Genomic DNA, 50,762 nt, shown 5'->3' on the forward strand with positions numbered 1-50,762 from the left:
AGATCCTGGCCCACGCCAACAACCGGCGCGAGCCGGAGAAGCGCGAACTGGCCGAGCTCATCCGGGAGGGCATGCGTACCACCCGCGCGATGGGCATCCGCAAGGTGCTCACTGCCGTGGACGGCAACGTGAGCACCATCGGCGACACCGTCGTCAAGCGGTTCAGCCCCGTCTCGGCGGCGCTGACCTCCGGCGAGAACAGCGGCCACAACGTGGCCAAGCTCTTCCCGCGGGCCCGCATCGACACCTCCCAGCTAAACGAGAAGGGCGCCGGCATCATCGCCGACTCGGGCGCCGACGGCTTCGCCGCCACCGAGTTCAAGGGCTGGAAGTCGCAGCCGTCAATGGTCCGCAAGGTCGTGCTCGCCACCAACGGCCGTCGCATCGAGCTGGACGACATCTCGGCACAGGCCGCCGGGGACGACTACCGCGACCGCTGGAGCCCCGAGCGCGCGGGCTGGCTCGTCGTCGCCGCCAACGCCGCCCGCCTCGGCGAAGTCCCCGACGGCGGCGAGGAGACCGCGGCGCCGGCCACGACCACCGCCGTCCTCGACCCGGCCGAGCCCCCCGCGGCGCCCGACACCCGCCGCCGCAAGTCGCTGGGCCTGTCGTACGAGCAGAAGGGCACTGAGGACCCCGACGTCCTCGCCGCACAGTTCATGGCAGAGATCGACAAGCGGTTCGGCACCACCGAGGAACCCCAGCGCCCCAGCGGCCAACCGCAGCCGGACAACGACGGCGACGGGGACGACAACGGTAAGGGCAGGCGCACCCGCTCGCTGGGCCTGTCCTACGAGCGCAACACCGCAGAACCGAGCCCGCCGTCGGACACCGCCCCGGCCGAGGACACCACCGAGTCGACGCCCGCTCCCTCGGCCGAAGGCCCCGACTGGCTGCCCCAGGCGCTGGAAGTGATCGAGGCCGCGGGCACGACGGGCATGAAGGTCGGCCAGATCGCCGGACTGGTCAAGCGGGACCGCAAGACCGTCCGCCAGGCCCTGCAAGACGCCGTCGCCCGCAACCAGCTGGTCTACCGCGAGAACGGCCCGCAGTCCGTCTTCCTCCACCCCGACCACACCTGACCAGGTAACAGACAGCTACCGAGTAGTGGGTAGTGGGGCCCACCCCACTACCCACTACACACCCCCACAACCCGGAAACCGCCCCCAACCTGCGCTTTTACTGGCGACCCCAGTACCCAGTACCCACCCCCACTACCCAGCACGGACGCAGAACGTCACCAGCGTGAGCGGCCGGCACGGACGCTCACCCCGGCCCCCGAAGGACACCGGTGGACACCACCCGCGACCCCATCACCGCCCTCGCCCGGGCCAACCAGCCGTGGGCGCACCCCCACCCCACGACGCCGGCCCCGCTCCTCCACACCCACGGCCCCGCCGCCCAGACGGGCGTCGTCGTCCCGCCCGAACAGCTCGCCGCGCTCATCGCCGCCGCCCAGCTCGCCCAGCAAGCTCCCCCCGCCCCGCCGCCCGCAGCCACCCCGGTCGACACCCGCATCTCCGGCCGGGCCAAGGGCACAGCCCTCGTCACCGCAGCCGGCGGCATCGGAGTCGGCACCGCGGCCGCCGGCATCGGCTACGGCGCGGGCCTCATCGCCGACAAGTCGGAAGGACTCATGACCGCCGCCCTCGCGCTCGGGATCGGCAGCGGCTCCATCGCCGCCCTGGTCCTCCTCCTGCGCTGCCTCTTCGCCAGCCGCAGCAACGGCAGCGACACCACGCCCACCACCATCCACCAGACCGTGAACGCATGCGGCTGGTTCTCCAAGGGCTCCATCCACAACCACTGACGAAGGACACCACCGTGCCCGAACTTGACCCCAGCCCGCCGCTGCCCTTCACCTTCCGCGACGCCTACAGCCGCGCCCCCCGCCTCCTCGACGAGACCGCCGCCGTCACCCGGCTCCAGGCCCTCGTCGGCGACGCCGACAGCACCCCGGACGAACTCCGCGAATACCTGCTGCGCTACGCCGCCCTCGCCGACCGCCAGGCCGAAACAACCGGCGACCAGCACGACATCAACGAAGCCGAGCGCACCGCCGAGCAGCTGCTCAACCACGACCGCCAGCACGGCGTCACCGCGGGCTCTACGGACAAGACCACCCGGTGTGGACCCGCCACGGCGGCCGCGGCTACGTCCGCCAGGAATACGCCACCTGGTACCCCGACCACCTCAGCTAACCTGCCCGCACCCCTCGCGAAGGGAAGCCCGTGACCCTCTTACAAGACGTCCTCAACCGCTGCGGTCGACGCTGCGGATGCGAAGGAGCATGCGGCCGGACCCACCCGGACGGCACGTGCAACTCCTTCCGCGACCTCACCGCCGCCCCGTACCCCGCCCGCGCCACCGACGCCCAGAACGCCAGCGCCCCGCCGGAAGACCTCCGCCCCTGGTGCGGCCCCTGCTGGAACCACGCCCGCGCCCGTGCCAGCAAGCGCGCCGCGACCGCCCGCCGGCAGCAGATGGAGAACAGCCAACGGTCCCTGTTCGACATCACCTCGGGGACCGCCGCGTGACGACCACCGACCCTCGACTCGACGCCCTGCTCACCGAAGCCAACGCCATCGTGCGCAAGGAGATCGAGCGCAGCGAGCCCAAAGCCGGCGCCCTGCTGTCCGCCTTCAGCATCCCCCTGGCCGTCCTCGTCGCCACGGTTCCCGGACGCCACCTATCGCCGACCGTCGACCTGCTCGCCACCATGGGCGCAACCGGGCTCGCCGTCGCTGTGATCACAGTCCTCTACATCATCCGGCCGCACATCACCGGAGCACCCCGCGGTACGTACCTCTACTGGGCCACCCTCGACCCGGCCACCCCCCAAGACCTGATCGACGACCTCCTTGAAGAGCGCCGCGCCGAGGACATCATCCGCCTGGCCAAGCTGGCCCGGGCGAAGCACCGCCGAACACGCCTGGCCATCAACATCACCGTGGCCGCGCTCGTGGCCCTCGACGTGGCCCTGCTCATCGCCCGCCTGTAGCAGCAGCTTCTACTGGCATTCCCGCCCCCGCTGGCCGTATGAGGCGACAGGATGAGGCCCGGAGCGCCGACACCGGCCCGGGCCTCCCGGTCACCTCCGCCAGGACCGCCACGCCTGGCTCTCCGCCACCTCACCCGATTAGGAGCATCCCGTGCACTGGACCCGACCACGCTCGTGCAGATCGACGAGGCCACCGACCGTGACCGCGCCAGCGACGGCCGCTCCCGCTACGGCGTCTACCTCCGCCAGCAGGACCCGAAGGGCTGGTTCCTGGACGACGATGAGGCCCGCGACCCCGGTGTCTTCGCCCGGTTCGCCTGGGCAGCCGGCACCGGCCCCGTCATGAGCCCGGCCTACGCCGTCGTCCGTCCGGACCTCGACATCCGCCTGACGCGCGCCGAGGAAGACGGCTCCCTCCTCGTCCTCGTCGACGTGCGCCTCCACCACGACGCCCTCACCAAGGAGCACCGGCCCCCCTATCGGATCGCCACATGGGAGACCGTCCACGGCATCGGCGACGGCGACTACCCCACGCGCATGGAGCCGGAGAACGAATCGAAGACCGCGCTGCTGCTCACCGCCACACTGCGCGTCTCCGGCGCCGCTTGGGACCTTTGGCAGCCCTCCGGCGAACTGGAAGGCGAGACCCTGACCGATGACGCGAAGAGTGCCGTACGGCGCCTGGCGGAGCTCATCAACCAGCACATCGGCCCGAAGGTCGCAGCCCTCCTCGGCAGCGAATCCGGCCGCTGGTAGCAGTTCGCCCTCACCCGAGGCGTGCGAATTCGCACGCCTCAGTTCGAATTCGAATCGAACGTCGGCGTGCGAATTCGCACGCCGACGAAGACGGCCCCGTCCCTCGCTTGGCGAGGGGCGGGGCCGGTTCTGTGTTTCACCCCGGTACGGTGTGGGGCTGTGATCGAAACACCACGGCCCACCGTACCCGTCACGATGCTCTCCGACGATCTTGCGTTCCTGGACATCGTTACCGAATGGGACACTTCCGCCAATTATCACCAGTGGAAGCCGTCCATCGTCGTGCCTGCGACCTTCCGGCCCAGCCCGGAACAGATGCGGTACGTCATCACCGTCGCCAACCAGAAGGGTGGAGTCGGCAAGACGCTGACCGCCTTTGAACTCGCCCTCTCGCTGGTCGCGCGGGGCCTGCGCGTGCGACTGATCGACGCCGACCCTCAGGTCGCCTCCCTGACGCTCTGGCTGCCCGTCATCTATCCCGAGGGGCTGCCCGAGGATCAGCGGCGCAGCCTGCGAGATGTGTACTACGACCAGTGCACCCTCGCTGAGGCGACCTACCCCACCCCCTACCAGGGGCTCTACCTCGTGCCGTCGTTCCCGGACCTCGACCAGGTGCAGAACGAACGGCCCACTGGGTACGAGACGTGCCTGCGCTGGCACCTGCGCGAGTGTGACGACGACTTCGACGTGACGATCATCGACTCCGGCCCAAGCCTGGGAGCCCTGACCGTCTCGGCGCTGGTCGCAGCTCACGACGTGGTGATCCCGGTCCAGGCAGCTAGCGGCCTGGATGTTGAAGGGGCCGCCTCCCTGTATCAAACGATCGACACCGTCACCAACCGCATGAACCGCGACCTGCGAGTGGCCGCGATCTTCCTGACGGACTTCGAGAAGTCGAAGCTCGCGCGCACGATCGGCGGCGAGATGGCCAAAGCGTTCCCTGATGCGCTGATCGTGCCCACTCGTACGTGCGTGAAGATCGGTTCAGCTCAGCTGGAGAAGAAGGCCCTACGGGAGTTCGCGCCCGATGCCACGACCGTGCTCGATTACGACCGCGGTGCGGGCATCCTCGTCGGGAGGGCCAGCCTGTGAGCATCGCTGGCAAATTCGCCACCAACGGGTCCTCGGCAGTCGCCAATCGCACCAATGCGCTTCTCGACGGCAAGGGGGCCGGGGATCCGATCGAGGTGATGCGTGAGCTCGCCGAGTCGCTGCCGAACCTCGACGCCGTACAGGAGGTCTTCGAGGGCGACGCATCAGAGCTGACGGAGACTGAGCGACAGCAGAAGAACAAGACCGAAGAGGTCATCCGTACTGCCGTCGCGGTCGGCAATGCGTCGATCTGGATCGTTGCGCAGGGCCTTGAGCGGGCCCACAAAGGACGCTGGTGGCGTCGCAGCCATGAGACCTACGAGGCGTACGTCAACGACCTCACCGGCCGTTCAGCCTCCTACGTCCGGCGTCTTCGCTCCGGCGCGCCCCTGGCGCTGGAGACGGCTGCCCGCACGGGCCGCGTGCCCAACCCGGGCCAGGTGGAAGAGACCCGCAAGACGGAGAAAGTACACGGCCAGACCGCGGCCATCCTGCTCTTCCAAGTGGTCTCTGAAGTTGCCGAGGAGATGGGCGACAAGTCGACCGCCGAGACCCTGCGCCTTGTCCGCCAGGAGCTCCCGCCTGCCCTCCCGGACGCCCCGGAGCAGCAGAAGATAGAGATCGAGCGGGTCACCCGACGCGCCCTTGGTCACGGCGTCGAGGATGCCGACGAGGCGGAGGGCGACCCCGAGCAGGACGCCGAGAATCGCGGCACCGACACGGAGGCCGGCGCGAACGAGGAGACGGGGTCTGGAGCTGACGGGCACGACGACGAGCACAGCGACGGCGGCGATGGCGACGAGATCGTGGACGCCGAGATCGTTCCCGAGTCCCTGGTCGTCATCAAGGACGCCGCGAAGACCCTCCTGAACTTCAACCGGTCCATCACGCGGAAGACCTTCATTCAGGCCGCCGCCGAGGCGAACCCGGAGGAATACGCCGCGGCCGTGGCCGACTTCCTCAAGCAGGCCACCGCGTTCCAGAAGAAGGCCCTTCACGCACCCAAGGTCTACGGGGCCGCCCCGGTCTGCCAGACGTGCGAGACCGTCACCGTGCCCGGTGACAAGACCTTCAAGGGCTACTGGTGGTGCCCGCAGTGCGAGGCCACTCAGGGTGATCGCAAGCCGCTTTAAGGGACGATCGGAATGACGAAGGGGGGCCTCCCGGGCTGGGAGGCCCCCCTTCGCTGTCCTCGTGCGGGAGGCTGCCGTGCGGCTAGCTGGCGAGGGCCCGGATCTCTTCGGCCAGTTCCCCGGTGGCGGGGTGGGTCGGGTACCGGCGTCGCAGGGTCAGGCTGAGCTGTTGGGCGCGGCCCTTGACGGAGTCCACGAGCCGGCTGCCGGTCAGTGCCTGGCGTGCGATGTCGACAGCGGCCTCTGGGTCGCGGAGCGCCGCGTGTGCGTGTGCGAGGTCGAGCTGGGCGATCGCGAGACGTGTGGGTGCCTGATGCGGTTGAGAGGCCGCGCGGTAGTGGGTGATGGCTTCCTGGGCCGCGGTACGGGCGCGTTCTGCGTCGCCGAGCCACCGGAGGCTGGTGGCGTCGTAGGAGGTGATGCGGACGGCGTCGACGGCGTAGAGGCCGGCGGCGTGGAGGGGGAGGCGTGCCTGGTGCCGATGGGAGGTGGCGGCGGCGGTCCGGTACGCCTCGCGGTTGCCGAGCAGTGCGTTCGCGCGGGCGACCTGGGCGTGCAGTCGTACGGCGGCGTTGCCGTCCTTGGGGGCGACGGCCAGGCCGCGGGTGGCTGCGGTAAGGGCGTCGAGCGGGTGTCCGGCGTAGAGCTTGTGGGTGCAGCGGGCGTCTTCCGCCCAGGCGCCGACCTCTTTGACCCCGGCCTGTTTGCCGTGGGCCCAGGCGTCTTCGCAGAGGGCCTCGACCAGGTCGTCGCCCTTGCCGAGGTCATGGGCGAGCCACGCGAGGATGACGGAGAGCATGCCGCTGTGGTGGGCCAGGGCGCGGCCTTCTTGGAGGGTGTGGCGGCGCTCGTGCAGGTAGACGAAGGCTTGGTGGCGGTGGGCGGCGGCGACGGGCCACAGTTCGTGGGGTGGCTGGGCGGAGTAGGTGGCGCCGAGGTGGTGGACGGCCAGGTCGAGTTGCTCGATGTCGCCGGGGGCCAGCTCTGTGGTGGTGGCGTGCTGGGTGTAGGCCCGCACGGTGTCGGCGCTGGCGCGGCCTGTGGTCATCAGGGGAGTCAGGGCTGTGCCGCCGATGAGGGCGAGAGCCGTTCGCCGTTTCGTTTGATCATCACCTGCTTCGACGGGCGCCGCCGTCGGCGCGATGGGGGCGTGGGGACAGTGGCCGTGGGGGACCAGCTGGAGATCGGCCGGGGTCAGGGGCGTGGACAGTCCGCAGAGCCGGGTCAGGGTCTCCGCGACGTACGCGGGCATGGGCTCGCGCGGGATTTCTCCGTCGTTGACCCAGTGGGCGATCCGGGACCGGTCGGGTGCGAGTTCGGGCTGGCCGTGAGCTGCGGTGGTGTGTTTCAGGTGGATTGAGAATTTTCCATAGCTCAGTCCTGTCTGGACGATCCAGTGCTTGAGCGGCACGTTCGCCGGTTTTTTACGTCGCGCACGCTCGCCTGGAACCGTCACCGGAAGCTCCTCTTGCCGTGTGCGGGGCCTTAGCCACCGTAGCGCCAGCCGGAAAGCCGTGCGGGGTGTGGCGCGCAATTCGCCACACCCCGCCACGGCGTCCGCCACGCCGTGCGGCGCCGCAAGCGCAACCAACCGCTACAGGCGCCTATCTAGCTCCGCCACACGCAGATGCGGTGAGCTACTCGGGCTGGTATCCGCCTCGGCGCAGGGCCCATGACGCTCTGCTGCCGAGCGCGGCTCCGGTTGCCGGTACGGCTGACACTCCGTCGAGGGAGAGCTGATGCGCCCTGCCGACCGCTTCTTCAATGAGGTCCTGCTCACCGCTCCGCCGGCGGCCGCGGTGACCTCCGTCCTGGTGGCCCATCTCTTGCCGAGCCAGCCACCCTTCTTCGACGCGTTACGCCGCGTCTCCTCGCTCGCCGCCGTCATCCCGAAGCCGCGGTCCGTCCACCGCACGGTCTTCGAGCAGGCCCGGGCCCTCGCGCCGGTGGACGCGATGACCCGCGAGGACCTGGCCGGCGAGCAGGGCCTGGTGGACTACCTCGAACGCCGGGCGGCCGGGCTGCCTGTGGTCCTGCTGGACGTGGGCGGCTACTTCTCGCCCGGCCTTCAGACCGCGTGCGAGGCGTTCTCCGGGCAGGTCCTCGGCGTCGTCGAGGACACCGAGAACGGGCTGCGCCGCTACGCGGCCCACGACAAACTGCCGTGCCCGGTCTACAGCGTGGCCCGCAGCCCCCTGAAGGAGGCCGAGGACCGGCTGGTCGGGGAGAGCATCGTCTTCTCCACCGAGGCCCTGGTGCGCGAGCTGGGAGAGGTGCTGCCCGGACGGCGCGCGTGTGTCATCGGCTACGGCAAGGTCGGCTCCAGCATCGCCCGCACTGTGCGCGCCCGCGGGCTGCCGGTGACCGTCGTCGAGCGCGACCCGGTGCGCCTGGCGCACGCGCTCAGCGCCGGCTTCGATGCCGCAGACCGCCCGCAGAGCGTCCTGTCCGGCGCTGATCTGGTCTTCTGCGCCACGGGCAGCCGCTGCCTGGCCGCAGGCGACCTGGCCCGCCTGCCGGACGGTGCCTTCGTGGCGACGGCGACCTCGGCCGACGACGAGCTCGACCTGAGCGGCATCGACGACCTCTTCACCCACCGGCCGGTCGCCCGCCACATCAGCCTCTACGAGCGCGGCGGACGGCACTTCCACCTGCTCAACGACGGCCAGGCGCCCAACTTCCTGCACGGCTCGGCCCTCGGGCCTGCGATCCACCTGGTGCAGGCGGAGATCCTCGTCGCCCTGGGCAGGCTCGCCACCACGGCGCACGCGCCGGGCCTGTGCGAGGTCCCCCACGGCATCCGCTGCGCCATCGCCGACCTGTGGGTGCACACCTTCCACCCCCCGACGCACCCTCACCCCTTGCTGAAGGAGATGAGCTGACATGCCCAGCACCACAGCAGGTACCGCCACGCCCCTGCCGGGGCCCGGGGAGGCGTTCACCGGCCGCCGGGTGGCGGTGACGGGCGCGGCCGGCTTCATCGGCTCCCATCTGTGCGAGCGCCTGGTGGCCCTCGGCGCCACGGTGGTGGGCATCGACGACTTCTCCACCGGCCGGCCCGAGAACCTCCTGGCCTTAAGGTCCAGTCCGGCCTTCCGGCTGGTGCCGCACGACGTGACCGCGCCCCTGGATCTGTCCGGGGATCTCGACTACGTCTTCCACCTGGCCTCGCCCGCTTCCCCGGCCGACTACCTGCGCCACCCGGTGGCGACCTTGAGGACCGGTGCTTTGGGCACCATGAACTGGCTCCAGGCCGCCGCCCGCACCCAGGCCCGGTTTCTGCTGACCTCAACCTCGGAGGTCTACGGCGACCCGCAGCAGCATCCGCAGAGCGAGGACTACTGGGGGCACGTCAACCCGGTCGGGCCGCGCAGCGTGTACGACGAGGCCAAACGCTACGCCGAGGCGCTGACGGTCGCTTTCGGCCGTGAGGCGGCGATCAGCACGGGCATCGTGCGGATCTTCAACACCTACGGGCCGCGGATGCGCGCGAGTGATGGCCGGGCGGTGCCGACCTTCATCCACCAGGCGCGTGCCGGGAGTGCGATCACGGTGACCGGCGACGGTTCCCAGACCCGCTCCCTGTGCTACGTCGACGACACCGTCGAGGGCCTGCTGTCCGTCGCGGCGAGCGGCTGGCAGGAGCCGGTGAACATCGGCAATCCCCAGGAGATCAGCGTGCTCAAGCTCGCCGAGCTGATCCGTCACCTGTGCCGCTCGGCATCGGCGATCGACTTCGGCCCGCTGCCTACCGACGACCCGCGGCGCCGCTGCCCGGACATCGGCCGCGCCCGGGAACTGCACTGGGCACCTCGGGTAGGGCTCAGGGACGGCCTGGCCCGCACCATCGCAGCATTGGCCGCTACGGTGCCCTCGCTGGCAGGGGGAGGGCGATGACCCGGCCCTGCGCGTTGCCGCCGATCGTGTGCGGCGTGGACGCCTCCTACGTGGTGCCGCTGCGTGCGCTGATGAGCTCGCTGGTCACCACCCACGCGTACGACCATGGCGACCTGCGGCTGATCGTCCTGCACGACCAGCTCCCCGAGGCCGCCCGCGCGGACATCCTTCGCCACGCCCGGCAGATCGGCCTGAGCACCCAGCTGCGTGCCGTGCCGGCCGCACCGGTGCGCGGGCCGGTCTCCGGCTGGGTGTCCGAGGCGGTCTACCTCCGGCTGTCGATCGCCGAGGTGATCGGGGACGAACGGGTCGTGCTCTACCTCGACGCCGACACCCTCGTTCTTCGCAGCCTGCGCCCCCTGCTGCGCCACCAGCTCGGCGGCGCGCCGCTGGCAGCGGTCCGCGACCCGCAAAACCCCGTGCTCGGCCGCGGGATCGCCCTGCCCGGCTGGGACCGGCTGGGCCTCCCGGCCGGGCGGGAGTATTTCAACAGCGGCGTCATGCTCATCGACCTGTCTGTGTGCCGCGAGCGCGGTCTGTTCGAGCGCGCCCGCCGCTTCCTGGCCGAGCACCCCGGCCATGCGCGGTTCTGGGACCAGGACGCCCTGAACTGGGCGGCCGAGGACACCTGGCTGCGCCTGGACCGCAGGTGGAACACCTTCGCCCTCTCCTCGCTCGCCAGCCAGCCCGGGTTTGTTCACCACGCCGAGGAGGTCATGCCCCTGGCGACGCTGCTTGGCGACGAGAGTCGTGCGGCGGTCCTTCACTTCGCCGGGCCCGACAAGCCCTGGAAGGCGGGGTATCCCGCGGCTGCGCTGGCGGACCTCTACCAGCAGCATCTGCCCGCCACCACGGGAGGGCCCCGGTGACCGCCCGGCCGGCCAGCCTCGTCGTGGGCGCGCTCGCGGTGGCGGTGGCCGCCCGGCACGCCCAGGGCGCGCGACGGCTCAAGGCCACGCTCCGCTCCCTCCACCACGAGGACGCCGTCCCCCGGGCAGCCGAACCGCCTGCGGTAGTGGTGCACTTCGTCCTCCCCGTGCTGCGCGAGCAGGAGCACATCGGCGATGCCCTGGCCTGGTACGCGCGGCTGCTGCCGGGCCTGTCCGGCTCCACGCTGACCGTGGTGACCACCGCCCGTGAGCGTCATGAGCGCGAGCTGCTCATCGACCGGCTCGCCTCTGGCCTGCGCCGGCCGCCGCAGCTGACACCGGCGGAAGGCGCCGCCCTCGCCCGCCTGGACGACGCCACCGTCGGCCGGCGCCCGTCGCGGCACGAGGTGGCGGACGCTCTGGCCCCGTTCCCGCTCACCGAACAGGTCGTCGCCGACGTCCTGGCCCAGAGCGCCTACCAGGGCCTGCCGGTCCGGCACGTGCACTACGACGGCGTGGGCCGCAAGGCGGCACAGGTCAACCACGCCGTGGCCACGCTGCCCCCCGGGCCGGGCGAGGCGTACGTCGCCGTCTACGACGTCGATTCCCGGCCCACCCAGGCCCTGCTCCAGCACACCGTGACGAGCATCGCCCGCCACCGGGCCGAGTACGGGCAGGTGCCGCCCGTCGTGCAGCAGTCGGCACGGTTCACCACCCAGGGCACCAGCGGGTGGGCGTGGGAGCGGGCGGTGTGCCAAGGTGCGGCACGGTTGCAGACTCTGTGGACGCTGCGCCGCGAGATCCCCGCCTTCGACCGTCATGCCCGCGCCGTCCGCCACCGGCACGGCGTGCTCCGGGCGGCCGTCGGCGGGGGCGCTCTGGCCCAGACGGTCGGCCATGGCCTGTGGGTGCGCCGCGACACCTTCACCCGGCTCGGAGGTCTGCCGACCTACACGGTGCTCGACGACCTGCCCTTCGGCTATCAGCTGACCGTCTGCAAGATTCCCGTCTGCTGCGTACCGGCCCTGGTCGTGGCACCGGGGCCGGAGGACATCGTGGCCCTCGTCGCGCAGGGCAGGCGCTGGTTCGCCAACTACCTCGACTACGGGGCCTGCCATGCCGCGGCCCGCCACGACGGCCGCGGCACCGCCGCAGCGCGGGCAAGCGCGCTGCTCGTCGGCTGGTACCGGGGCGCTGCCTGGCTCACCCGGACCCCCGCGACCGTGGTGTGCCTGTGGCTGGCCGTCCACCGCCGCACCGCCGGCCCGGTGCGCGTGGCGGCGGGGGTGGCGCTGTGGCTGGGCGTGGTCACCCCCGTGCGCCAGCTGGCCGCCGCCGACGGCCGACGGCCGACGGCGGGCGAACAGGCCCGCGAGGGGCTGCTGTTGCTGGCCGCCTACGGGCTCAGCAGCATCGGCCCGGCCCTGGCCGTCCTCGACCGCTTTCGCCCCCGGGCCGAGGAGTTGTCCCCGAAAGCCGACCGGCGCCCGGCCCCGATGGCCCTGGAGGCGTTGTGATCACCGGGTATGAGGGGGTCAGCTGTACCGGCAAGACCTCCTTGATCGCCGAGGTCGCGGCCGCGGGCAACGACCCGCTGGTGGTGCCCTGCTACTACCACGCCGCACCCGCCCCCGCCCTGCTGCCCAACCCGGTCGCCGCGACCGCGAGCGAGCAGCTGGAGGGCCTGGCCGTGCTACTCGGGGTGGAAGAACGACGGCGCAAGGCCGCCGAGGAAGCTGACGCAGAGGGCCGGGACGTGCTGCTGGACCGCACCGTCGACACGTTCCTGGCCCACACCTACGCCATCGCCCAACTCCACGGGCACTTGATCATGGACAAGGCCCGGCAGCTGGTCTGCGCCTCGGCGCCGCTGCTGCCGGACCTCACCATCGTGCTGCACGCCGACCCCGCAGTCCTCGCCGCGCGGGCCGCCCGGCGCCCCGGCATGCCAACGGTCTTCTACGCCCCCGAATTCACCCGGCACTTCGAGGCGTACTTCCACCACCAGGCGCTCACCCCACGCTGCATCCACCTGGACTCCTCCCGCCCGACCACCCGGGAGCTTGCCTCGGCGGCGCTGCGCCACATCACACAGGCGCGCGGCGCCGTCGCCGCGCACCGACCGAGGAGGACAAGGTGAAGATCGCCATTGTGGGCTGCGGGGCCATCGCCTCCCGCTGGATCCGTGTCCTTGCCGCCGATACGCGCATCACCATCACAGCCCTGATCGACCCCGACACCCAGGCCGCCGAGCAGCTCGCCGACCGCCACGGGCTCGTGGGCCCGCACCTGGTACACGCCGATACCGCCCGTCTCCCGGAGCTCGGCGCGGACGCGGTCGCCCTCCTGACGCCGCCCGGCCACCACGCCGCACTCGCACGCGAGGCGTTGATGGCCGGCCTGCACGTCCTTGCCGAGAAGCCCCTTGCCCTGTCCTACGCCGACGCGGTCGCCCTCGTGGCCCTGGCCGAGCGCACCGACCGTCGGCTGATGGTGATGCAGAACCGCGCACTGGACCCGCGCTTCCTCGCCTTCCGCGACGCCGTGCACAGCAGCAAGGGACCGTGGGCGGTCACGGCCGAGACGCTGGTGGCCCTGCACCAGCCGGGCTTCCGCGCCCGCCAGCCCTGGCCGGTCACCAGCGACCTGGCCGTCCACGCCTTCGACCAGATCCGGCAGCTGATCACCACCGCCCCCACCGGCGTGCACTGCACCGAGACCCCCCTTGCGGCCCTGGGACCGCATTGCTCCCTGGCCCACTGCACCGTCACCTTCGACGACGGCAGCGTCTTCTCCTACCGCGGCGGCTACACCACGGGCCCGGCCCTGCGCACCCCGGCCGGCGGACGCTGGACAGCAACGGGAGCCGACGGCGCCACCTGGTGGGACGGCGAGCACCGCCTGGCCACCGCCCCCCTGACCACCCCGGCCGCGGCGCCGGCCGTCCGGGAGCTCGGCGCCACGCCGCCCGGCTACCAGGTGGTCATCGCCAAGATGATCGACGCGCTGCACGGGCAGGCCCACCCCGACGTCGACGCCGCACGCAATCTGGGCTCGATCGCTCTGCTGGACGCCGCCCTCGCCTCCGCCGCGAGCAGCCATCACGGTGCCCGCGACCGGAGCCCGGCCGTGATCACTCCACCGTCCACCGGCTCCGGCTCGCCGGACCCCCCGGCCCTCGCCCGGCGCCTGGCCGCCGCCGGTATCACCGCACCGCAGTGTCTGCCGCGCGCCATGGAAGGCGGCGCGGACAACCACGTCTTCACCGCCCCGGGCTCCGACGGCCAGCCGCTCATCGTCAAAGTGCCCGTCGTCGGACGGCACCCGCGCTACCAGGTCGCCGCCTGGGCGGCCCGCCAGCTCCACCACCACGGCGTCCCCGTCCCGACGATGGTGTGGCACGGCCCGGACATGGCCGTCGAGACCCGTTGCCCCGGCGTACCCATCTCCCAGATGCCGCAGCCTGCGGCGGCCGCACTCGCACAGCGGGCCGGGCAACTGCTGCGCAAGGTCCACGCGGTGCCCGTCGACGGCTTCGGCCGCCTCACTCCGGTCGGCACCGCCACCCACCGCACGCTCGCCGACTGGCTGCTGCGCACCCCCGCCGACCCCCCAGGCCCAGCCGCTGAACTGGCCGCCCACATGACCGGGGCCCTGCGTGCTCACCTCCCGGAACTGGCGGGGACGGTGCCGCGCTTGCTCCATGGGGACTGGGCCGCGCGCCATGTGCTCAGCGACGGGGTGACGGTCACCGGCATCGTGGACCTGGAGAGCGTGCGCGGCGGTGACCCGCTGGCCGACATCGCCGGGTGGTCCCTCACCGAGCCCCCGGCCCTGACCGAGGCCCTCGCCGACGGCTACTTCCCCACGCCCCCCGGACCCGGCAGCCTCCTCGCCATCACCGTCTACCGGCTGAGGATCGCCCTGTTCCTCCTCGCCTACCACGCACGCCACTCCGACCACACGGACGCGCACCTGCGAGCCCGTCAGATCGACGCCGACCTCTCCGACCTCGCTGCCGGACGGCCGCGGCTCATCCCCCGCATCACGCCCCGTACGACTCCACAACCACGGAGGACGTCATGACCCTGATCCGCGCAGGTGCCCGGCACAAGCTCACCCCCGACAACCGGCCCGCGGGCTGCCCGGCCTCGGCCGCCGGGATGTTCGTCATCCGCGACGACGGCACCGCCACCTTCGACCGCCACCACCACGACATCGGCGAATTCTGGTTCATCGCCGCCGGATCCGGCACCGTCGGCATCGGCGAGACCACCCACCAGGTCACCGCCGGGGACATCCTCTACACCGCCCCCGGCCAGGACCACGACATCCTCACCGTCACCGAAGAGATGCGGGTCTTCTACCTCTCCGCCGACCTGCCGCCCGGCGCCCGCCCCGGCCACCTGCACCGCACCCCCCAGGACGCCGCGAAACACCCCGTCCCCGCCAGCCGGGCAGGCCACCATGACTGACCCCGGCCGTACGGTCACGCTGTCGTTCCCCAAAGAACCCGACCGCTACCGCACCGCTGAACAACCGGTCATCGAGCAGCTGCGCACCGGCCGTCTCTCCGACACCGGCCGCGGCCCCGCAGTCACCGAACTCGAAGACGCCTTCGCGGCCCTGGCCGGCACCCGCTACGCCCTGTCCTTCAATTCCGGGACCGCCGCCCTGCATGCCGCCCTCCACGCCACCGGAGCATCCCCGGCCGCCGGCATCGCCACCACGCCGATGACGTGGATCTCCGCCATCACCGCCACCTTCCACGCTGGTAGCTTCCCCGTCTTCTGCGACACCGAGCCCGACACCCCCAACCTCGCCCCCCACGCCCTGGCCGCCGCCGCGCCCGCCTGCTCGGCCGCGCTGGTCACCCACGCCTTCGGCATCCCCGCCCGCATGGACGCCCTCACCACGGCCGCGCCCCTGCCGCTGGTCGAGGACTGCTCCCACGCCCACGGCGCCCTCTACCGCCACCGCCCCGTCGGCTCCTGGGGCGCGGCCGGCTGCTTCAGCCTCCAGGACTCCAAGACCGTCTCCGGCGGCGAAGGCGGCATCCTGACCACCTCCGACCGCGCCGTCTACGAACACGCCCTCGTCCTGGGCCACCACCCCCACCGCCTCCAGGCCGAACTCACCCTCGACCACCTCCGGCCCCTCGCCGGCACGGGCGGGGCGTACAAGTTCCGCATGCCGCCGCTGTCCGCCGTCATCGCCCGCGAGCAGCTGCGCACCCTCGCCGCCCGCTCCCAGGCCGCCGAGGACAACCTCACCGCACTGAGGGAAACGCTCCACGAGCTTCAGGCCCCCGTCACCTGGCCCACCCTGGCCGACGGAAGCCGACGCGGCTGGTACGGCACCCCGGTGACCATTGCCCACCGCGTCCGCGACCCCCAGGCCCTCGCCCGTGCCGCCACCACCGCCGGAATCCCGCTGCGGCCCCTGTACGAGGACTGGCTGCGCAGCCCGCTGCTCCAGGACCGCCAGCACCTCGAACGCCTGTGGCCCCACATCGCGGCCACTGACTACCGGCCGCCGGACGCCGAGGCGTTCCCCCACTACACCGCCGCCCGGCGCCAGATGCTCGTCATCAAGATCCCCACGTGCCGGGCTGCCGACTACATGCACCAGGTCGCCACCGTGCTCAGTGACCTCCTCGCCCACCACACCCGATAGCGCCCGGAAGGGAAGACCCCTGTGAGCTACCGCTGCCAGGCCGCCGTCCTCCACCACCCCGGCCAGTCCCTGCGCCTGCAAGAGATCGAACTCGCCGACCCCCGTCCCGGGGAAGTCCTCGTCCGCACCATGGCCGCCGGAATCTGCGGCACGGACCTGCACTTCGCCACCGGCACCGTCCCCTACCCGCTCCCCACCGTGCTCGGCCACGAAGCCAGCGGCATCGTCGAAGCCATCGGCGAGAACGTCACTGGCATCGCCCCCGGCGACCGCGTCATCGTCTGCGACCAGACCTTCTGCGGCCACTGCCCGGCCTGCCTCAGCGGCGCCATGGTCTACTGCACCGACACCACCGGCAAGCAGCGCCAGCGCCACCGCCTCACCCTCGACGGCGCGCCCTTCCGCCAGTACCTGGGCGTCTCCGCGTTCGCCGAGCTCATGCTCCTCGACGCCCGTGCCCTCATCCCCCTGCCCGACGACGTTTCCTTCGGAGCCGGCGCGCTCCTGTCCTGCTGCATCACCACCGGCCTGGCCGCCGTCTTCAACGTCAGCCGGCCCGAGCCCGGCTCCCGCGTCGCCGTCATCGGCACCGGCGGAGTCGGCCTCAGCGCCGTCCAGGCCGCCCGCATCGCCGGAGCCGCCCAGATCATCGCTGCCGACCTCGAAGACCACCGCCTGGCGCTCGCCAGCGAACTCGGTGCCACCGACACCGTCCGCGCCGGCGCGGGCGACGACCTGGCGGAGAAGATCACCGAGTTGTCCGGCGGCGGCGTCGACCGCAGCATCGAAGCTGTCGGCCTGCCCCACACCGCAAGCACGGCCTTCCGTGCCCTCGCCCCCCAAGGCCACGCCACCATCGTCGGCATGATGCCGCCCGGCGCCGACGTCCCCGTTCCTGGACGCCTGCTCCGCCACGGCCGGACGCTGGCCGGCACCGTCATGGGGTCCGTACGCACCCTCGCCGACATCCCCCGCTACACCGCGCTCCTGCACAACCAGCAACTGCGCGCCGAGCCCCTGGTCACCTCGGTGCTCCCCCTGGCGCAGATCGACGAGGCCCTCCAGCGGGCGCAGGCCCGCCACGGCGCCCGCACGCTGGTCTCCTTCTAGGCGGCGAAAGCCTGCTGCACCTCGTCCAGGTGACCCGTCCACCAGTCGAGGAACCGGGAGGCCGAGAGGAACAGGTGGTCACAGGAATGATCACCGCGGTCGTAGTGGAACTCCAGGTGCCAGTAGTCGCACATCCGCTTCCACCACAACCGGTGCACCGCATCGGCGAGCTCGCCACCACCGACCTCCACCACCGACCGGTACCCGCGAACGAAGGACGACAGCAGACCCAGGTCCAGGTCACCCTCCTCCCGGCCGAACAGGAGGGTGGCCGACCGGACCACCTCCTCACCCAACGGCCGCACACGGATCCGGTCCCAGTCCAACACCGCCCGCACCGCGCCATCGAGCCACAGGACATTGAGGTGCTGAAAGTCCCCATGGGCCCAGCCATAGCGGCCAGCCGGGACATCACTGGCCGGCCGCTGCCCGGCGTACTTGCCCAGCAGGACCTTCCGCTGCTCCAGGAACTCCGCCACATGCCCCGCAAAGGCCGATGAATCATCCGAGGCGAGCGCCAAGAAACGGTCGGCCTCCACCACGGCCTGCTCAGCCCGCGGGACGGAGACGGTCATCGTCTCCGGCGCGTACGGCAACACGGCCGGGACCATTCCGGCCAGCTCCACGTGGACGCGACCGAGCTCGCCCCCGAGAGCACGGGCCTGCTCGGCGGTCAGGTCGACACCCCGGATGTGGGCACCGTTCACCCAGGGGAACAACGCATAGCTGTGCCCGCCGATCTGGGCGAGCAAGTCGCCCTCCGCGGTCCGTACAGCAGGGCAGACTGGAACCCCCCGCGCCCCGAGCTCAGACACCACGCTCAGGTTCCGGCGGGCGAGTGACGGCGTGACGTCAACGATGCACTTCAGCACGAACTCGCCGCGGTCCGTGCGCAGACGCCAGTTCCGGTTCATCAGCCCGTCAGCCAGGTACCGCACCGCGCGGACCTCGCCCAGCCTGTACGCCTCTTGTGCCTGCCGCAGGTCCGCTTCCGTCAAGACCGACCCGGCACATGCTGCATGCTCGACCACCCCCGCAGACTAGAGGCACGAAGACCCCCCACGGGGCCGTTTCGAGGGTTCCGCGGGGCTGGGCTGCGTCCGGGGCGGCTGGTGGACGTGGCGCGTCGTCAGCCTCGGGCGAGGGACTTCTTCGGGTACACCTTGTCGATTCTGCGGATGTAGGCGGAAAGCTGGTTGCGCGCGGCCTCCGCCTGAGCGCGGGCCGTGTCCGCGTCGCCCCGGGACATCGTCGAGATGTGCCGCTCCTTCACGCCCCCAATGGTGGTGGTGAGCCGTCCCAGGGACTTCTGGGCACGGACGACGGCAGGGGGAGCATCGAGAGCGGGAGGATCGTCGTCGCCGTCCTCGCCGAGCCCCGTGATCTCGTAGCCGAGCATGCCGGCCGCCTGCACGAAGAGCGCTGCGGTAGGGCGGTTCCGGCGCTGCTCGGCCGCAAGGTCGTGCGCCTTGGGGATCGCCGCGACAGCGGCCTCCTCGCCGTGCTGGTCGATGAGCTTGGCGACGACGACGGCGTGAGAGGGCCGGCTGACGCGGTGGTGCACTTTTTCACACCTCTCGTTCACCGCGACGACCTTGGCGAGAGCGGCGGCCTCTCTGACCAGCCGGTGCACGTACTTCACGCTCACCTCAAGGACGGCGGCGCCCCACTCCTCGAAGGACGGGGACGTCGAGTGTTTCCACAGCTCGTGCTGCTTGGCGTAGGCCAGGAGCACCCCCTTATTGACCGCGGCCACGGCTTTCACATCGGCCACGGCCTCCTCGCTGCTCTCCTTGGCGCCCTTCAGGAGAGCAGTGACCTGGGCAAGCTGTTCCTCGGGACTTCCCTTGATCACCCTGACAGGGTTGATCACGTTCTCCCCGGTGAACCGGCCGGCATCCAGCCCGGGGACCTTCCTCACTGCCGGTGCGCCTTTCCGCAGACGGCCTTTGGTCATGCTCGGACGAGCTGTCACTTCATCACCTCCGTGAGGAGCTCAAGGGCGAGCTGGTGCATGGGGGAGTCCTTCTTGAGGGCCGGGACCTTGCCGAACGACTGGGCGTATCCGTCCTTCGCCTCGGAAGCGGCGATCGTGGTCTTGAGGACGTGCACGTCCTCGTCCTCCAGCTCCTTGCGGACATCGTCAGCAGCGGAAGCGCTTGAGTTGAAGCGGGTCAGGAGGCAGGAGATCCGCGGCCGGCGGCCGGACATCGCTTCGACCTCGTCCATTGCCGCCCAGATCAGCCCTCCCCGGTCCTTCTCCACGCCGCTCGGGTAGAGGGCCATGACCAGCAGGTCGGCCGTCTTGACGGTGGCGTAGTGGATGTTGAGCGTTCTGCTCTCCCACGCCTTGGTGTCGATGACGGACAGGCCGTGCGCCGGCCGGAGGCGCTTGACCTCCGCCGCGAGCGAGGACGCGGCGGGAGCACGGTAGACCGGGGAACCGAATCCAGGGCCGTGGGCGGACAGTTCCTCGGCCCAGGCGAGCAGCGTGCCTGCTTGATGCTTGGCGGAGTCGTCTGCATCGTGTCCGACGGCAGGGATCCCCATGGCATGCCAGTAGCGCAGCAGGTGGGCCAGGATGGTGGACTTCGCACCCCCGCCTTTCCCTACGAAGCCGATCGTGCGGCCTTCAACGGGCAGGGGATTCTTGATCGTCCAGTCCATGACCCGCAGGGTACCGAGAACGGATATTCCGGATAGGTCAGACGCGTAGGGAATCACCTTAGTTGTGAATAATCGGCCGCTAGCGTGGTCTCTTCGACCACGTTCCCGGGCTCGCGCGGTCTGGGCGGGCTAAGGCCGGTGGTCACCGAGTCGGTGGCTGAGGCTGCTCCACATGCGGGTTCGTGAGCAGGTGGTGCTGACCGTGACGACCAAAAGCATTGGACAGCATGGTTGCGGTGGGTGGGGGTTCGCCTGGCCGGACCTGTGGTTGATGCCCGGTGGGGGTTGAGGCCGGCCGGACGGCTCCCGTACCTCCGCACGTCTGTGGGCAAGCTCGCCACCGCGGGGCGTCCGTTCTGTGGCCGGGGTATCAGGGGGCGGTACGGGGCTGAGGCGAGGGGGAGGCAACACGCCGGTCCGGGTGGCGATTCGGCGACGGATGCCGGGGGCTTGGTGGGCGCCTGCTCCGTGTCCTGTGTACACAGATAGAACCGTGACTAGATACCGTCTGAGCTGCGGTTTTCGGTGGGGTGATCCAGTTCCCAGGATCGGATATGCAGATCGAGGGACCGGGATATGCCGCTCCTGCGGTCCGGATATCCGGACCGCAGGAGCGGCAAGCATGTCCCATGAGTACATGTCGTGGAAGTTCAGGGATCCGGACGCGCGCTACGGTGTGCATGCACTCATGGGACATGCCGCACGACGAGCGGAGAGATCCATATGGCGCGCCCTGCGCAGCAGCCGAGAGGCAACGACCCCGACAAGGCGCCGCCGCGGGCCCGCTTCGGCTACATCGCCGGCTACAGCACCGTCGACAACACCCGGCTGGAGGCCCTGGCCGCCGTTCCGCCGAAGGAAGGCGGGCTCACCGACCGCGAGTTCCGCGTCTTCCAGTGGTACGTCGGGGCGACGCCCGGGCCGGACCAGCCCGTCATGAAGACCACGGCACAGATCGCGAAGCGACTCGGCACCAGCCCGGACGCCCTCGGCCGGATCGTCCGCAAGCTCGTCAAGCGTCGGCTGCTGTTCTTCGTCGAGGAATTCGGCCGCCAGCGCTTCTACAAGGTCTCGCCGTACTTCGCGAGCCAGCAGGACGCGTTCGAGCAGCGCACCACCATCAAGTCCTACAACCCGCCGGACATTCCAGGGCTCCCGGGCAACCCCGGGTTCGTGAAGGGGGAATCCGCATGAGCAGCGGCGACCTGGTGGCGCTGACGGTGCTGCGCCGCACGCGGAAGCTCAAGCCGAACCAGCGGCTCCTGCTCCAGCTGTACGCCTTGGCGCCGAAGGCGCCCAACGGGGCGGTCAAGAGGACGGCCGCGGCACTGGCGGAAGAGCTCGGCTGGACCCCTTCCCTCTTCTCCCGGGTTCGCAAGGAGCTGGTCAAGGAGGGCTGGCTCGAAGAGGTCGACCGGGTCACCAACATCCCGATCTACCGGCTCGGCGAGGAGTCCACCGGCGAGCGCCGAGTCGTTCCGCTGCGCTCGGCCTGATCCGGCATCACGCGGAGCCCCGGCGTTCACGCGGCCTTGCGTCCAGCCTGCCCACGCCTTCCGTACGGGTAGAGACCGGCGGGTGAGGGGCTACAGGGCGCTGAGGGCGGCGAACAGCTCGATGTACCTGAGCTCGCTGCGTTCCCGGATCGAGTGGAGGGCCTGCCGGTCCAGGGTGAGTTCGGCGGTCGCGACGCAGCCGAAGAGCGCGGTGTAGGCGGAGTGGCCGGCGCGACTGCGGGGGAAGCAGCCCGCCGAAGGTCAGCAAGAGCGTCGGAAGGCTGAACGGCGGGGGCCTGCTCCTGATGGCCGAGCAGGTCGCCCGGATCAAGTTCTTCCGCCTCAACCCCCGGGCCGCGTTCGACGGGCCCGCGGTAGCGCAAGTTGAAGCGGTGAAGGACGCACGCTTCCCCGTGGTGCCCGCCCCCCAGAAGGCGCCGGCTCGGACCAGGAAGCAGGCAATGACGGCACACAAGGAGGCCAGGGCATCATGACGGTCCCAGCGGAAGAAACGGCCGCCCTGCCGTACACGCCCGACCTTGGGAAGGAGATCCTTCTGAGGACCGCCGGGTACGCGGGTTCCCACTATCGGATCCTCCAGTACGTCCTGACCTCCGTCCCGCTGGGGAACACCCTGCGCGAGACCGCCCGCGACATCGCGGCGGCCGTCGGCATCGCCGAGGGCACCGTCTCCAAGGGGGTCAAGAAGCTCTCCGCCGACGGCTGGCTGGCGACGGCCTTCTCGATCGGCATCGTGAACTTCTACAAGGCTGGCCCGAAGGTGTTCCAGCTCGCCGAAGAGCTGATGGAGCCGGACCACCAGCCTCTGGCGACGGTCAGCCACCTGCACGTCCGACGCGTAGACGACCACGGGTAGGCGAGAGCAGCGGCCGGGTGACGCCCCCGCCGCTGCTCTCGCCCGCAGCATGATTGGGCTGGACGTGATCGCTGCGGGGGGATGGAATGGCCCTCGATACCGAGGCGGTCCCGGGCGCCGGGTCCTGGGAGGATGGGGTGGGGATGAACGCAACGATGCACACCAGTGGCCGGTCAGCGGTTCGTGCTGGGCATCGCCGATGAGCTCGGCCTCGTCCGGCGCCGCCCGGCACAGGACCGCGACGTGAACGTGATGCTGGCCGACGGGCACGAGCCTGACCCTCGGGGCGGCGCGGCAACGGCCGCCACCCCGACCCACGTCCTGGCGTGGTTCCCCGGTGATCTGCTGTGCGGCGACGTGGAGGCTTCTTGCTGGGAGTTGTTCACCCGGAGGCAGTGGGAGGAGAACGGCTCTCTGGGCGGCTTTCTGCCCGGTGATCTGCCGCAGGATGCCTCTCCGGACGCTCTGCGGGCCCGGGTGGAGGCCGAACTCGGCTGCCGCGTCCTGGGGTTCCGGGCCGCCCTGCCCACACCGACCAGCGAACCGGGCCCGTGGCACGTCTACCCCGCATACATGATCACCGCGGCGACGGACACCGCCGACGAGGAGGAGCGGGAGGAGGGGGAAGCGTGGTACCGCGACGACGTCCGCACCGCGCTGGCCTCCTGCGGGTGGTCGTCGGCGGACGAGCACGGGAGCATGCGCAAGAACGGCCCGCACCCTCGAAGGCCACGAGTCCGCCCGCAAGCGCGGCAAGACCATCGGCGGCGCGGGCGTCACCGACGAAGACATGCTGTCCATGGCCCTCCACCTGCGCGACCAGGAGATGAGCCTGCGCGACATCGCCAAGCGGCTCGTCATCACCACCGGCGCGAAGAAGGGACAGCACCCCTCACCCGCCACCGTCATGCGCATGCTGCGCGAACACGACGAGAAGGCGGCCGCGATGGAACCCGCGCGGTGACCTGCGGCTGAGCCCTTAGCGTTGTTTTTTCGGCGAGGACTACTGGGACCCCAGGACCCCCGTGGGTTCGCGAAAACTGAAGGGTTCTCAGCGGGAACCCGAGGGTCCGATGCCTGGATTTCAGGGGGTGGACCCGTGGGTTCGTGGTGAAGTCGCGGGGTCACTTTCCAGGGGCCGTTCCAGGAGAGCCTTGGCAGAGTTCGCGTAGCGGATCGCGGTCTTCTCGTCCAGGCCGAAGACCTCGGCGAGGTGGAGTGCGTCGGGGCCGTGGGTGAGGGCTTCTTCGAGCTGGCGGTCGACGCGGAGTTGTTCCAGGGTGGCTGCCTGGCCGCGAAGTGGTGCGGTGAGAGAGACCTGGCTCACCGGGCCGGTCCCGAGAGCGGTGATTTTGTTGATCAGCAGGTGCGGGTTGGCGGTGTTGGGCCAGCGCCGGCGCCGGAACTCCAGCCACTCGCGGGCGACATGCAGTGTGAGGTCGTCCAGCCGTCGGGCACGGCCGTCGATCGTGAGTTTCCGGTTGCCGATGTCGAGGTCGTCGAGCTGAAGTCGGCGGATGGCGCCGGAGCGTGCCGCATGCACGGCGGCGAGGGCGAGGATCAGACGGTCCGCCGGCTTGGTGACCGCGGCGACCGAGTTGTCGATGTGCTCGGGAGCCAGGGGCTGGATGATGCCGTGCTCGCGTTGGCCGACGCGGATGCGGCCGGTCGGGTTCTTAAAGATGGTGCCGTTCTTCTTGGCCCGGCCGAACAGGGACCGCAGCACGATGAGGGTGTGCTGACGCTGGCTGCCATGGAGGGCGTCGAGCTGCGTGAGGACGTCATCACGGGTCACCTCGCGCAGGTGGTCGTAGCGGCTGGACCAGTCGATCAGCACGGGCCGGATGCGGTTGAGGTAGTTCCAGACCGTGGCCTCCTCCCGGGGCTTCGACCGCGGGCCGCCGTCGTGCAGGAGCCGGGCCCAGTGCTCGACGTCGCGGCGGATGCCGGGGGTCATACCGTCGAGCTTGCACTCCAGCCATGTATCGAACGACGGCGTTCGGTCGTCGAGGAAGACGCCGATGTGGTCGAGGACCTCGATAGTCAGCTCCATGTTCAGCCGACGCGGCCGCAAGGCCGGATGGAGCTCGGAATAGCGCACGACATCGCCGCCGACGTGCCGGGACATCAGGATGATCAGCGCCCGGTCGACGCCGAAGCGGACCTTGCGGGGCCAGCCGCGGACCTCGCCGAGGCGGTGGGCGGTGTGCCGGGCCCAGGCGAGCCACGGATTGTCCGGGCCCGTGTGCTGATCGGGGTCGATGTGGGTGAAGTCGCGGCAGGCCGCGAACAGAGCGGGCTGGAGCCAGCCGCCGGGCGGCGACGCCGGAGGGGGATCGGGCCTGCGGGGGCGCCCCCGCCGCTCGTACTTCGGCTGCCGTGGCCGCGGGACCCGCTCCCATAGCGGGGCCATGTGCGCGAAGAACAACTGGTGATGCCGCAGCGTCGGTAGCAGTGGCTCTGCCTGGGCGCCGGTGGCCGCGGCATCCGTACGCGCCTGGCACCAGCACAGCCGGCAGTACCCCTTCCGCAGCGGGCCGTATCCGGTGCAGCCGGTGCACCGGCCGTCCGAGCCGGGGCGGGCGAAGGAGGAGCATCCTCCGCAGCACCGCATGAACAGCAGCCCCCAGCCCAGGCAGTGCGGGCAGCTCTTCGGCTCCAGCATGGAGTTACCGTCCTTGAGCCGACCGCATCGTCACTGTGGCGGCAGGGACCGGCCGTCCCGCCGCCGGGGCACCACTGCCGGGGCCCCGGCGGCGACGGCGGTGGCCTGCCGGCCGGTCTCCTCGCCGGGGCGGGTGACCTTGTCCGGCTCGGGGATCAGCAGGTCGCCGATCTCGCAGCCCAGGACGACGCAGATGACGTCCAGGTCCTCCAGCTTGAGGGAGACCGGCTGGCCGGACCACAGCCCGGACATCTTCCCCGCCGAGATCACCAGCCCGTGCTCGGCCAGGCTCCGCTGGAGCTCGGACGCCTTCCAGATACCCTTGTTCGCGGCGGTCAGCCGCAGGTTCCACCTCATCGGATCAGCCCTTCCAGTCGCTTCGCGGCCCGCTCGGTCCCGGCGGCCCAGGCATCCTCGACCCGGGTCTGCTGGACGTGGACATATCGCATCGTCGTAGCGATCCAGGAATGTCCCAAAACCTCCTGAATTGCCAGCAAGTCCAGGCCGTTTCCATAGAGCTGGGACGCACAGAAGTGCCGCAGGACATGCGGCGTCAGCCGCTCGCCCCACCCCGGAAGATGCGCTCTGGCCGCGTCCCTGAGACCGTTGCGCAGGGCGTCGTCGCCCACCCGACGTGAAGAGCCGTCGGTGTTCTTGCGCTCGGAGGGGAACAGAGGGGCGCCGGGGCGGGCGTGGTCGTCGTCGAACTGGCCCCACACATCCTCGATGAACCACCGCAGCGTGCGGTCTGCGCCGTTGATCAGCGGCACCATCCGCTCGCGCGGCCCCGAGCCGCGGGCGCCCTTGCCGTGGCGGACGTGGAGCTTGCCGAAGCGGCCCAGGTCCCACTTGATGTCGGCCAGGTCGAGCTTGCATGCCTCGCTCACCCGCAGGCCGACCTGGGACATCAGCTTCGAAGCGGTGTAGTTCCGCGCGGTCGGGGCGAACTTTCGGCAGGTGGCCAGCTCGTCGCCCCAGCCGGTGAACAGCGTCCCGACTTCCGGTTCGCTCGGCGGGATCCGCAGCTGGGCATCCTTGGCGCCGCGCGGCCGGTTCATCTCGTCGATCGGGCACTCGACCACCCGGCCGGTCATCCGGTGCAGCTCGACCTTGTGCCGAAGCTCCAGGAACATGAAGTACGTGGTCAGCGCCTGCGACCGGCCCAGCCGGGTACCGCTGGGTGAGTTCCGCAGCACCTTCCCGAAGTATGCGTCGGCGTCGGCAGGCTCCATGTCCCACAGCGGCCGGCCGAACCAGCTCCTGATCTGCTCCAGGTGACCGACGTCCCCGCGAATGGTGCCGTCCGCCAGACCCGCCGACGCTCTCGCGAGGACGAACCCGGACAGCACGTCGGTCTCGAACCGCTCCAGCTCCTCCGCCGACGCGGGCGCCCAGTGCTCACGCAGGTCCCGTACGACCGCCAGCGCCGCCAACCCGAGCCTCCTCGCCTTCGGTCCGACTGCGGATCAGTCGGACGAGGTGAGAACGCTTCAGGAATCCCGAAGTTACGTCACAAGGCGGCAGAGCACACGAAGGAGGAAGAAGCCCCTGACCACGGGGCCGGGCACTCAGCGGGGCTCAGGGGAACTCACGGGATGTCGCACAGCCGCACTCAGCGCCTCCGCCCATGAGGCACACGCCGCCCTCGCCGCGGCTAACCTCTCCGACGTCCCCGACGGGATACTCCTCGGACTCGTCGCCCGCCTCGACACCCAGCCGTAGCCCCGACCGCAAGGGCCCGTACCCGGTATGGGCCGACCAGCTTTACGACAACCTCGCGTACCGCCTCCTACGAGAAGCGGCCCCGTCCGAGAGGACGGGGCCGCTTCTCTGCGTCCAAGGGCCGTGTCAGGCTGCCGCGGTCTCCTGCGTCTCAGCCTCGGGAGTCGTCCCCTCGCTGGCCGGTGCGGACTTCTGGTCCGGCACTGACGTCGCCAACAGCTCTGCTCGGCACTTATCAATGTGCGCCTGGAGCTCGTCGAGGTAACGGTGCGCGGCCGCCGAGTCCTTCTTTGCGAGCCGGCGCACCCAGCGCGACGGCACCGCCTTCTCCACCTGCTCGGCGAAGTCGACCGGTTCGTCGTCGTCCTCCCCACGCTCGTTGAGGGACTCGAGGTAGGCCCGTACATGCGCGGTGATCTCCTCGGCGTCGAAGTCGCCCTCCGGGAGTGCCTCGACCGCGCCCTTGAGGACCTTGGCGGTCACGTTGACACCGTCGACTTCGACTGTGGCCTGGTAGACCAGCACCGCCGCGTCTACGTCCCAGCAGTCGGCGACCGGCACCAGCTCCCACACCTGGGCCTGATTCAGAGCCTTGAGTGCCTTCTCGGCGTTGGCGCTCAGCGGGGTGGGCTTCTTGGCGGCTCCATTTGGAGCCGCTTCGTTCGAGAGCAGTTCGAATACGGCTTCGGCGATCCTCCATGTCCGGATCAGCTTGTTGGCGTACGCCTTCCGCATCCGCCAGTGCTTCCAGACGTACTCGTCGAAGGATTCGGACTCGGCGCGGTAGAGCCTGCCCTCGCGGATGTTCTCAAGCGCCTTGCCCGCCAGCCAGAAAGCCCACTGCAAGGTGTCGATCGCAGCCTTGCACTGGGCCAGCATCTCCTGCTCGTCCGAGGTCAGGGTCTCCGGCTGCTGAGACAGCGGTCGGCTCAGCGGCTTGAGCGCCTTCGCCATGTCGATGGCGCTCTTGTACTCGAACCGGTCCTGTGCGGAGGCGCCTCGCTGCCTGCCCATCAGATCAGTCCTTCCACGCCCAGGGCGAGCTTGTAGAAATCTTCGCGGGCCCGAAGCGCCGTCCCGCTCTCTGGGTACTGGATCACCGTCATTCCCCGCTCTGGTGCCTGGGCGTGGAGCTTGTATCGGCGGATCGGCTGGGACATGTACTGGTAGCCGCGCTTCGTGCACCACTCCTGCATCTCTCGGAGGTCCGCCTTGGTGCGGTCCGTTCCGGAGTCCCAGTTGTTGATGACCACCCGGAAGGGGATGCCTCGCGGACGGAGCAGCCGCTCGATGGTGTACTCCGCCGGGTCGTGGGTGAGGGTCTCCACAGGCACGATCGGCACCAGGGCAAGGTCAGTCAGCTCCAGGACCTCGCGCATCGCTTCGGCGGCCGGGCCGCTGCCGAGCGGGTCGATGGCGTCGATCTCGGCATCCGGGTCGATGTCAGCGAAGCCCGGAGTGTCGACGATGATCCGCAGGACATCGGGGTCCTCGGCGAGCTTGGTGAGCTCGCCGAGCTTGCCGTGGGTGACCACGTAGTCGAACGGGAGGCGGTCCTCGGGAACCTTACGGGCCCACTTCTCGAGGGAACCCTGGAGGTCGATGCCGGCGGCGACGACTGGGCACGGGGCGTCTGGCGTCGGGGGAGGGTTGTTCTCGCCCATCACAGCGGCGACGTTGACGGCGTCGGTGGACTTCCCCGCGCCGCCCTTCTGCTGGAAGAACGAGATGACTTTGGCGCGGCGAGCGGTGTTGATCGCTCTTTGCAGGGTGGGCATGCGGAACTCTCCTCCGTGGGCTTCCCCGGGTGGGTACTCGGACGTGCTAAATGTTGCCAGAGGTAACACGGTGCCAGTGACCACCGCGCCGTCGCCTGCTCCAGCGCGAGCCGCGCGAAACAGGTGGCTCCAATTGGAGCCACCTTGTTCGACGGGGGTTCGGTGAATCGGAAGCGGTTGCTTCGGTCACGGGGCCTCGTGGCGCTGCGGAAACTGCGGGAACCTGTCCTCGTCGGTCACTCCTCTTCGGGCGGGTACTGGACTGCGAACAGGGTGGTCTGGAGACGTTCGGCAAGGGCCACCATGTCGGGACGGACGGCATGGTCCTCGGCTTCATCGGCATCCCAGGGGTCGCGGAGGCCAGTCCCCTGCTGGCCATAGTCATCGCGGTAGAGCCGGTCCAGCTTCCAGATGATGGCGCGGGTGTCGCCCTCCTCGGCCTTCTTCTCCAACTGCAGCAGGGCCTTGAGAGCCAGATGGGAGCGGGCCTCGGTGACGCGCTCGTAGAGCCGGATGTGCGGGGCATCTGCCGGGTCCGCTGACTCCCCGGCTTCGCGGTCCTCGTAGGCGTTGCGACCGCGGGCCATCCAGGTCATGTAGGTGCGCTCGCTGATGCCGGAGAAGTGGGCGGTGAGGCGGACGGTCAGCCCTGCCCGGGCGGCCTTGACGATGAGATCCGCGCGCTTCGACGTCAGCTTCGTGGGGCGCCCGCCGCGTGCGGTAGAGGACGGGAACTGGGTCATGGGCGCGGACGGTACGGCGCTCTGGGCCTACCGTCTCGCCCTCGACGTCAGACGGCGATGTCCGTGGGGTCGGCCTCGCCGGCTTCCGTGACGGCTGGCTGCGGTGACGTTTGGGCGGGGATCTCGGTCTGCTGCCCGTCGCGGCCGGCCCGGTCGATGGCGGCGCGCATCAGGTCCCCGGTGGTGAGTACCTGGGCCCGGAGTCGGTCCCTGGCTTCCAGCGCGGCCTGCGGGGCGGAGGGACGCATCGCAGCTGCCAGGAGCGCGAGCTGTCCGGGGACGCCGTCTCGGGCAGCGTCCCGGAGGACCACCTCGCCGGAGCGACCCCACCGGTCGTCCCACTCCTGCAAGGCCTCGACGGCATCTTTGCTCGTCCAGTACGCGGCGCGGCGCACCGTCTCCGCCAGTGCGTGGGGAAGTTTCACGGCGAGCCGTTCCTCGTAGCCGCCCTCGCCCATCGCCCTGCTCGGTGGAGTGCCCCAACGCCGGCCGGGCGCGCTGAGCTCGCCCTCGGGAGGCTCGGGCCAATTCCGGTCCAAGTCGCGAGTGCGCAGCTCCTCCTGGACGGCCCTGGCGACGAGCAGGTCCCGGGAACCTCCCAGCTCGCCAGAGGTGCGTTTGGCAGCCAGCTCAGCCCTGATCTTCCGACGCACCGCGGAGGCCTCGCGCCGCGACAGGTCGAGCAGCTGCTCGCGCTGTTCGGCCAGCCACTCCTTCTCCCGGGCTCGCTCGTGCTCCGCCTGCTTCTCCAACCGTCGCAGCGGTCCGCTGTCCAGCGCCACCAAGATGTTCACCCACGCCATGCTGGACAAGGTAGCTATATAACGCTTGCAGTACCCGCCATTGCCTATTCGTCGCTCCTGGTTGTGGTGACGCTTCCGTGTGCCTGGGCGAGGGCCGGCAAGGCAGCACGAGATCTGTTCGGGGAGTCCCCGGCGTAGTCCGCAGCTGGGTCCGGCCCCACTAGCATGCGTTCAATGCCACTCATCAGAGGGAGAGTTGAACGTCATGGACAGCATCCTCGGTCTAGACTCCGCTGCCTCGCTGCGAGTGACAGGGGCCAGCCCTGCGCGTGGCTCGCTGCGAGTGCCCGGTGATAAGAGCATCTCCCACCGCGCCTTGCTGCTGTCCGCCATGGCACAGGGCACTAGCACGATCAGCGGGGTGTCCCTTGGGCAGGACGTCACCCACACCCGTCGGGCGATCGAACACTTCGGAGTAGGCGTCACTGATCTGGGTGATGGGCGGGTGCGAGTGGAAGGACCGGTCCGGCACGAGCCGGACGACGTCCTCGACCACGGCAACGCTGGCACCGGAATCCGCCTGACGGCCGGGGTGTGCGCGGGGATCGACGGGTTGTCGGTCCTCACCGGGGACCAGTACCTGCGGCGCCGGCCGATGGACCGCATCGCCGAGCCGCTGCGCGCGATGGGCGCCACGGTCGACGGCCGTGCGGACGGCCGCCTGGCGCCTCTGGTGATCCGCGGCGGCAACCTGACTGGGATCACCTACGCCCCACCGCAAGCCTCCGCGCAGGTCAAGAGCGCGCTGCTGCTCGCCGGCCTGTCCGCGCGCGGGACCACGACGGTTCAGGAGATCCACCCCACCCGGCGGCATACCGAAGAGATGCTGGCCGAGTTCGGCGGCCGGGTGACGGTAGACGGCACGCGGGTATCCGTCGAGCAGGGCGAGCTGACCGCCACGGACGTGACGGTGCCTGGTGACCCGTCACAGGCCGCGTTCTGGGCCGTCGCCGCGCTGCTGGCTGACCAGGGCGAGGTCGTGGTCGAAGGGCTGTACACCGGGCCCGGCCGTAGCGACTTCGTGCAGATCCTCCAGCGCATGGGAGCGGACGCCGACTTCGACCTGGCCACCGGCACGCTGACCGTACGGTCCTCGCAGCTGCGGGCCGTGGAGATCACCGGCGAGGACGTACCCGGCATCGTGGACGAGGTTCCCGTCCTGGCGGTGGCGGCCGCGGTCGCGGAGGGTACGACCGTCATCTCGGGCGCGGCCGAACTGCGGGCTAAGGAGTCTGACCGGATCGCCAGCACTGCCGCGATGCTGCGGTCCTTTGGGGTGCAGGTGACGGAGACCGAGGACGGGATGGTCATCGAGGGCGGGGAGCGGCTGCGGCCAGCCCGGGTGGACTCGCACGGTGACCACCGGATCGCGATGACCGCAGCCGTTGCCGGATCCTGTGCTGCCGAGGGCACCACCGTGATTGACGGCTGGGAGTCGGTGGCGACCAGCTACCCCGGCTTCGCCCACCACCTGGCCGAGCTCACTGGCACCACGGTCGCGCCCGGCGCGTAGACGGGCGGCCAAGCCGAGACCGTAGTTTCCAGATCGTTCGATTAAGTGGCTCCAATTGGAGCCAGCGCCGCATCGTACGGGCCCGCCACCCCTTCCCGTTGGGGTGGCGGGCCCGTACGCGTGCTGGGGGTCTACCAGGTGTAGCCGTGGTGCTCGAACTCGGCCGCGTACGCCTCTTCGACGGCTTTGCGTGCCCGTGTGGTCAGGACGTTGCGGTAGGTGGTGCCCGGGGGCCGGAAGTGGGCCTTCGCGCGCGGCAGGTCGAGGGTGGGCAGGGCCACCCGGCGGCACACGTCGTCGAGGCTGGCCTGGAGGTGCTCGTGGCGGACGACGACGTCGACCATCACCGCCCCGAGGGTGTCGGTGTAGAGCGGCCAGTTGATCGCGTCGCGGAACTCGCCGGAGTCGATGAACTCCTCGATCTTGATGCGCGGCTCGGTGCGGTGGCGGTGGAAGTACAGGCTCGTGACCTTCTCGTACGGGCTGCGCTCCAGGCACAGCGTCAGGTACCGGTCCCACATGTTCACGCCGAGCTCCTGGCGGATCTCGGTGGCGGGCATGTGGTTGTAGAACCGCACGTCCTCTCGTGGCCCGGGGGGCACGGGCGTCTCGTCCGGGGTGCGCCCGGGGCGTAGATGGCGCTGCGGTGGCCGACCGCCTTCCCGGGCGCGCAGGGCCTCGTCGCGGGGCGAGAAGGAGGTAATGACGTCGTGGTCCCCGGCGTGGCGGGAGAGCGCGATCTCCACCGACGTTCCGGCGGTCTTGCGGGTGCGGACGAAGATCAGGCCCGCGTCGTGCATGACGATCATCCGGTGCTCCTGGGGGTCAGAGTTCGGGGGGAAGGTGGCCGTCGGCCGGGCCGGTCGTGGTGGTGGCCAGGGCCCGCTGGTAGGGGGCGGGGGCGAGGCTGTGGTCGTGCCGGGCGGGCAGCATCGGGTCGACGAGCAGCGCCCGGCCCATCAGGACGAGGTCGCAGCAGTCTTCCGCGAGCAGCTTCTCGGCCTGTTCCAGGGTGGTGATCTTCCCGACGGCCGCTGTCGGGACGCCGGTCTCACCGCGGACGGCGTGGGCGTAGGGGGCCTGCCAGGCCGGGCCGGTGGGGCGCGCCTCGGGGCGGGCGATGCCGCCGCTGGTGCAGTCGATCAGGTCGGCCCCGTCGTCGGCGAGTAGCGGCGCGAGGCGGACGGTGTCCTCCAGGGTCCAGCCGCCGGCCAGGAAGTCGCGCACCGACAGCCGCACCACGAGCGGCAGCTCGGACGGCCACGTGGTGCGCACCGCGCGGACGACCTGGCGCAGCAGCCGGGTCCGGCCGGTGAAGTCGCCGCCGTAGTCATCGGTGCGCTGGTTGGCGATGGGGGAGAGGAAGGAGTGCAGGAGCCGGCCGTGCCCGGCGTGGAGCTCCAGGAGCCGGAACCCCGCTTCGGCGGCCAGGGCGGACGCGGCCGCGAACTGCCCGACGGCTTTTTCGATGTGGGTGGGCGTCATGGGGGCGGGGGTGCGGTAGCCGTCGGCGAAGGGGAGCGGGGAAGGGCCCAGCGGCTGCCAGCCGCCGTTCGTCTCGGCGAGCGGGGCGTCCCCATCGGGGCCCCAGGGGCGGGAACGGGATGCTTTGCGTCCGGCGTGGGAGAGCTGGATGCCGGGGACGGCGCCCTGGTCGACGATGACGTCCACGAGGGCGGTGAGGGCCTTGGCCTGCTCGTCGTTCCACAGGCCAAGGTCGTGGGGCGTGGCGAGCCCTTCGGGGGCGACGGCGGTGGCCTCCACGATGACCAGGCCCATGCCGATCGAGCGGGTCAGGTAGTGGGGCAGGTGCCAGCGCGCATCGGGCAGGTACCCGGGGACGGCCTGGTAGGTGCTCATGGCGGGCAGGCCGAGGCGGTTGCGCAGCTCCACCTCGCGCAGCCGTAACGGCGCGGACAACGGATGCATCGGTCAGTCCTTCCTGTCGAGGGCGTGCAGCTCGCGCGCGGCGGCGGCCAGGGCGTGCTCGTACGGGTCGGGGTCGCCGTCGGGCAGCGGCTCGTACATGTCCCGGGTGTCGATCTCCACCAGCTGCTTCAGCAGCTGGTCCGTGCCGGGGAAGCTGTCCGGGGCGGCCGGGGGGATGGACGGCAGGCGCAGCGACGCGGCGAGACCGGGGTCGGTGAACAGCGGCGTGTGGTGCAGCGGCCTGGACGGGCGGGCGGCCCGTACCCCGGCGGCGTGCAGGATGCGGATCACCGTGTCCACGGGGTGCGGGGAGGTGTTGCGCCAGTGCCATTTGTAGAGCGCCCCGGTGCTGCGGCCGGGCGGGTCGGGCAGCGGCACCAGGCAGGGCAGGGCGTTGGCGAGCAGCTTCTCGACGTCCGCCTGCCGCTCGTTCTTCGTGGCGAGCGTGTGGGGAAGGCGCCGCAAGTGGTCGGCGACCAGGACCGCCCCCACCGGGGTGGGGCGACGGTTGTGCCCGGCGCCGGTGACGGCCAGCGCCCGCAGCTGCGGATCGTGCACGCGGGCCAAGGCGTGGTGCTTGGGCTGGGCGAGGACCTGGGCCCGCTCCCACACCGCACGGTCCCGGCAGGTGAGCAGGCCGGCCTTGCCGCCGGTGGCCATCTTCCACGTGCCGCACGACCACACCGCTACGTCCCCGGCCGCGCCGACCGGACGGCCGCGCCAGGCGGTGCCGTGAGCGTGGGAGCAGTCCTCGAGCAGCGCAAGGTGGTGCCGGTCGCAGAACCGCCGGGCGGCGGTCAGTGGGACGGGGCGGCCCCAGGTGTGCGTGATGGTCAGGGCCACGGTGCGCCGGGTCAGGCGGGTGGCGGCGTCCCTCAGGTCGATTCCGCCGCTGTCGGGGTCGGCATCGCACAGCACCGGGACCAGGCCGGCCGGGAGCATCGCGGTGACCGTGGCGCGGAAGGAGTGACTGGCCACCAGCACCTCGCTGCCCGGCTCCAGTTGCAGGGCGGCGTAGCCGGTCTCCAGGGCGCCGGTGCCCGAGTCGCACATCATCACCGGGCGGCCGGGGGCAAGGACGTCCTCAGCGAGCTGCTCGCACTCGGCGATCTGCGGATGGTCCCGGCTGGCGGCGGCCATGTCGCCCTCGTCCAGCAGCCACTGCACCGTCTCGACGGCGCCCTCGGACCACCACGGCCACAGCACCGCCGGGCCGGTCACATCCGTAGGAGTGGGGTTCATCGCCATGGGCTCCTCGCTTCCTGCTCGGGCCAGGCCGCCGGCCCCGGCGCGCGGGTCAGCAGCGGCCACTGGTGGGAGGCCGCCCACAGCGCGGCCCACCGCTGCGCGAGCGGCCCGTCCGTCAGACCGTCCAGGGCCGGAGCAGTGCACGGCTCGGGCACTCCGAGCGGCGGCAGCTCGCTCTCGACCGCGACGACCGTCTCCTCCAGCGGGCAGGGCGCCCCGTCCGCCAGGGTGCGGGCTGCCTCCGTGACCAGTGCCGCGCGCTCGGGCCACGGGCAGAACACGCCGAGCTCGCGGATGACGTCGGCCGGCTCGTCCGCGGTGTGCACCATGGTCAGCAGCCGGTTCGGGGCGCCCGCGACATCCCGCAGGCTCGTCCCCGTGCGACGGCGGTGCGGGGCGTTGCTGCCCTTGACCGCGCTCAGCCGCACCGACGTCGGCTCCCCCGTCTCGTCGGCCCACAGCACCAGCAGCCCCGGGCCCAGGGCGACGAGCGCGTCCAGCAGCCGCAGCCGCTCCACCGTCGCCCACCGGCACATGTACGCCCACAACGCCCGCACCCCGCACCGGTCGACCCGTACGGGCCGGGCAGCCAGCGGTCGGAAGGCCGCCTTCTTGGCGGCCGTCAGCACCTGGCGCGCGGTGCCGGCGGCGAAGGCGTCCGGCCGCACCCACATCACGCCGACACGCCCGGCGAAGTCGTACGCGCCGTCGTCGCCGAGCACGCTCGTCAGCGTTGCCCACGCCTCCCTGGCGTGAAGATCCCGGGCGAACACCTCGTCCTTGCCCTTCAAGCGGGTCAGCCGATTCCAGGCGGGACCGGTGAGATCGAGCGCGGTATCGCGGCCCACGTCGGGCCGGGCGGTGCATTCAGGCATCACAACCTCCGGATGGGTGTGGCTGGCTGCTACTCGGGGGATGGGGCGGTATCGGCCGCCGTGACGGTGGAGGGCACGACGGCGTGGCCCACGGCCTCACCGTTGCGTTCGTGCAGCACCATGGCGGCGGGGAGACCCACGGCGACGGCGGCCAGGGCGAGGAAGGCCCTGGCCGGGTGCGCGGTGTCGATGGCGTCGTCGCGGGCGTGCCGGCCGCTCACCGGGCTGCCGCATGCTGGCGCTCGCGGTCGTCGGCGAGGGCCACGCCGAGGAGCTGCTGGAGCCCCCGGGCGGTCTCCTGGCACCACGCGAGCGCATCCTGCGGATGCGTCTGCGGGCTCGGCGGCTTGTACTTCATGCGGTTGCGCATGTACGCCAGGCCGTACCCGACAAGCCCCGGCTTGCGGGCGTCAGGACGCCGCCGGCGATGGGCGAAGGCGGCGAGCGGCAGCACCAGCTGCACGTGGCCGACGAGCAGGCCGGCGGTCAGCTCCAGCGCCTCGGTGTCGAGCCGGGCGCCGACCGGCACGGGTCTGAGGGCCTCCGCGATCGTGCCGGTGATCGTGGCGAGGTCGAGCGGAAGTCCGTCGTCGAGCTCTTCGACGTGGACGACGCGGCACCCGGCCTCGGTGACAGCGGAGCGGGGTGCGGTCATGCCACACCCCCGAGTTCGGCGTACGTCTTCCAGTCGGCCGACGTCCACTCGACGGGGTCGCCGTGCTGCTCGCGGAACTCCAGCGCCGCAGACGGTAAGGAAGCCGCAGGCCCAGCGAGTCCGGAAGCAGCGTCGGCGAGTACGCGACGGCGAGCGAGGTCCTGGGTGGTGCGGCGTGCAGGGACGGGGGTGGTCATGGCACACCTCTTGTCTCAGTCCGGTTGTCGTCCTCGACAACGCGGTCAGTGACAGCGTGGCCACGCCACAAGGCCCCGGCTTTCACACTTGGTGAAAGCCGGGGCCCACATGCCAGCGGCACATGCCTACAGGGGCACGCCGACCCACGAGGCGTAGCCGGTCAGCGTCTCCGGCGCGCTCCGCGCCGCACGCACCAGGCTGGCCACCGTCTCCCGCACCGACGGGTGGTACTTCGTCTGCTGCGGCGCCGCCTTCCGGGCCTTGAGCAGCGACGCCAGGGCCGCGTCGTTCTTGCCCGTCCACATCTGCGCCCGGGCGGTGTCGATCCAGTGATGCGAGATTCGGTCCGGCGGGTACTCGTCGGGGAAGTGCACATCCCGGAACAGCTGGAGCGCCTTGCCGTACTTGCCCAGCTCCACCTCGACGGCCGCGGCGTGGATGTCCACGTTCGTCGGGCCGAACGACATCACGTGCCGCGCATCCACGCCGCCCTTGATCTCCCTGCCTGCCGTCCCGGCCAGCCGGCGGGCCTCGGCCAGGTGTTCGCGTGCCCGGTCCTCGTCCAGGTCCCGCGTCGCCAGCATCGCCGCCCGAAGGTGCAGGTTCCCCACCACACACAGCGCGCCGGTGTCCCCCGCCGTGACGTCGGAGCCCAGCTCGTCGGCGGCCCGCATCACGATCCGGCGCCCCACTTCGTGACGGCCGGTGGTGAACGCCGAGCGTGCCCGCATGTACCGGTACAGGCCCAGCAGGTTGCCGTTCGCACACCGCTGCGCCGAGAACTCCATCCGGGCCAGCAGCAGCGACGCCAGATCCGTCAGCCCCAGCCCATAGGCAACCGCGTGCGCCGAGCGGTACACGTGCGCCAGCAGCCGGTGAGCCTCTTCCGCCTCGTGCCCGGAGGCGGTCGCGCTGATCTGCACGAGCTCGTTGATCAGGGCCGGGGCGAACGAGGCGAGCTGGGCGAAGTTCGCGTCCCGGCGCGCCTGGACCAGGGCCATCACGTCGTCCTCGACGTCGGCCAGCGGACGTACCGGGAGCTCCTCCAGCGGCATGTCCCAGTTGTCGAGCGCCGCCCGCAGCTCCGACAGCGGCCCGTCCAGACGGTCCGCGGTGTGCTCCATCGCGAACGGCTGCCCGTTCAACGCCGTCACCGAGACGTCCAGCGCCCGGGCGCACGCCGCGATCAAGGACGCGGACGCGGGCTTGATCCCCGCCTCGACCTTCGTCAACAGGCTGTAGGAGACGTGCGCCTTCTCAGCGAGGCCACGCTGGGTCAGGTGGTGCAACCTTCGGTACGCGGCTATCCGCGCCCCCGCGCCAATATCCGTGCTCTCAGGCATAGTTGACTCCGTTCTGGTCGCGACAGCTAGAACGGTACCGGGCACCTCTCGCACCGGGATACGCATGCGGCCTGCCTGAGCGAAGGCGGGCCGCATCGCGCGGGTGCACTGCCTTCCCACCAGCACTTGAACGACGCCCCTCCCACGCCGGGCCGGATCACCTTCGCCGAGCGTAGGTACTCGCAACCCAGGCGGAACAGCAGCGACGGAGAGTCGTGCTCCATCGCGCGGGCCAGCAGGAACTCGTCCAGTTCCTTGTGCTCGATGGCCTTCGGCTGCTTCCACCCCAGATACTCGACGATCTCCTTCAAGTGGTCGGTGCGTGTCTGCTCGCGCTCGCCGTAGCCCGCCAGATCGGCGACCGCGAGCCCCAGCTGGCGGGCCAGGCGGCCAACCGCCGCGGGCGGCGCGGCGGGCACGTCGTCGGGGACGAAGCCCAGCCAGGGCAGGGCGGACAGCTGCACGGCGGCACCGAGCACGTTCTGGGCCCGGCGGAACTTCCGCAGGAACACCTCATCGGCCGGGGTGAGGGTGAAGTAACGGATCAACTCGTCCTTGCCGATCGCCGGAAAGGACCGTAAGCCCTCCAGCTCCTCATCCGAGAACACCCGCGTGGCCATCGGCCCCTCCCACCCCACTCGATCAACACCGGCGGGCACTACCCGTACCCGGCCAGCCGATGCGGGCACAAGGAAACCCCCGAACTGTCCTTAGCTGTAAGGGGGTTGCGCTACTCTGCGTCGCCCTGGGGCGATGGGTCTCTGGATCAAGGCCGACCCGACCATAGCGAACCTCGGGGAAGCATGCCGCTTCCCCGAGATCGGCCCAGATCAGAGGCATCCGCACGGCTTAGCGTTGTTTCTTCCGCGAGAACTGGGACCCCCTCTTCGTCACCTCTTCGCGTGCGACGCCTTGGTTGCTGTCTCCTTTAGGAGACCGGTTGTATCTGTCTCCTCTGTCTGACAAGCTGGAGTCAGTCAGACAGAGGAGACGAGCGCGATGCTTTGGACGCTGGACGACGGCACCGGCCGTCACAAGGGCAGCCTGATCGGGCTACCGGACGACGCCGACGGCCCCCCCTTCTACCGGGACGGCCGCCACATGGTCGTCCGGCTGTGGGAGAACGGCCAGTGGACCGGTCCCGCCGACGGCCGCCCCGCCGAACCGCCCACACTGGTCATCCCGGTGTGCGCGTGCGGCTGGGAATCGCCGGTCCACGTCCGGCTGCACCCGGACCGGCCCCAGGTCGCGGAGGCCGACGCCGAATACCACTGGCGCGCGCACGCCCGCGCCGCCACCGACACCACCAAACCCGCCGAACTCCGCCAGGACATCGACCGGATCGCCGCCGCGCTCAACGACCTCACCGTCACCCGCCCCCTGGCCGCGCTCGCCCTCCTGCGGCAGCTGCGGGCCGTCGCCGACGAGCTCACCCCCCACGCCGCCCACACCGCCAGCACCCACCAGGCCAGCTGGGAAACCATCGGCACCGCCACCGGAAAAGCCCGCCAGACCGCCCACAAGCTCTACGGCAAAAAACCCCCCGCCCCCGTCTCCCGCGAACTCGCCACCCGCATCCGCGAGGCCCGCGCCGACGGCCACCCCCGCGGAAACACCCGGCACGACAGTCCCGCCGGCCGGACCCTAGACGAGATGAAGGAAACCTGCCCATGACCCCGGAAACCCTCGCCGAGCAGGCCGAAAACCTCATCTGGACCCTGTGTGGCCTCGGCTTCACCGCCGCCGCCGCAGGCATCCTCCTGGCCATCACCGGCACCACCTACAACCGGCCCGAAATGACCGCCACAGGCCGGAACCTGACCGCTTACGGCCTCCCTCTAGGGCTCGTCCTCGCCGCTTTCGTCCCCGTCTCGCACTGGCTCAGCTGACCCCCGGAAACCACCGCCAGCAGCCCAACCCTCCGCCAGCCCTCAGCCCGATGGAGGTGGTGCGGTGGGCAGGAACGCCGGGCCGTCGGGAGCGGCGCCGGCAGCGAGCTTGGCGACCCGGTACGCCTGCCAGCAGCGCACCGGGCACGTGCTGCGGTTCTCGCCGTACGTGACAGGCACCTTCCTCTCCGGGCGGCCCTTGACCGAGGGCACGCTGACCATCAGCCCTTCGTCCACGACCTCGATGTCCGGGTCGTCCAGCTCGGACATCTCCTCGTTGCGCCCGGCGACGGCAACCTTGATGGCGTTGAGCGCCTGGTCCCGCAGCCGGGCCAATTCCGGCACATGGAAGACCGTGCGGCGCCGGGCCGTCGGCTGCGGCTTGCGCTCGTGCGGAGCTTCCGCCATCGCGCGCAGGTCAGCCGGGCTGAGCGAGGCCGCCTTGCCGCGGCCACGCTTCTGGCGCTTCTTGTCCAGCCGGAGCGGCTTCAACGCGCGGCGGGCCGCCTCGGTGGCCTCCTTCGGCACGGCGTAGCCGAACCTGCGGGCCTCCGAGGTGACGCCCGTGATCCTGCGCTCGATCGTGTTCGGCGGCGCCTCGACCACCTGGTCCAGGTACGTCACGAACGAGACGAAGGTGCCCACGGTGACCTTACTGAGGGGCAGGCGGGTGCCGGTCCGCTCGGCGAGCCAGTGGTGGAACTCCCCCCAGATCTCCCAGTCCCGCGCGTAGCCGTCCTTGGTCTTCTTCGGCCGGATGTCGTTCAGGTGCTCCACGGCGTCCGCGTCCAGGGCCTTGAGGACGGCGTCCACCGGGTCGAGCACGGCGACCGCGCCGGCGCCGGGGGCGTCGTCGTCCACCAGCTCGGCGTCGACCACCTCCACCGGTTCCAGCTCGGTCCCGTGCTCCTGGGTGGTCGTCACTCGGCGACCTCTTCCACCTCGTCGGCGAGCTTGCCGACGCGCTCGGCGGAGTGGGTGATCCGCTTCGCCTCGACCCTGAGCTGGGCGCCGTCCTCGTCGTGCTCGGTGTAGTCCGCCGCGACCTCGCCCACCAGGTGCGCCACCTCCTCCAGCACCTCGGCAACGTCCTTGAGCCCGGCACGCAGGTCCCCGCGCTCCAGGTGGTAGGCGGCGCGCGGCAGTTCGCCGTACGCGGGCAGGTCGTCGCGGGTGGCGACGGCGGCCTGCTCCTCGTCCTCGGCGGGGAAGGGCACGTACACCTGGGTGAGCATCAGCCCGGGCTGCGTCCTCTCCGCCTCGGTGGCGAGCCCGGAGACGGTGGCGACCAGCCTCGGGTGGATGGTGTGCACCTGGTCCGGCTCGCCGGGCAGGGCCCGGTGGTGGTCGTCCAGGGACAGTGGCATCTCGTCGGGGAGCTGCTCCAGCAGGGCCCGCAGCTCACCCACGGAGTCCACCATCGGCGCCGCGGCGACCGCCGCCCGCAGCCGGGAACGCTCCTCCGTGTGGGCGTCGCGGGACTCGGCGGCGGCGAGCGCAGCCCGGGCCGCCTCGACCTCCGTCTCCGCTTCGGTGATTCGGTCCTCGTAGTACGCGGTGACGACGGCCATGCCGTCGATCAGGTCCGTGGTGCTCACTGGTCCTGGTCCTCCTTCGTCTCGGTCCTGGCGATCCAGATGGGGCTGCCGATCAGCACCACGTCGGCGGTGACGGTGCCCAGGTTCACGGGCCCCTGGTGGTGTGCGTAGATGTAGGTGCCGACCTCGCAGCCGAACGGAACGGCCCGCCCTTCGTGGTCCTGGTGGACGGCGGACGCGAGGGACACCAGGGAGCCAGTCACTCCGGGCACCGCGAGCGCCTCGACCGCGGCCTCGTCGGTCTCCGGGTGGTCGACGGCGAGGAGCTGCAAGGCGCGTACCGCGGCCGTGTTGCCCAGTGCCTCCCGGGCGCCGCTCGGCAGGCTGTCCTTGTCCTTGCCGGGCTGGACGTTGCGGGAGGCGCCGAACAGGCACCAGCCCATGGTCAGCGTCGGCAGGCGGCTGACCCCCGTGTAGAGCACCAGACGCGGGTCCTCGAACCCGCCGGTCTGGTACAGGGCGACGTCGCTGTAGAGGGCGAACGGCCCCGTCGGCATCGCCGCCGGCCACGTGGGGAACGCCTGCGCTGCCGACGGGAGCTTCTGCTTGACGGCGTCGATCGTCGTGTCGTGGTTGCCGCTCACTGGCCGGTCCCCTCCTCTTGCTGCTGACCGCGGACAGCCCGCTGTCCATTCTGACCTGGCTCTACATGCGCACAGGCAAGACCGGATCCGCCGAGGACCTGCTGCGGCGCCTGGGCCGAGGCGACATCGGTCTGAAGCACGAGGCCTTCCACACCCTCCAGCCCTGGCGGGCCGCTACCCACCTGCGTGAACTCCTGATGGCCTGCGGCATCCTGCCCGCCATTGACAAACAGATCTGCCTCTTCGAGGGCTGGCTCACCGGCCGTCTCGCCTCCGTCTCCGACCCTGAACACCGTCAGATCGTTCGTCGGTTCGCTACGTGGGAGGTCCTGCCGAAACTCCGGGCCCGCGCCGACCGCCGCCCGCTTACCCCCGGCAGCCGCAAGTACGCCGCAGACCAGGTCAAGCGGGCAGCGTCCTTCCTTGAGTGGCTCGCCGGCCACGACCGGACGCTCGCCACTTGCGGCCAGGCCGATATCGACCTCTGGCATGTCGAGCACAAGGAGCATGAGCGGAACACCATCCGGCCCTTCCTGCTGTGGTGCCAGCACGTCAAGCTCACCCGCCGTTTTCGGCTGCCGTCTCCACCAACGCGCCGAGCGGCCCCGCTTTCCCAGAACGAGCGCCTGGACCTGCTCGGTCAGCTCCTCACCGACGACAGCTTGCCGTTGCGCAGCCGTGTCGCCGGGATCATCGTCCTTCTCTATGCCCAACCCTGCACCAGGGTCGTCCGCCTTACCGTCGACGACGTCGTCCACGAGAACGACCAGGTCCGGCTGCGGCTCGGCGAGCCGCCCTCCCCGGTGCCCGCGCCGTTCGCCGAGCTCCTCCTGGCCTGGATCGACAACCGCGACAACATGAACACCGGGACGAACCATGGCTCCCGCTGGATCTTCCCCGGCCGACGGGCAGGCCAGCCGCTGCATCCCTTCGCTCTCTCCGAGCTGATCAACAACATCGGTGTCCCTACGACCGCCAGCCGCACGGCGGCGATCCGGCAACAAGTGCTGGAGATGCCCGCTCCCGTCGTCGCTGACGCCCTCGGCTACCACCAGGTCACCACGACCAAGCTCGCAGCTGAAGCCGGAGGAACCTGGAGCCGTTACGCCCCCGGGGACCACACACGGTCACCAGCAGGCTGGACTCCTCGGGGAACTGGCGACAGTTGAATAGGCGAGCCCACCAGTAGACCCCTTGGACGAGCCGGCGCCGGAGACTACAGATGCCGCCCGCTCTCAGGTTCTGTGTCGGCTGCGAGAGGCCACGCGAGAAATCCGTGTCGATGTCCTTCGCCGGTCCGGCCGGCATTCGGACGGTACGGTACGAAGTCCTGGAGGCCCTGGAGCGGGTGAGGGCGGCACGGGCACATCTCAATGCTGTTCTTCTCGATGAGCTCAGCACGGCAAACGGAGATCCCGCCCGCCGTATGTAGCCACCCCTGAGCGTTGACGCAATGGGCACCTCGAGCCACATGTGGGGCCTCAATGTCGGGTAACAGACCCAGCCCACCCCCCACTCACCGGAGCCGCCCGGCCCCGCCCCACGCCGTCCCCGTACGGCACCCCCTCAGCCACGGCTCACCTGGGAGGGTGGGGCTTTGAGTCTGTTACCCGACATACAGCCTCAGTCTCTAGAGTCGCGCCGTGACCGATGATGCTGTTCTCGACCTGGTCGACGCATTCGTGACCGGCCCCCACTCAGAGGCGTCCGGCCAATTCTCCGACGAATCCGTCTACCGCTACCGCGAGACCCTCGTGGCGTATACGGCGTGGGCCGGAGACCTCGTGTGGCAGCCCAGCCAGATGGACATCCAGAACTTCGCCGTCCACCACGCCCACGCCTCCGCCTCCCGCGACCAGGCCGCCGGCATCATCCGCTCCTTCTACCGGTGGCTCGAAGGACGCGACCTCGTCCCCGCCGGGACATACAAGGAGCTGCTGAAGAACTGGCAGCGCTTCACCCCCAGCGAGAAGCCCCCGCGCCCCGGCGGCCTCGACGCCGCCGGCATGCTCCGCCTCAAGGAAGCCGCCGACCGCCACGCCGAACCCCGCGACCGCGCCATCATCTACGGCCTCATGAACGCACCCGTACAACTCCGCCCCGGACAGATCACCGGGCTCATGCTCGAAGACCGCTACGACGAGCAGCACCGCACTCGCTGGGCCGTGCCGATGAAGAACGCCTCCCGCACGGCGAAGTCGCTCGTGACGCTGTACCCGGACTTCGTGTGGGCCATCGACGAATACCTCCCCCGCCGGGTGGTCAAGGAGAAGTGGGGCACGTACGAAGGCCGCGGCCCGCTCTTCACCAGCCGCACCGGACGCGCCCTCGGCGGCGACGCCGACACCCGCCGCGACAAGCGCTCCTCCGACAACGCCATCCTCCGCATCGTCCGCAGCGTCGCCGCCCTCCACCCCGCGCTCAAGGACGTCGCACCGACCCTGTCCGCCGACGCCATCGCCCACTCCCCCACCCCCCTCGTCCACGACGGCGACGACCAGGACGAGACGACCGCACCAACGGCATAACGGCCGCCCCCGCCGTTGCCCGAGGCCCAGGGGCGGCCCGATAGCCTTGTCGAGCCCCACCCGGAAGGCCCCCGATACCCAAGTCCACCGACGTGACCTGCACCCGGTGCCGAGCCACCGCACTCCTGCCGGAGGACCGGTGTGGGCGGACGGATGGCGCTGGATCGGCCCAGAGCTCATGTCGTGCCCCAGCTACCCGCCCGTGCTGGTGGTCGACGAGCAGGGACGCCACCTGCGAGGACCAGGAGCTCCCTCGCCCGCGCACGCCCAGTCGGGGGCATCGGCGTTAACCGGGAGCCCGCCGGGCCCGTTAGACCGGACAAAGTCCGGCGATGCTCGGCGCGTGATCCGGGGGCCTGCTGCGTAACCAACCCCGGCACGGACGGGCGCGGCAGGAGGATCCTGGAGGTATGGCCAGGAGGAAGGTCCGCCGATGCGACCAGTGCGCCGCCGAGCTACCCGAAGGCAGCAGACGGTCCCGCCGCTACTGCTCGTCGGCCTGTCGAACGAGGGCCTGGCGGATGATGCGGGCCCGGTGGGCGCAGATCGACGCCGGGGGCGAGGCGATGAAGGCCCTCAAGGAAGGGCGTCGGCACCCGTGGCCCCGGTTCCGCTGCTCCGAGTGCGGAGCGACCTGGTACGCCAGCGACACCCCCTTCGGCCCCCGGAAGCGCTCAGACAGCACGTGGTGCTCACCGAGGTGCCGGACAAGGGCCTGGCGTCGGCGTTCGCGTTCAGAAGGCGTCACCGCGTGACGCCTATCTGTGACGCTATCGGGGGTGCCGACGGCGGGGCGGACCGTGTAAGCGCCGGCGCTCCCCTGATGCGGCAGACTGCCCCGGTGACCACAGCGCACCCGCGCGGGCGGGCCCTCGGCCGCGGGATCCAGTCCCTGATCTCCCCGGGCGACCAGCCGGCCATCCGCCTCGCCGACCAAGCGGCCCCGGGCGTCGAGGAGCGCGCCGATGCCGCCGCAGAAGCCGCGTGCGACCTCGGCGACGTCGCCGTACCGTCCGGATGGAGCGCGGCCGCCGTCGAGGACGCGGCCGAGGCCATCGACGTGCTCACGGCCGCGCTATCCGCTCTCGACCCGCAGGCCGCGCGGCTCCTCGCGCCCATCCCTGCCGCGACCGCTGCCCTGCGCCAGCACATCGAGCGGCCAGACCCCGCCGCCGAAGCGGCCCCGCTGCGACGACGGCGCAGCCTTGGCCACGGCGCCCAGACCACATAGAGAACCGCCGGTCGGCTGATCGGGGTGTTCAGGCGGCCGTCCACTCGTGGGGGTCGCCGCCGACCCACTCGACCCATGCCGGGTCGTCCAGGAGTCCCTCGGCGTCCGGGAGGCCAGCGCGGCGCAGGAACTCCAGCACGTCGGCGTCGTTGTAGGCGAGGCCGAGGATGTGTTCCAGGCCCTCGCGCCGGACGGTGACGCGGCGCCCGCCGTCGGCGTCGAGCCGGTGCACGGATATCGGTACTGCCGCCATGTCTCCAGCGTGCGGGGCACTCGAAGCTGGTGCACGTGGGGCCCGTCGTTCACAGCGCGGGTGCGAGGGCGTCCAGGAGCTGGCGCACGGGCCGCAGGTCCTCGGTGGAGGGGGTGACCGCGGTCGTCTCCATCGCCGCGGTCACCGGGGCCAGGGCGGTGGTCAGGCGGCCGGGCGGGCCCTCGCGCAGCCCGGCCCGGAAGCTGGACGGCGACAGGGCGCTGAGAGCGAGGGACTCGGCCAGCGCGCGTTCCTCGCCCGTGGGCTCCCAGGTGCCGGCGGTGTACTCGGCGAGGAGGAGCTCGGCGTCGCGTACGGGCAAGGTCGTCACGACTGTCCAACGATCGGCAGCCGCATCGGTCGCGGGGCGAAGCCCCGGGTGTCGGGACGCGTTCGCCGTTGGAGGCAACTGGTTCGTACGGGCGGCATAAACGGCCGTTTTTGCATGGGCATTCTCGCTACTGTGGGGCCGACTGCTTTGCGGCCAAGGGAGTTGCGATGGAGGAGCTGACGATGGCGACGGATGTTGAGGCGTTCGAGGCGGCTGATACGGCGAAGCGGCTGCGGGCGGTCGTGGACGAGCTGTCCGCGGTGTTCTACGAGCGCGAGGACGTGGTGCGGACGCTGACGGTCGCGATGCTGGCCGGCCAGCACTCCCTGGTGCTCGGGCCTCCCGGGACGGCGAAGTCGGAGTTGGCGCGGGAGCTCACGGGCCGGATCGAGGGCGCGAACCTGTGGGAGATCTTGCTGTCGAAGTTCACGGCGCCGACGAGGCTGTTCGGCCCCGTCGACGTGGCCGCGCTGAGCCGGGGCGAGTACCGGCAGGTCTTCGACGGCCGGGCGACCACCGGGCACATCGCCTTCGTCGACGAGATCTTTAAGTGCAGCGTGGCGGCGCTGAACGAGATGTTGGCGTTCCTCAACGAGCGGATCTACCACCCGGAGAGCGGCGGCGCGCCGATCCATTGCCCACTGATCAGCGCGATCACGGCATCGAATGAGCTGCCGTCCGGGGAGGAGAGCGCCGCGATCTACGACCGGCTGCTGGTCCGGCTGGAGGTGGACTACCTCGCCGACCCAAGCAACTTCGCCAGCCTGGTCCGCTCCGCGGTCGTGGCCCCCGTCCCGGTGTCGAGGACGACGGTGGGCCTGGCCGAGCTCCAGCACGCGGTGAACGTGGCGGTGCCGGCGGTCGGCGTGCCGGAGGTGATCGTGGACGCGATGTGCGCGCTGCGGGTGGCCCTGCGGCGCAAGGAGTTGATCTCCTCGGACCGCCGCTGGCGGCAATCCGTCCGGCTTCTCCAGGCGAGCGCGTTCCTCGACGACCGCCGCGAGGTCGGCGAGATCGACCTCGCGGTGCTCACGCATGTGTTGTGGGACTCCCCCGCCCAGCGGCCGACCGTCGAGCGCGAGGTGCTCCAGATGGTCAACCCCGATGCTAAGGAGGCCCTCGACCTCGCCGACAGCATCGAGCAGCTGGAGGCGGAGCTGGACGCCAAGGCCGGCCAGTCCCGCGAGAGCCTGTCGGAGTGGGCGATCAAGGAGGCCAACGGCAAGCTCGCCCGGGCTGGGAAGAAGCTCAGCAAGCTGCTGAAGGATGCCCAGAAGGCGGGGCGCTCCACGGCTTCGATCGAGCGGGTCATTGTCCGGCAGCGGGCGGTGCACGCGCGGGTGCTGACCGAGGCGCTGGGCGTGGACGCGTCCATGGTCCAGGCCCAGATCTGACGACCGGGGAGGGAGTTGTGGGTAAGAGGCTGCGCAAGCTCAAGGACCTGGTGCAGGGGGCCGGGAAGTGGCTGGGGCTGGCCCGGGAGGCCGCCGAGCCGAAGACGGCCGTGGTCGCGGACCGGTTTGATGCGATGTCCTGGAGCGAGACGTACGAGCAGGCGGACGGGCTGCAAGAGCTCGCCGAGGAGCTGAACGAGCGTCACGACTACACCGTCGACCTCCTGCGGGACACGTTCATGGCCGCCTTCAAGGTCAGCCCCCGGCTGCGGGAGAAGGCCGAGATGGACGTCTCCCGGCTGGTCAACCACCAGGTCCTCACCGCGATGGTGAACAGCCCGGAGTTCGAGGACCTGCACCGGGAGACGGCCGGCGACGAGTACGCGGCCGCCATGGCCGTCATCGCGCAGGCCGATGCCCTGCGCCGGATGCTGGAGCAGTCCGCGGCCGCGCGCGAAGCAGCCCAGCAGGCCAAGGACGCCCAGGACGCCGCCGAGGCGGCGGTCCGCGCGGTCGCCGCGGCACTCCAGCAGGCCACCGACGCCGTCGACGAGAACGGCACCGTGCCCGCCGAGGCCGCCGGCGCCGTCGAGGCGGCGATGGCCGACGCCGAGAACGCGGAGCGGGCGGCCCAGCAGGCCAGCCAGGACGCCGCGCAGGCCCTGGCGGGTGCGACCCCGGGCATCCGCGCGGCCGCCCGCCAAGCGGTGGCCGAAGCCGCCGAGGCCGCCCGCGAGGAGGACGCCCTGATGCGCGCGTGGGGCGTCGAGCCCGGCCGGCTGGAGAGGATGCCGTTCGACGAGCGCGCCGAGCTCGCGCAGCGGCTGCGCAGCGGACGGCTGGGCCGCTTCGCCGACCTCATCGGCCGGTTCCGGCAGATGGCCTTCGGGGAACGCGCGCGCAAGGTGGAGAACGCCCCCGGTGAGCTGGTCGGGATCACCCTGGGCGATGACCTCTCCCGCGTCGTCCCCTCCGAGCTGGCCGCCCTCGGCGTCCCCGAGATGCGGGCCGTGTTCGCCGCGAAGTTCGCCGAGGGCCAGCTGATGCTCTACGACAGCCGCGGCGAGCAGAGCACCGGGCAGGGCGCGATCATCGCCTGCATCGACTGCTCGTTCTCCATGGCCACCCCGTACGGACGCACGCCGGATGGAGTGAGCGGCGAGGCGTGGGCCAAGGCGTGCGCGCTGGCGCTGCTGGACCAGGCCCGGCAGGCCAAGCGCGACTTCGTGGGCATCCTCTTCTCCTCGCGCGACGAGGTCAGCGTGCACCGCTTCCCCGCCGCCGAGCCCGCCGACATCGCCGCCGTGGTCGACTTCGCGGAGCACTTCTTCGGCGGCGGCACCGACTACCAGGCCCCGCTGACAACGGCCGCCGAGCTCCTGGACGCCGAGTACAACGACGAGGGCCGCCCGCGCGGCGACATCGTGCTCATCACCGACGGCGAGTGCAGCGTCAGCGAGGAATGGATGCACAGCTGGAACCAGGCCAAGCACGCGCTCGGCTTCCGCACCTTCGGCATCGCCATCGGCACCGAACCCTCTACCGGCCCCGGCTCCGTCCTCGACGCGCTGTGCGACAACCTCCGCGCCATCGACGACCTCACCGACCCACGCGCCGCCGCCAACCTCTTCCGCACGATCTGACCGTCGGCGGCCCCGCCCGGCGGGAGCCCCGTTACTCCATACCCAAACGCCCGTTTTAGCAGGAGTCCCATCGTGTACGAGCAGCAGACCGTGACGCAGAATACCGAGGTCAAGACGCCAGAAGCCGTCTTCGAGACCTACACCGAGGCCATGAACCAGGACGCCGACGCGCCCCTGCTCGGCCACATGGTCCTCTACAGCGTCTTCGACGGCGACGTCACCCGCGACGACCTCGCCGACTGGTTCCGCGAGCTGGACCTGGACGAGAAGCTCCTCCCCCCGCCGCTGCGCCAGGTTGATGCCTTCGAGCGCGTCACCGGCCCCGACGGTGTCCGCGTGACCTACCCCCTGGACGACCCCCGCGCCACCGGCCCGGCCTACCGGCGCGGCCGCCGGCGGCGCAACGAGCTGGGCAAGGTCAAGTCCGCGACCCTCATGGTCCGCCCGGTACGCCGCGACGGCGGCAGCATCGTCCGCCACGTCATCCGCGAAGTCCGCGACGAGGAAAGCAGCAGCCTGAAGTACGACACCCGGCTCGCCGTCTGCACCTTCCACCGCGACAACAACGCCGGGAGCGCCGACGGCGCCGGCACCCTCCAGGTCGAGCCCAACCACGCCGCCATCGCCAAGCTGCCCGAGGACGAGCAGACCACCGTCCACGAGATGCTCGCCGCCATCGAGGACAGCTATCACCACCGCTGCACCTACCTCACCAGCGACAAGCTGCGGTCCTTGATCCGCCGGTACGTCGAAGACCTCGACGCCATCCGCGTCCGCCCCACCGGCGGCGTCTACTTCGTCCAGCGCCAGCACTCCTCCACCCTCGCCGCCCTGCGCGAACTCGTCGCCCGCTTCGGTCAGGGCAGCAACCTGGTCCGCGTTCCCCTCCCGGACCAGGAAGAAATGCGCGAGATGGTCGTCGCCGCCTTCACCACCAAGGCGCAGGACGACCTCAACGAGCTCGCCCAGGACATCGCCGAGGCCCAGCGCAACAAGCAGTACGACGACGCGGCCAAACTCCACGCCCGCTTCACCGCCCTCCAGCAGTCCACCAACGACCACTCCGAACTGCTCTCCACCTCCCTCGACGACACCCGCGCCGCCCTCCAACTCGTCAAGACGCAGCTCGGCGGCCTCTTCGCCACAGCCAGCGACGACGAGACCGAAGACGAATAGCTCCTGCCGCCGTCCGCTTTCCTGTGCCGAAACGGCCGTTTCGGCACAGGAAAGCGGACGGCGCCTATCTGGGGGGAGCACGGGGTAGA

At 70.8% G+C, this 50,762-nt stretch carries 57 protein-coding genes (1 of these 57 only partly in view); 31 read left to right on the forward strand and 26 right to left on the reverse strand.

The features are described 5' to 3' along the window. From AB0435_RS12690 to AB0435_RS12725, 8 genes are all read left to right on the forward strand, one after another. On the forward strand, positions 1-1,082 hold the 3' end of the coding sequence (locus AB0435_RS12690) for a hypothetical protein (protein WP_366426895.1). It extends 1,267 nt beyond the left edge of the window; the window shows 1,082 of its 2,349 coding nt (coding positions 1,268-2,349); its start codon lies beyond the left edge, outside the window; it ends in the stop codon at positions 1,080-1,082. 209 nt (positions 1,083-1,291) lie between these two features. Further along, positions 1,292-1,810 (forward strand): hypothetical protein, encoded by a 519-nt coding sequence (locus AB0435_RS12695; RefSeq protein WP_366426896.1) that lies wholly within the window; start codon positions 1,292-1,294, stop codon positions 1,808-1,810. A gap of 14 nt (positions 1,811-1,824) precedes the next feature. Further along, positions 1,825-2,235 (forward strand): hypothetical protein, encoded by a 411-nt coding sequence (locus AB0435_RS12700; protein WP_366426897.1) that lies wholly within the window; start codon positions 1,825-1,827, stop codon positions 2,233-2,235. Continuing rightward, complete coding sequence (locus AB0435_RS12705; RefSeq protein WP_366426898.1) at positions 2,232-2,537, forward strand: hypothetical protein; 306 nt, start codon at positions 2,232-2,234, stop codon at positions 2,535-2,537. The genes AB0435_RS12700 and AB0435_RS12705 overlap by 4 nt, the downstream gene beginning before the upstream one ends. Then, on the forward strand, positions 2,534-3,001 hold the full coding sequence (locus tag AB0435_RS12710) for a Pycsar system effector family protein (RefSeq protein ID WP_366426899.1): 468 nt from the start codon (positions 2,534-2,536) through the stop codon (positions 2,999-3,001). Before AB0435_RS12705 ends, AB0435_RS12710 begins: the two co-directional genes overlap by 4 nt. Before the next feature lie 174 nt (positions 3,002-3,175). After that, positions 3,176-3,757, forward strand: a complete 582-nt coding sequence (locus AB0435_RS12715) for a hypothetical protein (RefSeq protein WP_366426900.1) — start codon at positions 3,176-3,178, stop codon at positions 3,755-3,757. A 159-nt stretch (positions 3,758-3,916) separates the two neighbouring features. Next, the gene (locus tag AB0435_RS12720) at positions 3,917-4,849 is read left to right on the forward strand and encodes a ParA family protein (protein WP_366426901.1); all 933 of its coding nucleotides are present in this window, start codon (positions 3,917-3,919) and stop codon (positions 4,847-4,849) included. Next, positions 4,846-5,982 carry a hypothetical protein gene (locus AB0435_RS12725; RefSeq protein ID WP_366426902.1) on the forward strand — a complete coding sequence of 379 codons (1,137 nt, stop codon included), beginning with the start codon at positions 4,846-4,848 and terminating at the stop codon, positions 5,980-5,982. Before AB0435_RS12720 ends, AB0435_RS12725 begins: the two co-directional genes overlap by 4 nt. A gap of 82 nt (positions 5,983-6,064) precedes the next feature. Here the strand turns inward: AB0435_RS12725 and AB0435_RS12730 are convergent, their stop codons facing one another. Further along, positions 6,065-7,393 (reverse strand): hypothetical protein, encoded by a 1,329-nt coding sequence (locus AB0435_RS12730; RefSeq protein WP_366426903.1) that lies wholly within the window; start codon positions 7,391-7,393, stop codon positions 6,065-6,067. A gap of 328 nt (positions 7,394-7,721) precedes the next feature. On the opposite strand from AB0435_RS12730, the gene AB0435_RS12735 reads away from it, so the two are divergent. The 9 genes from AB0435_RS12735 to AB0435_RS12775 are packed head-to-tail and all read left to right on the forward strand — an operon-like array spanning position 7,722 to position 17,534. Next, entirely contained in the window at positions 7,722-8,864 is a 1,143-nt protein-coding gene (locus tag AB0435_RS12735) for an NAD-binding protein (protein ID WP_366426904.1), read from the forward strand. A 1-nt stretch (position 8,865) separates the two neighbouring features. After that, entirely contained in the window at positions 8,866-9,879 is a 1,014-nt protein-coding gene (locus tag AB0435_RS12740; protein ID WP_366426905.1) for an NAD-dependent epimerase/dehydratase family protein, read from the forward strand. After that, positions 9,876-10,748, forward strand: coding sequence for a glycosyltransferase family 8 protein (locus AB0435_RS12745; protein WP_366426906.1), 873 nt, complete (start codon positions 9,876-9,878; stop codon positions 10,746-10,748). Before AB0435_RS12740 ends, AB0435_RS12745 begins: the two co-directional genes overlap by 4 nt. Beyond that, positions 10,745-12,265, forward strand: a complete 1,521-nt coding sequence (locus tag AB0435_RS12750) for a hypothetical protein (protein WP_366426907.1) — start codon at positions 10,745-10,747, stop codon at positions 12,263-12,265. Before AB0435_RS12745 ends, AB0435_RS12750 begins: the two co-directional genes overlap by 4 nt. Then, positions 12,262-12,888, forward strand: a complete 627-nt coding sequence (locus AB0435_RS12755; protein WP_366426908.1) for a hypothetical protein — start codon at positions 12,262-12,264, stop codon at positions 12,886-12,888. Before AB0435_RS12750 ends, AB0435_RS12755 begins: the two co-directional genes overlap by 4 nt. After that, complete coding sequence (locus AB0435_RS12760; RefSeq protein ID WP_366426909.1) at positions 12,885-14,834, forward strand: phosphotransferase; 1,950 nt, start codon at positions 12,885-12,887, stop codon at positions 14,832-14,834. Before AB0435_RS12755 ends, AB0435_RS12760 begins: the two co-directional genes overlap by 4 nt. Beyond that, entirely contained in the window at positions 14,831-15,223 is a 393-nt protein-coding gene (locus tag AB0435_RS12765; RefSeq protein WP_366426910.1) for an AraC family ligand binding domain-containing protein, read from the forward strand. Before AB0435_RS12760 ends, AB0435_RS12765 begins: the two co-directional genes overlap by 4 nt. Further along, positions 15,216-16,424, forward strand: coding sequence for a DegT/DnrJ/EryC1/StrS family aminotransferase (locus AB0435_RS12770; protein WP_366426911.1), 1,209 nt, complete (start codon positions 15,216-15,218; stop codon positions 16,422-16,424). The genes AB0435_RS12765 and AB0435_RS12770 overlap by 8 nt, the downstream gene beginning before the upstream one ends. A gap of 21 nt (positions 16,425-16,445) precedes the next feature. After that, positions 16,446-17,534, forward strand: a complete 1,089-nt coding sequence (locus tag AB0435_RS12775; protein WP_366426912.1) for a zinc-binding dehydrogenase — start codon at positions 16,446-16,448, stop codon at positions 17,532-17,534. Here AB0435_RS12775 and AB0435_RS12780 read toward each other — a convergent pair. The 3 genes from AB0435_RS12780 to AB0435_RS12790 form a co-directional block, all read right to left on the reverse strand. Then, positions 17,531-18,565 carry a phosphotransferase gene (locus tag AB0435_RS12780; RefSeq protein ID WP_366426913.1) on the reverse strand — a complete coding sequence of 345 codons (1,035 nt, stop codon included), beginning with the start codon at positions 18,563-18,565 and terminating at the stop codon, positions 17,531-17,533. The genes AB0435_RS12775 and AB0435_RS12780 overlap by 4 nt on opposite strands. Before the next feature lie 98 nt (positions 18,566-18,663). Continuing rightward, positions 18,664-19,455: a hypothetical protein gene (locus AB0435_RS12785; RefSeq protein ID WP_366426914.1), complete on the reverse strand. Its 792-nt coding sequence runs from the start codon at positions 19,453-19,455 to the stop codon at positions 18,664-18,666. A 50-nt stretch (positions 19,456-19,505) separates the two neighbouring features. Then, positions 19,506-20,201 carry a hypothetical protein gene (locus AB0435_RS12790; RefSeq protein WP_366426915.1) on the reverse strand — a complete coding sequence of 232 codons (696 nt, stop codon included), beginning with the start codon at positions 20,199-20,201 and terminating at the stop codon, positions 19,506-19,508. Between the two features lie 723 nt (positions 20,202-20,924). Between AB0435_RS12790 and AB0435_RS12795 the strand changes: the two genes are divergently transcribed. The 4 genes from AB0435_RS12795 to AB0435_RS12810 all read left to right on the forward strand — a co-directional run bounded on the left by AB0435_RS12795 (position 20,925) and on the right by AB0435_RS12810 (position 22,574). Next, positions 20,925-21,395: a MarR family transcriptional regulator gene (locus AB0435_RS12795; RefSeq protein ID WP_366426916.1), complete on the forward strand. Its 471-nt coding sequence runs from the start codon at positions 20,925-20,927 to the stop codon at positions 21,393-21,395. Further along, positions 21,392-21,697: a replication initiation protein, RepL2 gene (locus tag AB0435_RS12800; RefSeq protein ID WP_366426917.1), complete on the forward strand. Its 306-nt coding sequence runs from the start codon at positions 21,392-21,394 to the stop codon at positions 21,695-21,697. The genes AB0435_RS12795 and AB0435_RS12800 overlap by 4 nt, the downstream gene beginning before the upstream one ends. Before the next feature lie 305 nt (positions 21,698-22,002). Further along, positions 22,003-22,191 (forward strand): hypothetical protein, encoded by a 189-nt coding sequence (locus tag AB0435_RS12805; protein ID WP_366426918.1) that lies wholly within the window; start codon positions 22,003-22,005, stop codon positions 22,189-22,191. Next, the gene (locus AB0435_RS12810; protein ID WP_366426919.1) at positions 22,188-22,574 is read left to right on the forward strand and encodes a helix-turn-helix domain-containing protein; all 387 of its coding nucleotides are present in this window, start codon (positions 22,188-22,190) and stop codon (positions 22,572-22,574) included. The genes AB0435_RS12805 and AB0435_RS12810 overlap by 4 nt, the downstream gene beginning before the upstream one ends. A 560-nt stretch (positions 22,575-23,134) precedes the next feature. Here the strand turns inward: AB0435_RS12810 and AB0435_RS12815 are convergent. After that, complete coding sequence (locus AB0435_RS12815) at positions 23,135-23,281, reverse strand: hypothetical protein (protein WP_366426920.1); 147 nt, start codon at positions 23,279-23,281, stop codon at positions 23,135-23,137. An 83-nt stretch (positions 23,282-23,364) separates the two neighbouring features. Between AB0435_RS12815 and AB0435_RS12820 the strand changes: the two genes are divergently transcribed. Continuing rightward, complete coding sequence (locus tag AB0435_RS12820; protein ID WP_366426921.1) at positions 23,365-23,538, forward strand: hypothetical protein; 174 nt, start codon at positions 23,365-23,367, stop codon at positions 23,536-23,538. 120 nt (positions 23,539-23,658) lie between these two features. Here AB0435_RS12820 and AB0435_RS12825 read toward each other — a convergent pair whose 3' ends face one another. The 7 genes from AB0435_RS12825 to AB0435_RS12855 form a co-directional block, all read right to left on the reverse strand. Next, positions 23,659-25,239 (reverse strand): hypothetical protein, encoded by a 1,581-nt coding sequence (locus AB0435_RS12825; protein WP_366426922.1) that lies wholly within the window; start codon positions 25,237-25,239, stop codon positions 23,659-23,661. 30 nt (positions 25,240-25,269) lie between these two features. After that, complete coding sequence (locus AB0435_RS12830) at positions 25,270-25,596, reverse strand: helix-turn-helix transcriptional regulator (RefSeq protein WP_366426923.1); 327 nt, start codon at positions 25,594-25,596, stop codon at positions 25,270-25,272. After that, positions 25,593-26,672: a site-specific integrase gene (locus AB0435_RS12835; RefSeq protein WP_366426924.1), complete on the reverse strand. Its 1,080-nt coding sequence runs from the start codon at positions 26,670-26,672 to the stop codon at positions 25,593-25,595. The genes AB0435_RS12830 and AB0435_RS12835 overlap by 4 nt, the downstream gene beginning before the upstream one ends. Before the next feature lie 415 nt (positions 26,673-27,087). Then, positions 27,088-27,975 (reverse strand): hypothetical protein, encoded by an 888-nt coding sequence (locus tag AB0435_RS12840; RefSeq protein WP_366426925.1) that lies wholly within the window; start codon positions 27,973-27,975, stop codon positions 27,088-27,090. Further along, entirely contained in the window at positions 27,975-28,739 is a 765-nt protein-coding gene (locus tag AB0435_RS12845) for a ParA family protein (protein WP_366426926.1), read from the reverse strand. The genes AB0435_RS12840 and AB0435_RS12845 overlap by 1 nt, the downstream gene beginning before the upstream one ends. Positions 28,740-28,975: 236 nt before the next feature. Continuing rightward, positions 28,976-29,482, reverse strand: coding sequence for a hypothetical protein (locus tag AB0435_RS12850; protein ID WP_366426927.1), 507 nt, complete (start codon positions 29,480-29,482; stop codon positions 28,976-28,978). A gap of 47 nt (positions 29,483-29,529) precedes the next feature. Then, a complete protein-coding gene (locus AB0435_RS12855; protein WP_366426928.1) occupies positions 29,530-30,285 on the reverse strand; it encodes a hypothetical protein in 756 nt (251 codons plus the stop codon). Positions 30,286-30,490: 205 nt separating this feature from the next. Here AB0435_RS12855 and aroA point away from each other — a divergent pair, with 205 nt between their 5' ends. Then, positions 30,491-31,798, forward strand: a complete 1,308-nt coding sequence (gene aroA, locus AB0435_RS12860) for a 3-phosphoshikimate 1-carboxyvinyltransferase (RefSeq protein WP_366426929.1) — start codon at positions 30,491-30,493, stop codon at positions 31,796-31,798. Between the two features lie 131 nt (positions 31,799-31,929). Here aroA and AB0435_RS12865 read toward each other — a convergent pair whose 3' ends face one another. From AB0435_RS12865 to AB0435_RS12905, 9 genes are all read right to left on the reverse strand, one after another. Continuing rightward, the gene (locus AB0435_RS12865) at positions 31,930-32,607 is read right to left on the reverse strand and encodes a hypothetical protein (RefSeq protein ID WP_366426930.1); all 678 of its coding nucleotides are present in this window, start codon (positions 32,605-32,607) and stop codon (positions 31,930-31,932) included. A 16-nt stretch (positions 32,608-32,623) separates the two neighbouring features. Further along, positions 32,624-33,727: a tRNA-dihydrouridine synthase gene (locus tag AB0435_RS12870; protein ID WP_366426931.1), complete on the reverse strand. Its 1,104-nt coding sequence runs from the start codon at positions 33,725-33,727 to the stop codon at positions 32,624-32,626. A 3-nt stretch (positions 33,728-33,730) separates the two neighbouring features. Beyond that, entirely contained in the window at positions 33,731-34,969 is a 1,239-nt protein-coding gene (locus AB0435_RS12875; RefSeq protein ID WP_366426932.1) for a DegT/DnrJ/EryC1/StrS family aminotransferase, read from the reverse strand. Then, positions 34,966-35,850 carry a hypothetical protein gene (locus AB0435_RS12880; protein ID WP_366426933.1) on the reverse strand — a complete coding sequence of 295 codons (885 nt, stop codon included), beginning with the start codon at positions 35,848-35,850 and terminating at the stop codon, positions 34,966-34,968. Before AB0435_RS12880 ends, AB0435_RS12875 begins: the two co-directional genes overlap by 4 nt. A gap of 29 nt (positions 35,851-35,879) precedes the next feature. Continuing rightward, positions 35,880-36,071 carry a hypothetical protein gene (locus AB0435_RS12885; RefSeq protein ID WP_366426934.1) on the reverse strand — a complete coding sequence of 64 codons (192 nt, stop codon included), beginning with the start codon at positions 36,069-36,071 and terminating at the stop codon, positions 35,880-35,882. Then, positions 36,068-36,505: a hypothetical protein gene (locus AB0435_RS12890; protein ID WP_366426935.1), complete on the reverse strand. Its 438-nt coding sequence runs from the start codon at positions 36,503-36,505 to the stop codon at positions 36,068-36,070. Before AB0435_RS12890 ends, AB0435_RS12885 begins: the two co-directional genes overlap by 4 nt. Further along, positions 36,502-36,702 carry a hypothetical protein gene (locus tag AB0435_RS12895; RefSeq protein WP_366426936.1) on the reverse strand — a complete coding sequence of 67 codons (201 nt, stop codon included), beginning with the start codon at positions 36,700-36,702 and terminating at the stop codon, positions 36,502-36,504. The genes AB0435_RS12890 and AB0435_RS12895 overlap by 4 nt, the downstream gene beginning before the upstream one ends. Before the next feature lie 126 nt (positions 36,703-36,828). Continuing rightward, positions 36,829-38,046 (reverse strand): helix-turn-helix transcriptional regulator, encoded by a 1,218-nt coding sequence (locus AB0435_RS12900; protein WP_366426937.1) that lies wholly within the window; start codon positions 38,044-38,046, stop codon positions 36,829-36,831. Between the two features lie 26 nt (positions 38,047-38,072). Next, positions 38,073-38,666 (reverse strand): DUF4158 domain-containing protein, encoded by a 594-nt coding sequence (locus AB0435_RS12905; RefSeq protein WP_366426938.1) that lies wholly within the window; start codon positions 38,664-38,666, stop codon positions 38,073-38,075. Positions 38,667-39,045: 379 nt separating this feature from the next. Here AB0435_RS12905 and AB0435_RS12910 point away from each other — a divergent pair, with 379 nt between their 5' ends. Continuing rightward, positions 39,046-39,720, forward strand: coding sequence for a hypothetical protein (locus AB0435_RS12910; protein WP_366006279.1), 675 nt, complete (start codon positions 39,046-39,048; stop codon positions 39,718-39,720). Further along, positions 39,717-39,935: a hypothetical protein gene (locus AB0435_RS12915; protein ID WP_366426939.1), complete on the forward strand. Its 219-nt coding sequence runs from the start codon at positions 39,717-39,719 to the stop codon at positions 39,933-39,935. Before AB0435_RS12910 ends, AB0435_RS12915 begins: the two co-directional genes overlap by 4 nt. A gap of 42 nt (positions 39,936-39,977) precedes the next feature. Here AB0435_RS12915 and AB0435_RS12920 read toward each other — a convergent pair whose 3' ends face one another. The 3 genes from AB0435_RS12920 to AB0435_RS12930 are packed head-to-tail and all read right to left on the reverse strand — an operon-like array spanning position 39,978 to position 42,117. Beyond that, positions 39,978-40,859 (reverse strand): hypothetical protein, encoded by an 882-nt coding sequence (locus AB0435_RS12920; RefSeq protein WP_366426940.1) that lies wholly within the window; start codon positions 40,857-40,859, stop codon positions 39,978-39,980. After that, positions 40,856-41,533: a hypothetical protein gene (locus AB0435_RS12925; RefSeq protein WP_366426941.1), complete on the reverse strand. Its 678-nt coding sequence runs from the start codon at positions 41,531-41,533 to the stop codon at positions 40,856-40,858. The genes AB0435_RS12920 and AB0435_RS12925 overlap by 4 nt, the downstream gene beginning before the upstream one ends. Continuing rightward, positions 41,530-42,117, reverse strand: coding sequence for a hypothetical protein (locus tag AB0435_RS12930; protein WP_366426942.1), 588 nt, complete (start codon positions 42,115-42,117; stop codon positions 41,530-41,532). The genes AB0435_RS12925 and AB0435_RS12930 overlap by 4 nt, the downstream gene beginning before the upstream one ends. Positions 42,118-42,134: 17 nt before the next feature. Between AB0435_RS12930 and AB0435_RS12935 the strand changes: the two genes are divergently transcribed. From AB0435_RS12935 to AB0435_RS12945, 3 genes are all read left to right on the forward strand, one after another. Beyond that, positions 42,135-43,286: a hypothetical protein gene (locus AB0435_RS12935; protein ID WP_366426943.1), complete on the forward strand. Its 1,152-nt coding sequence runs from the start codon at positions 42,135-42,137 to the stop codon at positions 43,284-43,286. 474 nt (positions 43,287-43,760) lie between these two features. Beyond that, positions 43,761-44,645: a hypothetical protein gene (locus AB0435_RS12940; RefSeq protein WP_366426944.1), complete on the forward strand. Its 885-nt coding sequence runs from the start codon at positions 43,761-43,763 to the stop codon at positions 44,643-44,645. An 841-nt stretch (positions 44,646-45,486) separates the two neighbouring features. Beyond that, on the forward strand, positions 45,487-45,876 hold the full coding sequence (locus tag AB0435_RS12945) for a hypothetical protein (protein ID WP_366426945.1): 390 nt from the start codon (positions 45,487-45,489) through the stop codon (positions 45,874-45,876). A 28-nt stretch (positions 45,877-45,904) separates the two neighbouring features. Here AB0435_RS12945 and AB0435_RS12950 read toward each other — a convergent pair whose 3' ends face one another. Both AB0435_RS12950 and AB0435_RS12955 read right to left on the reverse strand, forming a co-directional pair. Beyond that, on the reverse strand, positions 45,905-46,129 hold the full coding sequence (locus tag AB0435_RS12950) for a hypothetical protein (protein ID WP_366426946.1): 225 nt from the start codon (positions 46,127-46,129) through the stop codon (positions 45,905-45,907). 49 nt (positions 46,130-46,178) lie between these two features. Beyond that, positions 46,179-46,460, reverse strand: a complete 282-nt coding sequence (locus AB0435_RS12955) for a hypothetical protein (protein WP_366426947.1) — start codon at positions 46,458-46,460, stop codon at positions 46,179-46,181. A 182-nt stretch (positions 46,461-46,642) separates the two neighbouring features. Here AB0435_RS12955 and AB0435_RS12960 point away from each other — a divergent pair, with 182 nt between their 5' ends. The 3 genes from AB0435_RS12960 to AB0435_RS12970 all read left to right on the forward strand — a co-directional run bounded on the left by AB0435_RS12960 (position 46,643) and on the right by AB0435_RS12970 (position 50,673). Then, entirely contained in the window at positions 46,643-47,854 is a 1,212-nt protein-coding gene (locus AB0435_RS12960) for an AAA family ATPase (RefSeq protein WP_366426948.1), read from the forward strand. Positions 47,855-47,871: 17 nt separating this feature from the next. After that, positions 47,872-49,497 carry a VWA domain-containing protein gene (locus tag AB0435_RS12965; protein ID WP_366426949.1) on the forward strand — a complete coding sequence of 542 codons (1,626 nt, stop codon included), beginning with the start codon at positions 47,872-47,874 and terminating at the stop codon, positions 49,495-49,497. 72 nt (positions 49,498-49,569) lie between these two features. After that, complete coding sequence (locus AB0435_RS12970; protein ID WP_366426950.1) at positions 49,570-50,673, forward strand: DUF6744 family protein; 1,104 nt, start codon at positions 49,570-49,572, stop codon at positions 50,671-50,673. The last annotated feature ends 89 nt before the right edge of the window (positions 50,674-50,762 follow it).

Source organism: Streptomyces sp. NPDC051173 (assembly GCF_040689515.1).
Lineage (GTDB): Bacteria > Actinomycetota > Actinomycetes > Streptomycetales > Streptomycetaceae > Streptomyces.

Bases quoted from the DNA above. Each gene is read 5' to 3' on its own strand.
- AB0435_RS12825 (WP_366426922.1), bottom strand. From the start codon at position 25,239: ATGCTGGAGCCGAAGAGCTGCCCGCACTGCCTGGGCTGGGGGCTGCTG.
- AB0435_RS12890 (WP_366426935.1), bottom strand. From the start codon at position 36,505: ATGACCGCACCCCGCTCCGCTGTCACCGAGGCCGGGTGCCGCGTCGTC.
- AB0435_RS12770 (WP_366426911.1), top strand. From the start codon at position 15,216: ATGACTGACCCCGGCCGTACGGTCACGCTGTCGTTCCCCAAAGAACCC.
- AB0435_RS12900 (WP_366426937.1), bottom strand. From the start codon at position 38,046: ATGCCTGAGAGCACGGATATTGGCGCGGGGGCGCGGATAGCCGCGTAC.
- AB0435_RS12840 (WP_366426925.1), bottom strand. From the start codon at position 27,975: ATGGGCAGGCAGCGAGGCGCCTCCGCACAGGACCGGTTCGAGTACAAG.
- AB0435_RS12950 (WP_366426946.1), bottom strand. From the start codon at position 46,129: ATGGCGGCAGTACCGATATCCGTGCACCGGCTCGACGCCGACGGCGGG.
- AB0435_RS12805 (WP_366426918.1), top strand. From the start codon at position 22,003: ATGGCCGAGCAGGTCGCCCGGATCAAGTTCTTCCGCCTCAACCCCCGG.
- AB0435_RS12810 (WP_366426919.1), top strand. From the start codon at position 22,188: ATGACGGTCCCAGCGGAAGAAACGGCCGCCCTGCCGTACACGCCCGAC.
- AB0435_RS12850 (WP_366426927.1), bottom strand. From the start codon at position 29,482: ATGACCCAGTTCCCGTCCTCTACCGCACGCGGCGGGCGCCCCACGAAG.
- AB0435_RS12910 (WP_366006279.1), top strand. From the start codon at position 39,046: ATGCTTTGGACGCTGGACGACGGCACCGGCCGTCACAAGGGCAGCCTG.
- AB0435_RS12765 (WP_366426910.1), top strand. From the start codon at position 14,831: ATGACCCTGATCCGCGCAGGTGCCCGGCACAAGCTCACCCCCGACAAC.
- AB0435_RS12795 (WP_366426916.1), top strand. From the start codon at position 20,925: ATGGCGCGCCCTGCGCAGCAGCCGAGAGGCAACGACCCCGACAAGGCG.
- AB0435_RS12800 (WP_366426917.1), top strand. From the start codon at position 21,392: ATGAGCAGCGGCGACCTGGTGGCGCTGACGGTGCTGCGCCGCACGCGG.
- AB0435_RS12880 (WP_366426933.1), bottom strand. From the start codon at position 35,850: ATGCCTGAATGCACCGCCCGGCCCGACGTGGGCCGCGATACCGCGCTC.
- AB0435_RS12875 (WP_366426932.1), bottom strand. From the start codon at position 34,969: ATGAACCCCACTCCTACGGATGTGACCGGCCCGGCGGTGCTGTGGCCG.
- AB0435_RS12905 (WP_366426938.1), bottom strand. From the start codon at position 38,666: ATGGCCACGCGGGTGTTCTCGGATGAGGAGCTGGAGGGCTTACGGTCC.
- AB0435_RS12845 (WP_366426926.1), bottom strand. From the start codon at position 28,739: ATGCCCACCCTGCAAAGAGCGATCAACACCGCTCGCCGCGCCAAAGTC.
- AB0435_RS12740 (WP_366426905.1), top strand. From the start codon at position 8,866: ATGCCCAGCACCACAGCAGGTACCGCCACGCCCCTGCCGGGGCCCGGG.
- aroA (WP_366426929.1), top strand. From the start codon at position 30,491: ATGGACAGCATCCTCGGTCTAGACTCCGCTGCCTCGCTGCGAGTGACA.
- AB0435_RS12895 (WP_366426936.1), bottom strand. From the start codon at position 36,702: ATGACCACCCCCGTCCCTGCACGCCGCACCACCCAGGACCTCGCTCGC.
- AB0435_RS12820 (WP_366426921.1), top strand. From the start codon at position 23,365: ATGCTGTCCATGGCCCTCCACCTGCGCGACCAGGAGATGAGCCTGCGC.
- AB0435_RS12960 (WP_366426948.1), top strand. From the start codon at position 46,643: ATGGCGACGGATGTTGAGGCGTTCGAGGCGGCTGATACGGCGAAGCGG.
- AB0435_RS12865 (WP_366426930.1), bottom strand. From the start codon at position 32,607: ATGATCGTCATGCACGACGCGGGCCTGATCTTCGTCCGCACCCGCAAG.
- AB0435_RS12745 (WP_366426906.1), top strand. From the start codon at position 9,876: ATGACCCGGCCCTGCGCGTTGCCGCCGATCGTGTGCGGCGTGGACGCC.
- AB0435_RS12915 (WP_366426939.1), top strand. From the start codon at position 39,717: ATGACCCCGGAAACCCTCGCCGAGCAGGCCGAAAACCTCATCTGGACC.
- AB0435_RS12790 (WP_366426915.1), bottom strand. From the start codon at position 20,201: ATGGACTGGACGATCAAGAATCCCCTGCCCGTTGAAGGCCGCACGATC.
- AB0435_RS12870 (WP_366426931.1), bottom strand. From the start codon at position 33,727: ATGCATCCGTTGTCCGCGCCGTTACGGCTGCGCGAGGTGGAGCTGCGC.
- AB0435_RS12830 (WP_366426923.1), bottom strand. From the start codon at position 25,596: ATGAGGTGGAACCTGCGGCTGACCGCCGCGAACAAGGGTATCTGGAAG.
- AB0435_RS12855 (WP_366426928.1), bottom strand. From the start codon at position 30,285: ATGGCGTGGGTGAACATCTTGGTGGCGCTGGACAGCGGACCGCTGCGA.
- AB0435_RS12735 (WP_366426904.1), top strand. From the start codon at position 7,722: ATGCGCCCTGCCGACCGCTTCTTCAATGAGGTCCTGCTCACCGCTCCG.